This is a genomic window from Nonomuraea longispora, assembly GCF_004348345.1.
In the GTDB taxonomy this organism is placed as follows: Bacteria; Actinomycetota; Actinomycetes; order Streptosporangiales; family Streptosporangiaceae; genus Nonomuraea; species Nonomuraea longispora.
Window position 1 is genome coordinate 1 of record NZ_SMJZ01000038.1, and the last position, 50441, is coordinate 50441.

47 protein-coding genes and 1 pseudogene are annotated in these 50441 nt (G+C 72.8%); 18 read left to right on the forward strand and 30 right to left on the reverse strand.

Translation table 11 applies throughout. The features are described 5' to 3' along the window. Window positions 1-2892 (forward strand): MGH1-like glycoside hydrolase domain-containing protein (locus E1267_RS44290; RefSeq protein ID WP_165959590.1); only part of this gene is annotated, 2892 nt, incomplete at its 5' end. A 40-nt stretch (window positions 2893-2932) separates the two neighbouring features. Further along, window positions 2933-3130 (forward strand): hypothetical protein, encoded by a 198-nt coding sequence (locus E1267_RS12750; protein ID WP_132332649.1) that lies wholly within the window; start codon window positions 2933-2935, stop codon window positions 3128-3130. A 284-nt stretch (window positions 3131-3414) separates the two neighbouring features. On the opposite strand, the gene E1267_RS12755 is transcribed toward E1267_RS12750, so the two are convergent. The 10 genes from E1267_RS12755 to E1267_RS12800 form a co-directional block, all read right to left on the reverse strand. Further along, window positions 3415-4599, reverse strand: coding sequence for a phospholipase D-like domain-containing protein (locus E1267_RS12755; RefSeq protein WP_132332650.1), 1185 nt, complete (start codon window positions 4597-4599; stop codon window positions 3415-3417). A 3-nt stretch (window positions 4600-4602) separates the two neighbouring features. Then, complete coding sequence (locus tag E1267_RS12760) at window positions 4603-5637, reverse strand: ABC transporter ATP-binding protein (RefSeq protein WP_132332651.1); 1035 nt, start codon at window positions 5635-5637, stop codon at window positions 4603-4605. Next, the gene (locus E1267_RS12765) at window positions 5624-6625 is read right to left on the reverse strand and encodes an ABC transporter ATP-binding protein (RefSeq protein WP_132332652.1); all 1002 of its coding nucleotides are present in this window, start codon (window positions 6623-6625) and stop codon (window positions 5624-5626) included. The genes E1267_RS12760 and E1267_RS12765 overlap by 14 nt, the downstream gene beginning before the upstream one ends. 2 nt (window positions 6626-6627) lie before the next feature. Further along, on the reverse strand, window positions 6628-7497 hold the full coding sequence (locus tag E1267_RS12770) for an ABC transporter permease (RefSeq protein ID WP_132332653.1): 870 nt from the start codon (window positions 7495-7497) through the stop codon (window positions 6628-6630). Beyond that, on the reverse strand, window positions 7497-8423 hold the full coding sequence (locus E1267_RS12775; RefSeq protein ID WP_132332654.1) for an ABC transporter permease: 927 nt from the start codon (window positions 8421-8423) through the stop codon (window positions 7497-7499). Before E1267_RS12775 ends, E1267_RS12770 begins: the two co-directional genes overlap by 1 nt. Then, the gene (locus tag E1267_RS12780) at window positions 8420-9475 is read right to left on the reverse strand and encodes a LacI family DNA-binding transcriptional regulator (protein ID WP_132332655.1); all 1056 of its coding nucleotides are present in this window, start codon (window positions 9473-9475) and stop codon (window positions 8420-8422) included. Before E1267_RS12780 ends, E1267_RS12775 begins: the two co-directional genes overlap by 4 nt. 33 nt (window positions 9476-9508) lie before the next feature. Further along, entirely contained in the window at window positions 9509-11056 is a 1548-nt protein-coding gene (locus E1267_RS12785) for an ABC transporter substrate-binding protein (protein WP_132332656.1), read from the reverse strand. A 12-nt stretch (window positions 11057-11068) separates the two neighbouring features. Continuing rightward, window positions 11069-11407: a hypothetical protein gene (locus tag E1267_RS12790; protein WP_132332657.1), complete on the reverse strand. Its 339-nt coding sequence runs from the start codon at window positions 11405-11407 to the stop codon at window positions 11069-11071. 8 nt (window positions 11408-11415) lie between these two features. Then, a complete protein-coding gene (locus E1267_RS12795) occupies window positions 11416-12432 on the reverse strand; it encodes a DUF6772 family protein (protein ID WP_201760984.1) in 1017 nt (338 codons plus the stop codon). A gap of 137 nt (window positions 12433-12569) precedes the next feature. Continuing rightward, window positions 12570-13040 carry a PPOX class F420-dependent oxidoreductase gene (locus E1267_RS12800; RefSeq protein ID WP_132332658.1) on the reverse strand — a complete coding sequence of 157 codons (471 nt, stop codon included), beginning with the start codon at window positions 13038-13040 and terminating at the stop codon, window positions 12570-12572. A 114-nt stretch (window positions 13041-13154) separates the two neighbouring features. Between E1267_RS12800 and E1267_RS12805 the strand changes: the two genes are divergently transcribed. Next, window positions 13155-13862, forward strand: a complete 708-nt coding sequence (locus E1267_RS12805; RefSeq protein ID WP_132332659.1) for a ThuA domain-containing protein — start codon at window positions 13155-13157, stop codon at window positions 13860-13862. Next, entirely contained in the window at window positions 13847-14950 is a 1104-nt protein-coding gene (locus tag E1267_RS12810) for a Gfo/Idh/MocA family protein (protein WP_132332660.1), read from the forward strand. Before E1267_RS12805 ends, E1267_RS12810 begins: the two co-directional genes overlap by 16 nt. Window positions 14951-14962: 12 nt before the next feature. On the opposite strand, the gene E1267_RS12815 is transcribed toward E1267_RS12810, so the two are convergent. Further along, window positions 14963-15862, reverse strand: coding sequence for a class I SAM-dependent methyltransferase (locus E1267_RS12815; RefSeq protein WP_132332661.1), 900 nt, complete (start codon window positions 15860-15862; stop codon window positions 14963-14965). Window positions 15863-15992: 130 nt separating this feature from the next. Between E1267_RS12815 and E1267_RS12820 the strand changes: the two genes are divergently transcribed. Further along, the gene (locus E1267_RS12820; RefSeq protein WP_246063812.1) at window positions 15993-16721 is read left to right on the forward strand and encodes a class I SAM-dependent methyltransferase; all 729 of its coding nucleotides are present in this window, start codon (window positions 15993-15995) and stop codon (window positions 16719-16721) included. Between the two features lie 18 nt (window positions 16722-16739). Here E1267_RS12820 and E1267_RS12825 read toward each other — a convergent pair whose 3' ends face one another. From E1267_RS12825 to E1267_RS12840, 4 genes are all read right to left on the reverse strand, one after another. Continuing rightward, window positions 16740-17768 (reverse strand): NAD-dependent epimerase/dehydratase family protein, encoded by a 1029-nt coding sequence (locus E1267_RS12825; protein ID WP_246063814.1) that lies wholly within the window; start codon window positions 17766-17768, stop codon window positions 16740-16742. Further along, a complete protein-coding gene (locus E1267_RS12830) occupies window positions 17765-18403 on the reverse strand; it encodes a TIGR04282 family arsenosugar biosynthesis glycosyltransferase (RefSeq protein ID WP_132332662.1) in 639 nt (212 codons plus the stop codon). The genes E1267_RS12825 and E1267_RS12830 overlap by 4 nt, the downstream gene beginning before the upstream one ends. After that, entirely contained in the window at window positions 18400-19077 is a 678-nt protein-coding gene (locus E1267_RS12835; RefSeq protein ID WP_132332663.1) for a glycosyltransferase family 2 protein, read from the reverse strand. The genes E1267_RS12830 and E1267_RS12835 overlap by 4 nt, the downstream gene beginning before the upstream one ends. Before the next feature lie 146 nt (window positions 19078-19223). Next, window positions 19224-20114, reverse strand: coding sequence for a sigma-70 family RNA polymerase sigma factor (locus tag E1267_RS12840; protein ID WP_132332664.1), 891 nt, complete (start codon window positions 20112-20114; stop codon window positions 19224-19226). Window positions 20115-20227: 113 nt separating this feature from the next. On the opposite strand from E1267_RS12840, the gene E1267_RS12845 reads away from it, so the two are divergent. The 10 genes from E1267_RS12845 (at window position 20228) to E1267_RS12890 (ending at window position 31067) form a co-directional block, all read left to right on the forward strand. Continuing rightward, complete coding sequence (locus E1267_RS12845; RefSeq protein WP_132332665.1) at window positions 20228-20530, forward strand: antibiotic biosynthesis monooxygenase family protein; 303 nt, start codon at window positions 20228-20230, stop codon at window positions 20528-20530. A 281-nt stretch (window positions 20531-20811) separates the two neighbouring features. After that, window positions 20812-21786 (forward strand): substrate-binding domain-containing protein, encoded by a 975-nt coding sequence (locus E1267_RS12850; protein ID WP_132332666.1) that lies wholly within the window; start codon window positions 20812-20814, stop codon window positions 21784-21786. A gap of 29 nt (window positions 21787-21815) precedes the next feature. Next, a complete protein-coding gene (locus tag E1267_RS12855; RefSeq protein WP_220449450.1) occupies window positions 21816-22862 on the forward strand; it encodes a galactitol-1-phosphate 5-dehydrogenase in 1047 nt (348 codons plus the stop codon). Between the two features lie 2 nt (window positions 22863-22864). Continuing rightward, entirely contained in the window at window positions 22865-24379 is a 1515-nt protein-coding gene (locus E1267_RS12860) for an FGGY-family carbohydrate kinase (RefSeq protein WP_132332667.1), read from the forward strand. Next, window positions 24376-25341, forward strand: coding sequence for a sugar-binding transcriptional regulator (locus E1267_RS12865; protein ID WP_132332668.1), 966 nt, complete (start codon window positions 24376-24378; stop codon window positions 25339-25341). Before E1267_RS12860 ends, E1267_RS12865 begins: the two co-directional genes overlap by 4 nt. Next, entirely contained in the window at window positions 25338-26828 is a 1491-nt protein-coding gene (locus E1267_RS12870; protein WP_132332669.1) for a sugar ABC transporter ATP-binding protein, read from the forward strand. Before E1267_RS12865 ends, E1267_RS12870 begins: the two co-directional genes overlap by 4 nt. Continuing rightward, window positions 26825-27832 (forward strand): ABC transporter permease, encoded by a 1008-nt coding sequence (locus E1267_RS12875; protein ID WP_132332670.1) that lies wholly within the window; start codon window positions 26825-26827, stop codon window positions 27830-27832. The genes E1267_RS12870 and E1267_RS12875 overlap by 4 nt, the downstream gene beginning before the upstream one ends. Continuing rightward, entirely contained in the window at window positions 27825-28748 is a 924-nt protein-coding gene (deoC, locus tag E1267_RS12880; protein WP_246063816.1) for a deoxyribose-phosphate aldolase, read from the forward strand. The genes E1267_RS12875 and deoC overlap by 8 nt, the downstream gene beginning before the upstream one ends. Window positions 28749-28762: 14 nt before the next feature. Beyond that, window positions 28763-30190, forward strand: coding sequence for an aldehyde dehydrogenase family protein (locus E1267_RS12885; RefSeq protein ID WP_220449454.1), 1428 nt, complete (start codon window positions 28763-28765; stop codon window positions 30188-30190). Then, window positions 30183-31067 (forward strand): aldehyde dehydrogenase family protein, encoded by an 885-nt coding sequence (locus tag E1267_RS12890; RefSeq protein ID WP_246063818.1) that lies wholly within the window; start codon window positions 30183-30185, stop codon window positions 31065-31067. Before E1267_RS12885 ends, E1267_RS12890 begins: the two co-directional genes overlap by 8 nt. Window positions 31068-31112: 45 nt before the next feature. On the opposite strand, the gene E1267_RS12895 is transcribed toward E1267_RS12890, so the two are convergent. From E1267_RS12895 to E1267_RS12905, 3 genes are all read right to left on the reverse strand, one after another. Next, window positions 31113-32084, reverse strand: coding sequence for an NAD(P)-dependent alcohol dehydrogenase (locus E1267_RS12895; protein ID WP_132332674.1), 972 nt, complete (start codon window positions 32082-32084; stop codon window positions 31113-31115). An 83-nt stretch (window positions 32085-32167) separates the two neighbouring features. Then, the gene (locus E1267_RS12900) at window positions 32168-33037 is read right to left on the reverse strand and encodes an aldo/keto reductase (protein ID WP_246063819.1); all 870 of its coding nucleotides are present in this window, start codon (window positions 33035-33037) and stop codon (window positions 32168-32170) included. 53 nt (window positions 33038-33090) lie between these two features. Next, on the reverse strand, window positions 33091-34206 hold the full coding sequence (locus E1267_RS12905) for an acyltransferase family protein (RefSeq protein WP_132332675.1): 1116 nt from the start codon (window positions 34204-34206) through the stop codon (window positions 33091-33093). A 208-nt stretch (window positions 34207-34414) separates the two neighbouring features. Between E1267_RS12905 and E1267_RS12910 the strand changes: the two genes are divergently transcribed. After that, the gene (locus E1267_RS12910) at window positions 34415-36262 is read left to right on the forward strand and encodes a bifunctional copper resistance protein CopD/cytochrome c oxidase assembly protein (RefSeq protein ID WP_132332676.1); all 1848 of its coding nucleotides are present in this window, start codon (window positions 34415-34417) and stop codon (window positions 36260-36262) included. Between the two features lie 3 nt (window positions 36263-36265). On the opposite strand, the gene E1267_RS44295 is transcribed toward E1267_RS12910, so the two are convergent. The 3 genes from E1267_RS44295 to E1267_RS12920 form a co-directional block, all read right to left on the reverse strand. Next, window positions 36266-36424, reverse strand: coding sequence for a hypothetical protein (locus E1267_RS44295; RefSeq protein WP_165959591.1), 159 nt, complete (start codon window positions 36422-36424; stop codon window positions 36266-36268). Window positions 36425-36523: 99 nt separating this feature from the next. Then, entirely contained in the window at window positions 36524-37432 is a 909-nt protein-coding gene (locus E1267_RS12915; protein WP_220449451.1) for an aldo/keto reductase, read from the reverse strand. A 64-nt stretch (window positions 37433-37496) separates the two neighbouring features. Beyond that, window positions 37497-38321, reverse strand: a complete 825-nt coding sequence (locus tag E1267_RS12920) for an isocitrate lyase/PEP mutase family protein (RefSeq protein WP_132332677.1) — start codon at window positions 38319-38321, stop codon at window positions 37497-37499. Window positions 38322-38421: 100 nt separating this feature from the next. Here E1267_RS12920 and E1267_RS12925 point away from each other — a divergent pair, with 100 nt between their 5' ends. Next, window positions 38422-39342, forward strand: coding sequence for a LysR family transcriptional regulator (locus tag E1267_RS12925; protein ID WP_132332678.1), 921 nt, complete (start codon window positions 38422-38424; stop codon window positions 39340-39342). Between the two features lie 48 nt (window positions 39343-39390). Here the strand turns inward: E1267_RS12925 and E1267_RS12930 are convergent, their stop codons facing one another. From E1267_RS12930 to E1267_RS12950, 5 genes and pseudogenes are all read right to left on the reverse strand, one after another. Further along, window positions 39391-39804, reverse strand: coding sequence for a hypothetical protein (locus E1267_RS12930; protein ID WP_132332679.1), 414 nt, complete (start codon window positions 39802-39804; stop codon window positions 39391-39393). Between the two features lie 73 nt (window positions 39805-39877). Further along, window positions 39878-42010, reverse strand: coding sequence for a SpoIIE family protein phosphatase (locus E1267_RS12935; protein ID WP_132332680.1), 2133 nt, complete (start codon window positions 42008-42010; stop codon window positions 39878-39880). A 296-nt stretch (window positions 42011-42306) separates the two neighbouring features. Further along, window positions 42307-42540, reverse strand: a pseudogene (locus E1267_RS12940) (winged helix-turn-helix transcriptional regulator); the annotation flags it as partial. Window positions 42541-42607: 67 nt separating this feature from the next. Beyond that, window positions 42608-43024, reverse strand: coding sequence for a hypothetical protein (locus E1267_RS12945; RefSeq protein ID WP_132332682.1), 417 nt, complete (start codon window positions 43022-43024; stop codon window positions 42608-42610). 224 nt (window positions 43025-43248) lie between these two features. Continuing rightward, window positions 43249-43527: a muconolactone Delta-isomerase family protein gene (locus E1267_RS12950; protein WP_132332683.1), complete on the reverse strand. Its 279-nt coding sequence runs from the start codon at window positions 43525-43527 to the stop codon at window positions 43249-43251. Between the two features lie 230 nt (window positions 43528-43757). Between E1267_RS12950 and E1267_RS46320 the strand changes: the two genes are divergently transcribed. Next, the gene (locus E1267_RS46320) at window positions 43758-44186 is read left to right on the forward strand and encodes an RraA family protein (protein ID WP_246063821.1); all 429 of its coding nucleotides are present in this window, start codon (window positions 43758-43760) and stop codon (window positions 44184-44186) included. On the opposite strand, the gene E1267_RS12960 is transcribed toward E1267_RS46320, so the two are convergent. The 4 genes from E1267_RS12960 to E1267_RS12975 all read right to left on the reverse strand — a co-directional run. Continuing rightward, window positions 44158-45204, reverse strand: a complete 1047-nt coding sequence (locus E1267_RS12960) for a class I SAM-dependent methyltransferase (RefSeq protein WP_132332684.1) — start codon at window positions 45202-45204, stop codon at window positions 44158-44160. The two genes, E1267_RS46320 and E1267_RS12960, sit on opposite strands and share 29 nt — an antisense overlap. A 110-nt stretch (window positions 45205-45314) precedes the next feature. After that, window positions 45315-46367, reverse strand: a complete 1053-nt coding sequence (locus E1267_RS12965) for an aldo/keto reductase (RefSeq protein ID WP_132332685.1) — start codon at window positions 46365-46367, stop codon at window positions 45315-45317. Window positions 46368-46439: 72 nt separating this feature from the next. Continuing rightward, window positions 46440-48182: a DJ-1/PfpI family protein gene (locus E1267_RS12970; RefSeq protein ID WP_132332686.1), complete on the reverse strand. Its 1743-nt coding sequence runs from the start codon at window positions 48180-48182 to the stop codon at window positions 46440-46442. A 119-nt stretch (window positions 48183-48301) separates the two neighbouring features. Further along, window positions 48302-50441, reverse strand: a 2140-nt coding sequence (locus tag E1267_RS12975) for a helix-turn-helix transcriptional regulator (RefSeq protein ID WP_132332687.1), incomplete at its 5' end; no start/stop codon positions are given.

Here is a 50441-nt window from a genome sequence, read left to right on the forward strand (position 1 = left end):
GAGTTCCTCGACCACCGAGCGCTGCTGGCAGGCCTCGCCGAACCGGCGTGGTACGAAGCCAACATCCCCTTCCTCGACGTGCCCGACCAGCAGATCCAGGACGTCTACTACTACCGCTGGAGTACCTTCAAGCGGCACATCCGCTACACCGACGCCGCGACCGGCCACATCATCACCGAGTTCCACAACGCCCCCGGATACGCCGCGCCGCTCGGCGGCATCGTCGCCGCCGCGGGTCACCACGTGTACGAGGGCCGCTGGCTGCGCGACCGCCGCCCCGTCGACGACTACCTCACGTACTGGCTGCAGGGCCCCGGCGCCGGGCCCAAGCCGAAGGAGGACTTCGTCAACGAGGACACCGACGACTGGGCCCACCAGTACGCGTGGTGGGCGGCCGACGCCGTCTACCAGCGCTACCTCGTCACCGGCGACGCGGCCTTCGTCGAGAACCTGCTGCCCGACCTGGTCCGCCAGTACGACAAGTGGGGCGGCCAGTACGACGAGCGGCTCGGGCTCTACTGGTCGGTTCCGGTGTGGGACGCGATGGAGTACACCGCCTCCGCCTACGAGACCGACCCCGACGACCCCTACCACGGCGGCGCGGGCTACCGGCCGACGCTCAACGCCTACCAGTACGGCGACGCCAGGGCCATCGCGGCGATCGCCGAGATGCGCGGCGACAGGGCGCTGGCCAGGACGTTCGGGCGGCGGGCCGACGCGCTGCGCGACGCCCTGCACCGCCACCTGTGGGACGGCGAGAGGGGCTTCTTCTACCACAGGGCCCGCGGCGACCTGGACCCGGAGCAGAAGCTCGTCTCCACCAGGGAGCAGATCGGGTTCGTGCCGTGGGCGTTCGGCATGGCCCGGCCCGGCACCGAGCGGGCGTGGGAGCAACTGCTCGACCCGCAGGGGTTCGCCGCGCCGTACGGGCCGGCCACCGCCGAGCGGCGCAGCCCGCTGTTCATGAAGGACGCGCTGAGCGGCTGCTGCCGGTGGAACGGGCCGAGCTGGCCGTACTCGACCTCGACCACGCTGACCGCGCTGGCCAACCTGCTCAACGAACGCGACCAGGACGTGGTGAGCGCCGCCGACTACTATCGGCTGCTGCGCGGCTACGCGCTCACCCAGTACAAGGACGGCCGCCCGTACGTCGCCGAGGCTCACCACCCCGACGAGCCGCGCTGGATCTACGACGGCAAGGGCCACAGCGAGCACTACAACCACTCCACCTTCAACGACCTGGTGATCAGCGGCCTGATCGGGCTGCGTCCCCAGCCCGGTGGCAAGGTCGTGGTCAACCCGCTGGTCCCCGCCGCGTGGAGCCACTTCGCGCTGGAGAACGTGCCCTACCACGGGCACAACGTGACGGTCCTGTGGGACCGCGACGGCACCAGGTACGGCCTGGGGAAGGGCCTGCGCCTCTACGTGGACGGCAGGATCGCGGCCGCGCGGCCCGGGCTCGGCGAGCTGGCCGCCCGCGTGCCGGGCCGCGCTCCGGACCGCGCCGCGCGCCCGAGCAACGACGCCGCGAACCCGCACGGCACCGGCCACCCCAAGCCGTTCGCCTCGTACACGGGCGGCATCGACAGCGTGTGGGACGCCGTGGACGGGCAGATCTTCTACGACGACATCCCGCACAGCCGGTGGACGAACTACCGCTCGCCGAACGCCGAGGACCATCTCGGCGTCGACTTCGGCGTGCCGACCCGGGTGAGCGACGTGCGGTTCCACACCTACGACGACGGCGGCGCGGTGCGGGCGCCGGCGTCGTACCGGCTGGAGTTCCTGGACGGTGAGGTGTGGCGCGAGGTGCCCGGCCAGACGCGCACGCCGGAGCGGCCCGCCGGCGCGGCGCTGAACCGGGTCACGTTCCCCGAGCTGACGACGACCGCGATCCGGCTGGTGTTCGTGCCGCGGCCGGGCGCGTACGTCGGCGTCACCGAGCTGCAGGCGTGGTCGCCCGCCGCCGGCGACACCGGCCTCGACGTGTCCGTCACCGAGCAGGGCGCACCCGCCGCCGTCACCACGACGTTCGCCAACCACGGCCGCAGCCCGGCCACGAGGGTGAAGGTCGAGCTGGCCGTGCCGCCCGGCTGGTCCGCCGAGCCGCGCGGCAGGACCGGGACGCCCGTGGTGCGGCCGGGCGGCGAGTTCACGGTGCGCTGGCGCGTGTCGCCGCCGGACGGCGACGGGCCGCGCCCCGACGTGCACCCGGTGCGCGCCTTCGCCGCCTACGACGGGCGGGCGCGGGCGGTGAGCGCGTACGCGCACGTGGAGCGGGAGCTCGACCCGGCCGCGTACGCGCGGGTGGAGGTGGAGGACACGTTCGCCACCGACACCTCCGCGGGCTACACCGTGCACCGGCCGGAGGGCGGCGAGGCCGAGCCGGAGATCACGGTCGGCGGCGGCAGGTTCGCGGGCAGCGGCGCGCGGCCGTTCTTCGGCGTGGTCGCGGGTCCGGCGGGGCCGTCGTCGGCCGACGCGCTCAGCATGGTGACGGCCGGGAGCTTCGCCGGCACCGGCAGCGCCGAGGACAGCGTGTTCGTCGGCTGGGTCAAGGACCAGGACAACTACGTGACCGCCTGGTACAACCACACCCGCGAGCGGTCGGGCATCAACGTGCGGGTCGGCGGCCGGTTCCTCGACACGCCGGGTGACGCCGCGCTGACCCTGGAGCCCGGCGACCGGTTCGCGCTGGTGTTGGCGGGCGACACCATCACCTCCTTCGCCCGGACGGCCGGGACGGGGGGCGGGTGGCGGCGGCTGCGCACGGTCTCGATCGGCGACACGCTGGCCACCGCGCAGGCCCGCGAGGGCTTCCGCCACGGATTCGGCCTGCGCGGCACGTCCGGCACGATCGCGATCGCGGGCCTGGAGGGCCGCAGCGGCTGAGAGCCGTCTCTTGGGGAGGCGCCTGCCTGATCCCTCGTCCATGGTCGCCCGGGAAGCCGGCCCGCACCTCGAGACCGCCGCCGGGAAGCGCGCGGGCGGTGAGCTCGGCGTGGTGGGCGGCGGCGTCGGCGGCCACGATGGACAGCCAGAGTCCCAGGCCGTGCCCGTCCCCGGTCCGGTCGCCCGCGAGCCTCCTGAAGGGCTGGAACAGGGCGTCGACCTGGTCGGCGGGGGATGACCGGCCCGCTGTTGCGCACGCGCAGCGTCGGCCGTCCCGCCTCGATCCCGGTCCGGACGTGTGCCCGGCCGCCGGCGACGTTGCGGCGCACGGCGTTGTGCGCCAGGTTGGCCGCCAGCCGTTCGACCAGCCGCGGATCGCCCGCTGTGCGGGCGACTGCCGAAGCCGCCTCGACCCGTACCCCGCGCGCGGCGGCTTCGGCGCGGGCGGAGCCGAGCGTGCGGCACCGCCCGGCCATAGCGGGGCCGCCTGGGCGTCGTCCTACGCCGGCAGCGCCATGAACGCTACGGCTGCGTCGCGGGCGATGCCACCTCGCGCATGCGCTCGAAGTTGGCCGCGTACTGCTCGTAGACGGCCCGGTTGTTCAGCCGCAGCAGCACCTCGTCGTTGCGGCGCAGCGACGTCTCGTTGTAGTTGTGGCTGCCCGTGAACACCCGGCGGGCGTGGCGGTCCCCGTCGTAGGAGCCCTCGATGAGCAGGTATTTCGAGTGAACGCGGCCGGGCAGCGCGTCCCCGTCGCCGAGGGCTCGCAGCTCGACCCGCGGCTCGGCCAGCAGCAGCTCCTTGACCTCGTCGTCCATGATCCCGTAGACGATCCGTACGGTGCAGCCCCGCGCCGCCAGGTCACGCAGCCGCTGCGGGACGGCGACACGGTAGGCGTCCCACTCCGACATGCCGACCCTGATCGTCGTCCCGCCCCGGCATGACACCTTGCCGAGGTGGTCGACGATGGGATCGCCGTCCGCCTTGGGGAAGAAGTGGGCCCGCACCGAGCCGCCGGGCCCGCCCGTCTGGACGACGCGGTAGTAGTCGAGGTTCTTGCGCTCGGCGGCCAGGTCGGCGAAGTAGCCGGCGTAGGCGGCGTACAGGCGCCGGTTGCCGGGCAGGACGACCACGTTGTTCCAGTACGTCGTGGAGTTGAGGTCGGTCAGGTTGGCCGACGACTGCGCCACCACGTCGGAGGCGCGGCCGGTGCGCGAGAACAGGTAGAACTTGTTGTGCTGGCCTTTGTCGCCGATGCACGCGGCGGTGCCGCCGGAAGGCGGCCCGGTGCACACGTGCAGCCAGGAGCGCGCCGAGGTGTCCGTGCCGAGGGCCGCCGCCAGTTCGCCCGCGATGGCCGCGCCGCGCTTGTCGCCGTCGAGGACGACCTGCACGTCCACGTCGCGCTGGTGCGCCTTGATGAGCTCGCCGGCGAACTCCGTGCCCGTGGCGCCCGACATGACGAAGTGGGCGACCTGGATGCGGGCGCCCGGGGGCGTCTGCCGGACGAGGCCGCAGAGCCTGCGTACGAGCGCCGCCCCGTCGCCGCCCACCGGGTCGTTGAAGACGGCCTCCGTCCTCACCGGCGCGGTGGGCGCGTCCGCGCAGGTGCCCGCGGAGGAGGCGGCGGCGGGGCCCGCGCCCGCGAGCACGGCGGTGGCCAGCAGGGCGCCGGTGGCGAGCGCGGGCAGGAACGTGCCTGGCATGGATCACTCCTTCGTGAGGCGGCCGCTGTCGGGCGCCGTCGTGGTGGGGGGCGGAAGCGCTCCGGGGAAGTGGCAGGCGACCGGGTGACCCGTGTCCCGTTCGGCCGGCGCCGGTTCCTCGTCGCGGCACCGATCCTGGGCCCGCCAGCAGCGCGTACGGAAACGGCAGCCTGTCGGCGGGCTCAACGGCGAGGGAACATCTCCGGTCAGGACGATCTCGTCGCTCTCGTCGGTCCGCCAGTCGTCCAGGCTGGGCGCCGCCGACAGCAGCGCCTGCGTGTACGGGTGGGCGGGGCTGCGGTAGATCTCCTCCTTGGAACCGGTCTCGACGATCTTGCCGAGGTACATCACCGCCACCCGGTCGCACAGGTGCCGGACGACGCCCAGGTCGTGCGAGATGAACAGGTACGACACGCCCAAATCGCGCTGCAACTCCTGCAGCAGGTTGAGGATCTGCGCCCGCACCGAGACGTCGAGCGCGGACACGGCCTCGTCGCAGACGATCAGCCGGGGCCGCACGGCCAGCGCCCTGGCGATGCTGATGCGCTGGCGCTGCCCGCCCGAGAACTGGTGGGGATAGCGGCCGGCGTGCTCGGAGCGCAGGCCGACCCGCTCCAGCAGCGCGTCCACCTCGTCGTCCCACCGCTCGCGCGGCACCAGCCCCGGGTGGATGCGCCACGCCTCCTTGATGAGGTTGGCGACGGTCATGCGGGGGTTCAGCGAGGCGTACGGGTCCTGGAAGACGATCTGGATGTCCCGGCGCAGCCTGCGCAGCTCCTTGGCGGGCAGAGCGCCGAGGTCGCGGCCGTCGAACAGGACCTTGCCGCCGGACGGGCGCACCAGGCCGACGATGGTCCGCGCGATCGTGGACTTGCCGCACCCGGACTCGCCGACCAGGCCGACGGTCTCGCCCGCGTGGACGGTCAGGCTCACGCCGGCCACGGCCCGCACCTCGCCTCCCGGCCGGCCGATCCCCGGCCGCAGGCGGTAGCTCGTCACCAGGTCGGACAGCTCCAGCAGGGGCTCAGTTCCCGCCATGCGCGATCACCTCCTCGGCGAAGTGGCAGGCGCTGGCCCGCGCGGCGTGGAACTCGTGCGGGGCGGGGTCGTCGGTGAGACAGACGTCCCTGGCGAACGGGCAGCGCGGGTGGAAGGCGCAGCCGGCGGGCCGCGCGGCCAGGTCGGGCGGCCGGCCCTCGATCGCCTCCAGCGGGGCGCCGATGTCGCGCGGGTCGGGCACCGCCCGCATCAGGCCCAGCGTGTACGGGTGGGCGGGCCGCTCGTACACCTCGGCCACGGTGCCGGTCTCGACGATGCGGCCCGCGTACATGACGGCCACCCGGTCGGCCGCCCGCGCGACCACGCCGAGGTCGTGGCTGATGAGGATCATGCCGAGCCGCTCGGCCCGCTGCCGCTGCCGCAGCAGCCGCAGGATCTGGGCCTGCACGGTCACGTCCAGCGCGGTGGTGGGTTCGTCGGCGATGAGCAGCCGCGGGTCGAGCGCCAGCGCCATCGCGATCATCACCCGCTGCCGCATGCCGCCGGAGAAGCGGTGCGGATGGTCGTCCAGCCGCCGTTCGGCGTCGGGGATGCCCACCAGCGCCATCAGCTCCGCCGCCCGGCGGCGGGCCTCGGCCCGGCCGGCGCCGCGGTGCCTGCGGAACATCTCCCCGATCTGGTAGCCCACCGTGAGCGACGGGTTCAGCGCGCTCAGCGGATCCTGGAAGATCATGGAGATGCGTTCGCCCCGCAGCGCCTGCCACTCGCGGTCGGACAGCCCGGCGACGTCGCGGCCCTCGATCGAGACGCGCCCTCCCGCGATGCGCGCCGCCTGCGGCACCAGCCCCATCAGCGCCTGCGCGGTCACGCTCTTGCCGCTGCCGGACTCGCCGACGATCGCGAGCGTCTCGCACTCGCCGACCTCGAAGGACACCCCGCGCACGGCCCGCAGCGGCCCGGCAGGCGTGTCGAACTCCACGGCCAGGTTCTCGACCTCCAGCAGCGGGGTCGCGGATTCGTTGGCCATCGTCACAGCTCCGTCATCGGGTCGGAGACGTCGCGCAGCAGGTCGCCGAGCACGCCGATGCTGACCACGACGAGGGCCAGGGCGGCGCCGGGCACGGCGGCGATCCACCAGGCCGAGGCGAGGTAGTCGCGGCCCTCGGCGATCGTCGAGCCCCACGACGCCTGGGAGGCCGGCACGCCGAGGCCGAGGAAGCTCAGCGACGCCTCGGCGACCATGGTCAGGCCGACCTGCACGGTGGCGGCGACCATCAGCGGTGGCAGGCACGACGGCAGGATGTAGCCGGCGAGGATGCGCGCGTGGGAGGCGCCCATCACCCGCGCCGAGTCCACGAACTCCCGGTCGCGCACGGCCAGCGCCGAGCCGCGCACCACTCTGGCGAAGATCACCCATCGGGTGACCGCCAGCGCGATGATCACGTTCACCATGCTCGGGCCCAGGACACCGGCCAGCAGGATGGCCAGCAGCAGGCTGGGGAAGGCGAGCTGGATGTCGCCGACCCTGGAGATGATGCCGTCGGCCCAGCCGCCGAAATAGCCCGCGAGCAGGCCCAGCAGCAGCCCGGCCGACCCGCCGACGACCACGGTCACCAGCGCCACCGTCAGCGAGGTGCGCATCCCGGCCAGCACCTCGGCCAGGATGTCCTGCCCCACCTGGTCGGTGCCGAGCCAGGCCATCGCGCCGTCGGACAACCGGGTCCCCGGAGGCAGCAGCCGGTCGACCGGGCTGGTGCGCGCGGCGTCGTACGGCGCCAGCAGCGGCCCGAGCAGGCCGGCCAGCACGAACAGCAGCACGGTCCCGAGCGCCAGGTGCGCGCGCAGGGGCAGCCCGGCCAGCCGGCCGGCGAGCGTCGCGCCTCGCACGTTCACTGTCATCAGGCGTTCTCCAACTGGATCCTGGGGTCGAGGTGCACGTAGAGCACGTCGACCAGCAGGTTGAGCAGGATGTAGCAGACCGTGATCACGGTCAGCACGGCCTCGACCACGGCGTAGTCGCGGAACGTGATCGAGTCGATGAGCAGCGACCCGATCCCCGGCCAGGCGAAGATCACCTCGACGATGACGCCGTTCGCGATGAAGTACCCCATGAGCAGGCCCAGCATGGTCACCACCGGGACGAGGGTGTTGCGCAGCACGTGGATGTAGAACACCACCCGGTGGCTCATGCCCTTGGCGTGGGCCGTGCGGACGTAGTCCTGGTTCATCTCCTCGAGGATCCCGGTGCGTACGAGCCGGCCCAGCCACCCCACGAACGGCAGCGCCAGCGTGAACGCGGGCAGCAGCAGGCTGCCCAGGGTGCCGTCGGCCGTGCTGGGCAGGATCTGCAGCCAGCGCGCGAAGATGAGCGAGAGCATGATGCCGATCCAGAACGGCGGGAGCGCCTGGCCGACCAGCGAGGACACCGAGACCAGGTGGTCGGCCCAGGTGTTCGCGCGGCGGGCGGCGAACGAACCGGCCACGAAGCCCAGCACGATGGTGATCACCATCGCCCACGCCGACAGGGAGAGGGTCGGGCCGAGACGTTCCAGGCAGGCGTCGAGGGCGCTGACGTTCTGCCGCCAGGAGTGGCCGAAGTCGAGGGCGACGACGTCCCGCATGTGGGTGGCGTACTGCACGAGCAGGGGCTCGTCGAGCCCGAGGGTGCCGCGCAGCTCGTCCAGCGCCTCCGGGGTGGCCTGGCTGCCGAGGATCAGCTCGGCCGGATCGCCGGGCAGCACGCGCAGGGCGACGAAGACGATCGTGATGGCGCCCCAGATCTGCAGCAGCGCCTGGGCGAGCCGTCGCCCGAGGTAGGCGGTCATGTGCCGCCCCCGCCGCTCGACGCCCGGACGACCAGCCGGGGCGGGAACAGGACCTGTTCCGGAGCGCCCGCGGCGTCCTGCCTGCCGAGCCGGCGCAGCATGCGGTCCACGGCCGACACGGCGATGTCCGCGGCGGGCAGTTCCACGGTGGTGAGCGAGGGGATCACGTAGGGGGCGAACGGGTGCCCGCCGTAGCCGACGACCAGGACGTCGTCGGGGATCCGCAGCCCCGCCTCGTCGGCGACCCGGTAGACGCCGAGCGCGAAATAGTCGTTGCCCGCCACGAACGCCATCGGCCGCTGCGCGGTCCGTACGACCTCCCGGGCCAGCCGGTACGCCTCGCTCGGGTCCCACGGCATCGCGCTCTGCTCCAGCCGCCGGGTCGGCACCTTGATCATGGTGTCGGGCTCGACGGGCAGGCCGCTGTCGGCCATGGCCCGCCGGTACCCCTCGACGCGGTCGGCGATCGCCGACACGCCGAGGTCCTCCTCCAGGAAGTAGATCTTCCTGGCGCCCTGGGTGACGGCGTGCCTGGCCGCCTCGTAGCCGCCCTTGACGTGGTCGACGCCCACCAGGTCGGCGTTCAGCTCGGGCACGTCACGGTTGATGAGGATCAGCGGCACCCCTGCGGCCCGGAAGCGCCGCCAGTGCTCGGCGCCTTCCTGCACCGCCACCACGAGCACCCCGTCCACGCCGCGGCGCAGCAGCTCCTCGGCCGCGCGCCGCTCGTTGGCCAGGCTCTCCTCCGTCGCCATCAGCAGTAAGGAGTAGCCGTGCCGCCGGCAATGCTGCTCCATCCCGCTGATGAGCTGGGCGTAGAACGGGTTGGACGGGTTGGTGATCACCATGCCGAGGGTGCTCGCGGAGCCGAGCACCAGCGACCTGGCCGTGGAGTTGGGCACGTAGCCCAGCCGCTCGGCCTCGGCCTTCACCCGCTTGCGCGTCTCGAGGCCGACGCTGTCCTTGTCCGCGAGCGCCCTGGAGACGGTGTTCACGGAGACGCCGAGGCTCTCGGCGATGTCCTTCAGTGTCGTACGGCGTGTCTCACGCAATGGTGCTCCCGGGCTGATCTGGTCTCGCACGGATCACCCGGTGGCCGACACCGTGCGGAACTCGGGCTGGCTGTTGGCCGCGGGGACGAACCCCGCGACGGTGGAGCGCAGCCCGTAGGTGGCGGCCAGCGCCGCGGGGAAGACGCCGACCGCGTCGCGCCAGATGATCTCGCATGCCCGGCCGTACAGCGACTTGCGCTCGTCCTGGTCGGAGGTCGCCTTGGCCTTGGCGAGGATGCCGTCGAGCTCCTTGTTGGCGTAGCCCATGCGGTTGGCCTCGCTGGTGTAGAGCCGGCCGAGCGTGTAGTCGGCGTCGCCGGTGGTCACGGTGTTGACCTGGAGCTCGATGTCCCAGTCGAGGGCCGTGAGCCGCTTGAGCCAGGCCGCCTTCTCGATCTGCTGCGGCTCGACGACCACGCCGACCTTGCCCCAGGCCGAGATGATCGACTGGGCCAGCTCGGTGGCCAGGGGGCCGGTGTCCTTGAACCACATCATCGAGGTGCGGATCCCCGAACCGTGACCGGCCTCGGCAAGTTCGCGCCTGGCCAGCTCGGGATCGTACTCGTAGGGCTTCTGCGGGGCGTGGCCGAAGACGGCGGACGGGATCGGGGCGTCCATGACGGCGGCGGCGTCGCCGTACAGGCTGGAGACGATCGTCCTGACGTCGAGCGCGTGCAGCAGCGCGCGGCGCACGCGCGGGTCGGAGAAGGGCTTCTTGCCGCAGTTGAACCAGGTGAGGAAGTAGTTCACGCCCGGCTTGCTCTCGATCGTCACGCCGTCGACGCCGCGCAGCCGTTCGAGCTCGTCGGGCGGGATGATCCAGGTGACGTCCACCTCGCCGTTCTGCAGCGACGTCATGCGCGTGGAGGACTCCGGGATGTACGGCAGGCGCAGGCCGGCCAGCTTGGGCGCCCCGCCCCAGTAGCCGGGAGCGGGCTTGAGCAGCAGCTCCGACGACGGCGTGAACGACTCGACGGCGAAGGGGCCGCTGCCGACGGCCTTGCGTGACAGGTCGCCCTTGCCGAGCCGGGCGGCGGGCAGGATGAAGGCGAGGGTCAGGTTCACCAGCAGGGTGCCCACGGGCTCCTTCGTGGTGATCGTGAGGGTGTGCGTGTCGGGGGCCTTGATCGTGTCCACCGTGGACCACAGCGGCTTCTGCGGGCCGTCGGAGGCGGCCAGCCGCTCCAGCGACGCCTTGACGTCGGCCGAGGTGAGCTTGCCGCCGTCGTGGAAGACGACGTCGTCGCGGAGTGTGAACTCCCACGTCGTCTCGTCGGGCTGGCGCCACGACGTGGCCAGGCTCGGCGCCGCCTTCTCGCCGTCCCAGGTGGCGAGCGTGTCGTAGATCTGCCGGTTGGCGAGCAGCGACGCCTCGTCCACGGCGCTCGGGCCGTGCGGGTCGAGGTCGTTGATCGCCTGGTAGAACGCGGCGCTGAGCGGCCGGTTCCCTCCGGCGGCCGGTCCCGTCCCCTTGCCGCCGGGCGCGCACCCGGTGACGAGGGCGGGGAGGGAGGCGCCGGCGGCGCCGGCTCCCAGGAGGGCCAGGAACCGCCGCCTGCCCACCCCCTCCGTTGCCGTCATGTCGAGCTCCTCTCAGCTCTTGAGCGCCAGGTAGACCAGCACCTTGGCCTTCGGGTCGCCGCCGGTCAGCGTGGCCCGCAGGCGCAACCAGTGGCCGAACTCGCGCACCCGCATGGACACCATCCCGGGCTCCGTGGCGATCTGCTCGGTGCTCCCGTCGTCGTCGCACCAGTGCAGCCCGTCGGGGGAGATCTGGGCGGTCAGCCGCAGGGAGGGGGCGTCGCCCTCCAGCGCCAGCGTGCGTACGAACCAGCGCGCCTCCGCGGCCCACCCGGCTTCGTACGGCTCGGTCACGAAATCGGCGGTGAAGGTGGTGTTGCGCTCAAGAACGGCGGTAAGAGCGTGCCTCATGCCGGTGTTCACCAATCCACGGAAATCAGTGCGGAATCAAGGAAAAGAAAGTTGCGTACCGGAGAATGGGTGCGCACGCTCACATAGAAATTGAGCAGGTTCTCCAGGCCGTCGTACTTGTCGGGATAGGCGGGCACCGGCACCTGGCGCATGTCCATGATCCGGTCATTGACCTGCAACTCGATGTTCGTGCGCGTCCTGGTGTCGAACTGCCAGCGCAGATAGTGCCAGTTGACCTTGGTCGGCACCTCGTTGTAGCAGAGGAACTGCGGCTCCTCGCCGAGCGGGCGCCAGTCCTCGGGGTTCGGCGCGGTGAAGTCCTCCGTGGGCGAGAGGTTCTCCTGGTTGTGCAGGTTCTCCCTGGGCGTCGGCTCGGGCACCACGGGATACATCCAGCGCCTGGTGAGATTGTGGTCGAGGTCGGTGTTCTGGTAGCGGGCGACGCAGTGGTAGCGCACGCCCTCGCCGTCGCACAGGTCCGTGGCCACGGTGAACGCCCCGAACTGGGCCTCCGACGGGTGCAGGTTGCCGTCCCACTCGATGTCGCCGAAGCTGTTGCCGAGCGAGGACTCGGCGGTCGCCGCCTCGCTCTTGTACGTGAAGTACGTCTCGAACTGCACCACCCCGCGCCTGGCCATGGTGAGCCGGCGGATCGCCACCGCGGTGTGGCCGGTCACCGGCCGGGTGGCGACCTTGAGCGCGTAGTTCCCGCTCATCGCGGCGTGCGTGCCGATGTCGAAGAAATCGCACGAGCTGAGCTGCGGTGGGCGGAAGTCGCGCATGTGAACGTCGACCGTGTCGAGATTCCCGTGGCCGTCGTGGTTCCCGATGAGTTCGCACCAGCCGTGCGTGCCCGTATCGAACTCGTCGAAGGCGAGTATGCGGGGGAGCGGATTGAACTTCGACAGTTTGGGGTTGGTTGCGATCAGCGCGCGCCGGAGATCGTCGGCCGCAGGATGGGTGGCGTCCACGGTCAAGGGGGCGTCCTTCTCGTCGACAATTGCCTGGGGAGGATGAACGTTCACGTGAACGTTAATTCCAGGTTTCGAGGACGCTAGCTCGCACGATTGCGGATGTCAAGGGACCTACGCGGACATACCCGACGGACCGCCGGGGTTGCCCCGGGCGGACGCCGCCCGGGGACGCCGCCCGCCCGATGACCTCAGTCGCCGGACGCCAGGCGCGCGGGGAACCCGCCGGTCGCGATGGGGCCCCAGCGCTCGATGTGCAGGCGGATCAGCGACTTGTCCTGGCGTCGCATGGCCGCTCTGTACTCGTCCCAGTCGGGGTGCTCGCCGGCGATGCACCGGTAGTACTCCACCAGCGCCTCCAGGGCCTGCGGCATGTCGAGCACCTCGACGCGGCCGTCCACCTGCACGTACGGGCCGTTCCAGTCGTCGGACAGCACGCAGATCGACGCCCGCTCGTCACGGCGGGCGTTGCGCGCCTTGGCCCGGTCGGGATAGGTGGACACCACGATCCGGCCGCCCTCGTCCACGCCGCACGAGACCGGCGAGAGCTGCGGCCGCCCGTCGGCGCGGGTGGTGGACAGCAGGCCGTGATGCCGGGGACGGAGGAAGCCGAGCAGTTCGGGGAGCTCGACACGGCGTGCGGTCGCGATGTTCGGAGCCATCTGTTGCGCCTTTCACTCAGGTGAGGACCCGATCCTTTCACCGGCCCGCCCTCCTCGAACGCGGGCCGGGATGCGACCATCAGAGTCGTTGACCATAGAGCGACAGGTGATGACATGACAGGCGAGAACAGCAGGAAAGCCCTTGTGGTACGGGGAGGCTGGGAGGGACACGCCCCCGTCGAGGCCACGGAACTTTTCGTGCCTTTCCTGGAGAAGCAGGGGTTCGACGTGGTCAGGGCGGAGTCCCCCGCTCCGTACGCGGACGCCGCTTTCATGGCCGGCGTCGACCTCATCGTGCAGTGCTACACCATGGGCACGATCGAGCGCGCCGAGCTGCAGGGACTTGAGGCCGCGATCCGCGCGGGCACCGGGATGGCGGGCTGGCACGGCGGCATCGCCGACTCCTTCCGCAACTCCTCCGACTACCTGCACCTCATCGGCGGCCAGTTCGCCTGCCACCCGGGCAAGCAGCCGGACGCCCCGGACGCGGGCACACAGGAGCACTACTTCGTCCCCTACACCGTGAACATGTCGCCCGAGGCGGCCGGCCACCCGATCACCGAGGGCATCTCCGACTTCGACCTCCTCACCGAGCAGTACTGGGTGCTGACGGACGACTACATCGACGTGCTGGCCACGACCACGCAGCGGGTGCGCCCGTGGGACCCGTGGCACCGCGAGGTGACCTCGCCGGCCATCTGGACCCGGCGTTGGGGCAAGGGACGGGTCTTCGTCGCGACCCCCGGGCACAGCGTCGACGTGCTCCAGCACGACAGCGTGCGCACCGTCACCGAAAGGGGCATGGTGTGGGCGAGCCGGTGAACGTGGGCGTCGTCGGCTGCGGCGCGATCTCCGCCCAGTATTTCCGCACCATCGAACGGCTGCCGCAGGTGCGCCTGGCCGCCGTGGCCGACCTCGACCTCGACAGGGCGCGGGAAGCGGTGCGGCCCTACCCCGGCACCGACGTGCTCGGCGTGGCCGAGCTGATGGCCGACCCGCGCATCGACGTCCTGCTCAACCTGACCGTCCCGGCCGCGCACGCCGAGATCGCCTTACAGGCCATCGCCGCCGGCAAGGACGTCTACTGCGAGAAGCCCCTCGCCGCGAACGTGGCCGACGCCGCCCGCGTGCTGCGCGCGGCCGGCGAGGCAGGAGTGCGCGTGGGATGCGCGCCCGACACGGTGCTGGGCACGGGCACCCAGACCGCCCGCATGGCGATCGACCACGGCCTGATCGGCAGGCCGGTCGCGGCCACCGCGACGATGCTGACGCCGGGCCACGAACGCTGGCACCCCAACCCCGACTTCTACTACGCCCCCGGCGGCGGCCCCCTGCTCGACATGGGCCCCTACTACGTCACCTGCCTGGTGACGCTGCTCGGGCCGGTGGCGAGCGTCGTCGGCGCCTCGGGGCGTACGCGGCCCAAGCGCACGATCGGCTCCGGCCCCCGCCAGGGTGAGGAGGTCCCGGTCAGCGTCGACACCCACGTCACCGGGGTGCTCGTGCACGCGTCGGGGGCGCTGTCCACGCTCGTGATGAGCTTCGACGGGGTCGCGACCAGGTCGCCCAACATCGAGGTGCACGGCGAGAAGGGCTCGCTCGCCGTACCCGACCCGAACCACTTCGACGGCGCCGTCCTGGCGTCGGTGCTGGGGGAGGAGGGCTGGCGGGAACTGCCGGTGTCGGCCGGCTACGTCGAGGCCGGGCGCGGCGTGGGCCTGGCGGACTTCGCCTCGGCACACTCCGGCGCGGAACCGCGCGCGGGCGGCTCGCTGGCCTTCCACGTGCTCGACGTCATGGAGTCGCTGCTGGACGCGGCACGTTCCGGCACGGCGGTGACCCTCGCCAGCACGTGCGAACGCCCCCTTCCCGTGGCCCTGCGTCCCCTCGCCGGCGAGCTCGATCGCTGAACCCGTCCAGGATCAGGCCGTTGGGCGCTGGAGGTGCCAGACGACAATGGCGGGGACGCCGGCGACGGCCGCCCGCGCCGCCTCGGGCGCATGGTCGACCAGCACCCACGGCCACAGATCCCACGGCCCGAGGGATCCGGGCTCGCGCGGCGGACCCTGCGGCTCGGGAACCTCGGCGCCCGGCTCCCGAGGCTCCTCGCAACGGCGCACCTCCAGCCCGGCCCGCAGCGCGGCGCGCACGTAGTCGCCGATCCTGTGGTGGTAGGTGGCCACGCGGGCGGGCCGGCCGTCCGGCAGACGCAACGACGGGATGATGCCGCGAGCCACTCCCTCGGGGTGGATGTCGGAGATCACCACGTGCCCGCCCGGACGCAGCACCCTGGCGAACTCGGCCAGCACCGGATCCAGCGAAGGCACATGGGTGAGCGCCAGACAACAGACGATCAGGTCGACGGCGGCGTCGTCGACCGGCAACCGGTCGAGCGCGCCGGGACGGAAGTCGCCCTCGGGCACCCGCTCGCGGGCCCGGGCCAGCATGTCGGGCGAGCTGTCGACCCCGACGATCTTGTGGCCGCGCCTGGCCAGGGCCGCGGCCAGCCTGCCCGTGCCGCACGCGGCGTCCAGGGCGAGGCCCACCGGCAACGTGGCGACGATCCTCTCGATGATCGGCTCGTCGTAGGAGAACGCCGAGTTGGGGTCGTCGTACGTCCGCGACCAGACGCGATAGCCCTCCACGGTGTCGACGCGGGCGACCTCGACGCCCGCGCCGGCCAGCGCGGGATCGTCCAGGAGCCTCCGGATCTCGGCGATGCGCGCCTCGGCGAACGCGCGGTCGTGCTCCCCGGTGAAGGAGCGCATCAAGGCCATGCCTTCGAGGCCGAGCACGTAGGCCAGGGGGTTCTCGTACGTCACCGGCGACACGGTAGCGACGGGGCGTACCCGCGTGCCAATGCTTTCCCTGGCGCGTGAATGCACAGTGTGACGAGGAATAACAGACGGTATATCCGGTAAGGACACCAGCATCCGACAGGGATTCGGGGGGATGAGTGCCGGCTACGCCGCCCGGCCGCGCGCGCGACGCGGTCGCGGCACCACGTCACGGGGCCGCGCGACCGGGAACGTGCACCGGCCCGGGAGCCGTGGCGCCATGATCGGCGCCTTCTACGAGCACAACCTGCGAGGGCGGTACGTCGAGGTCGAGTACGCCGACGGACGCGTACGCCCGCTCGCCGCCGAACGCTGGCTGCGGCCCATCGACGGCGACGAGCACGTGCTGGGCCGGTGCGGAGGACCCACCCTGGACGTCGGCTCGGGAGCCGGCCGGCTGACCGCGGCGCTCGCCCGCAGAGGCATCTTCGCCCTGGGCATCGACATCACACCACTGGCGGTCGAGCTGACCCGGCGCGCGGGCGGCCTGGCCCTGCTCCGGTGCGTGTTCGAACCGCTCCCCGGCACGGGGCTGTGGGCCGAGGCGCTGCTGACCGACGGCAACATCGGGATCGGCGGCGACCCCGAGGCGCTGCTGCGCCGCGTGCGGCAACTGGTCAGGCCGGGCGGATCCGTGTTCGCAGAGGTCCGGTCTCCCGGCTCGGGGAGCACGGTGGACCGCGTACGCCTGCGCCACGGCGGCCGCACCGGCGACTGGTTCCCCTGGGCGACCGTCTGCGCCGACGACATCGGCCTGCTCGCCGTACGCTGCGGTTTCCCCACCGTCGAGCTGTGGACCGCCGCCGGCCGCTGGTTCGCCACCTGCACCGGCCCGGCACCGTAACGGGCCCCGTGGGCGGGTTCAGGCGAGTGGCGCGGTGGCGAACTCCTTCATGCCCTCCCCGAAGCGGATCCGCGCCCGGAAGCCCAGCTCGGCGGCGGCCCGGTGAGGTGAGGCCACGATGTGGCGCACGTCGCCCAGCCGGTACTCCCCGGTGGTGACCGGCTCGGGCCCGCCGCGCTGTGCGGCCAGTTCCCTGGCCATCTCGCCGACGGTGTGCGGCTCGCCGCTGGCGACGTTGTACGCCGCCAGGCACCCCGCCCGGCCACCGGCGAGGGCGGCGACGTTGGCGCCGGCGACGTCGCGGACGTGTACGAAGTCGCGCGTCTGCCCGCCGTCCTCGAACACCCGGGGCGCACGGCCCGCCTCCAGCGCCGACCGGAAGATCGCCGCGACCCCCGAGTAGGGGGTGTCCCTGGGCATTCCAGGGCCGTACACGTTGTGGTAGCGGAGGGCGACCGCGGTGCCGCCGGTCTCGCGTGCCCAGTTGGCGGCGAGGTGTTCCTGGGCGAGCTTCGTGGTGGCGTAGGCGTTGCGCGGATCGACGGGCGCGTCCTCGTCGATGGCGGCGTAGCGCACGTCGTCGCCGCAGCGGGGGCAGGACGGCTCGAACGAGCCCCGCGCCAGGTCGCCGGCGGAGCGCGGGCCGGGCCGCACCCGGCCGTGCCGCGCGCAGTCGTAGGCGCCCTCGCCGTAGACCACCATGGAGGAGGCCAGCACCAGCCGCCTGACGTCGCGGGCGGCCATCGCGGCCAGCAGCACCGCCGTGCCGTACACGTTGACCGAGGCGTAGCCGGGCATGTCGGCCACGTTCACGCCGAGGCCGACCCTGGCCGCCTGGTGCACGACCGCGTCCGCGCCCGCCAGCAGCCGGTCGAGCAGATCGGGGTCGCGTACGTCGCCGCCGCGGCGCAGGTCGAGCGGTACGACGTGATGGCCGGCCGCTTCCAGCGCCTCCGCCACGTGGCCGCCGATGAACCCGGCGGCGCCCGTCACCAGCACCGTGCCTCCGCGCGTGCCTCCGCGCTTGCCTCCGCGCGTGCCGGTCACAGCCGCGTCCCGGTGCCGGCGAGCGCGGCGGCGTAGCGGGAGCGCGGAGCCAGCGCCGCCACCTCGATCGCGTCCGCCATGGTGTCCACGTCGGTCAGGCACGGCAACGACGCGACGCTCAGCCCCGCCTCCTCCATCCGCCGCCGCTGGAACTCTCCGGTGCCCGGTTCCGACATGGGCACCCCGAGCAGCAGCGCGGGGTCGGGCTCGCGCAGCCCGAGCAGCCAGAAACCGCCGTCGTTCGCGGGACCGAACACCGCGTCGCGCCCGTCGAGCAGCGCCACGGCGTCGGCCAGCAGGCCAGGGGTGACCTGCGGGGTGTCCATGCCGATCAGCACGACGGGCACGGGCAGCAGCGTGTACGCGTCCTCGAAGGCCGCCGCCAGCCGCTCGTCCAGACCGCGACCCCGCTGCGGCAGCACGGTGAACCCGGCGGGCAGCCACGCGCCGGGGGCGCCGTCGAGCACCAGCACCCGGCGGACGACCGGCACCCGGGCGACCGTCCGCAGCGTGTCCTCCAACGCGGCGCCGGCCACGGCGGCCGCCTCCTCCGGGGTGAGCGGCGGGACCAGCCGGGTCTTGACCTTCCCCGGCACGGGCTCCTTGGCGATCACCACGATCTGGGTCCGGTTCACGTGCTCACGTCCTGGGTCCCGTCCTCGCGGGCCATGACCCGCCGCATGTCGTGGACGGCCCGCAGCGTGCCGCGTACCGTACCGGTCACCTTCGAGCGGCCGTCGCGGGGCAGGTAGTCGACGTCGACCTCGGCGATGCGCCAGCGCGCCGCCGCGGCGCGCAGGACCATCTCCAGCGGGTAGCCGAAGCGTCGGTCGACGATCCCCAGCCGGAGCAGCGCGACCCGCCGGCAGGCCCGCATCGGCCCAAGGTCGCGCAGCCGGGCACCGGTACGCCGCCGCAACCGCCTGGCCAGCACGGCGTTGCCGAGCCGGGCATGCGCCGGCCACGACGCGCCCGGCCGGCGGACCCGGCGGCCCAGCACGAGATCGGCCTCGCCGGCCATGACGGGGCGGCTCACCCGGGGCAACTGCTCGGGGTCCAGCGACGCGTCCGCGTCCATGAAGCACACGACGTCCGAGGTCGCGGCGGCCAGCCCGGCATGGCAGGCGGCGCCGAACCCGGTCCGCGGCTCGCTCACCACCGTCGCGCCGAGCTCGGCGGCGATCTTCGCGGAACCGTCGGCCGAGCCGTTGTCGACCACGATCGGATGGAAACCGTGCGGCATCCGCCCGAGCACCCACGGGAGGGCCGCCGCCTCGTTCAGGCACGGCAGCACCACGTCGATTCTCATGCCAACGACGCTACGGCGATGCCCCGGTTCGCACCCTTGCGCAGGGTCCCGCCTTTCCGAGAAATGACCAGCTCAGAGCCGTCAGGAGAACTCGACGACGCCCACCCCGCCCCCGCGGGCGGCGGGTGTGCCCGGACCACCGACCGTCAGCCCCGTGGCCAGGTCAGCGTGAGCCGTGCGACACGGTCCGGGTCGGACAGGATGTCGATCGCCGCGATCCTGCCCTCCGCGATGGTGAAGCCGAGGACCGAGCGCGGCCGGCCGTCCTCGCTGCTGATCAGCCCGGCCGCCCCGTTCACCAGTACGGGCTCCAGCGTGCGGGTGGTCGTGAAGCGCTGGAAGTCCGGGGCCCTCCCGGCCACGGCCGCCGCGCCGCTGATCGTCCACGAGCCGCCCTCGGCGAAGGCGCCCGCGTCGATGCGCAGGACGACGTCGGGGTCGAGGACGGTGAGCAGCGCGGCGAAGTCCCCGTCGCGAGCGGCCGACAGGAAGGCGTCGACCACCCGGCGCTGGCGTGCGGGGTCGGGGTCGGGTGAGGGGATGGTTCCCCGTACGCGCTGCCTGGCCCGGCTGGCGAGTTTCCTGGCCGTGTCGGGGGAGCGGTTCACGACCGTGGCGATCTGCTCGTACGGCACCGCGAACATGTCGTGCAGCACGAAGGCCAGCCGTTCGGCGGGACGCAGCGAGTCCAGCACGACGAGCAGCGCCAGGCCGACGGCGTCGGCGGTCAGCGCCTCCCGCTCGGGGTCGCCGCCGTCCTCCGGGCTGACGACCGGATCGGGCAGCCGCTGCTCCAGCGGCGCCTCGCGCCGCGCGGCGCGGGCGCGCAGCATGTCCAGGCAGACCCGGCCGACCACGGTGGTGAGCCAGCCTCCCAGGTTGCCGATCGCGCCGGAGTCCGTACGGCTGAGCCGCAGCCACGCCTCCTGCACCGCGTCGTCGGCCTCGGTGAGTGAGCCGAGCATCCGGTACGCCACCGCCTTCATATGGTCGCGGTGTTCGGCGAATCGTCCGGCCAGGAACTCGTCAGCGTCCACGATCACATCATCCTTCGATCAGGGTCTTCTCCCTTCTTGACGGAACGGGACCGGCGAAGGTGACGGATACCGGCAAACCCTAATCTGTACCCGTACGGAAGGAAGGGAAGCCCATGATCGCCCGCATCTGGCATGGCCGGACCCCGGCCGGGAAGTCCGGCGCCTACCTGGAGCTGATGAGGGAGGTGGCGCTTCCCGACTACCGGTCGACACCCGGCAACCGGGGCGCGTACGTGCTGCATCGGCTGGAGGGCGAGGTCGCGCACTTCGAGATGCTGACGTTCTGGGAGTCGGAGGAGGCGATCAGGGCCTTCGCCGGCGACGACGTCACTGTCGCGAAGTATTACGACTTCGACGACGACTTCCTGCTGGAGAAGGCACCCCGGGCCATCCACCACGACGTGTACGACACGTGACCCGGCGTGCGCCGTCACCCTCTCAGGCCGCCTTCGCGGTGGTGATCTCACCCCGGGTGGCGGCCTGGCGCGGCAACTCCAGCATGGCCCGCTGCCGGGGCGGATGAGCCTGAGCTCGACCAGCAGGGACCTCTGTGCAGGAAGTTTGTCCTGTGGCGCGCACCGCGTGCTCATATGAGCAAATTTCGGCTCATGTGTTGCCGTGAGGTGAACGGGCGACCTACCGTGCGTTACCTACGTCACATACGGAGGTCCCTATGCGCGGATTCCGGCTGTTCAAAATGCCTGTCCTCCTTCTTTCCACCGTCGCTCTGGCGGCGTGCTCGGTGTCGACCACCCCCGGCGGGTCCACCGCCGACACCGGTCAGGAGGCCGGCGGCGGCCCGCTCGTCATCGGCTTCAGCCAGGCGACCCAGCAGTCCCCGTTCTACGTGCAACTGCGCGAAGGAGCCGAGGCCGCCGCCAAGAAGGCCGGCGCCACGCTCTACTTCGCCGACGCGGGCGGGGACGTCACCAAGCAGAACAACGACGTCCAGGACCTCATCACCCGGCAGATCGACGTCCTGCTCATCAACCCGGTCGACCCGCAGGGCGTGCAGCCCGGACTCGCCGCCGCCAAGGCGGCAGGGGTGTCCGTGGTGACCGTGGACCGGCCGGTGCCCGAGGGCGCGGTCTCGCACGTCGGGCGCGACAACAAGGCCATGGGCGAGCTCGTCGGCAAGCGGCTCAGCGAGCAGCTCGGCGCCAAGGGCGGCACCGTCATCGAGATCAGGGGAGACGCCGGCGGCGCCGTGGCTCGCGACCGCAGCGCCGGCTTCCACCAGGCCGTCAAGGCCAACCCGAAGATCAAGATCGTGGAGGGGCCGTACTCCGACTACGTACGGTCCAAGGCCGTCACGGCGATGCAGGACCTGCTCCAGGTCAACCCCGGCGTGGCCGCCGTCTACGCGCACAACGACGACATGGCTCTCGGCGCGCTGAAGGTGCTCAACGAGAGCGGCAAGGGCAAGGTCCTCGTCTCCGGCGTGGACGGGCTCATGGAAGCGGTCAAGGAGATCGCCAAGGGCGGCCAGTACGTCGCCACGGCACTCAACGACCCCATCTCGCTCGGCTCGAAGGCCGTGGAGACCGTGCTCAAGGTCGGCAAGGGCGAGAAGGTCGAGCCCTCCATCGACGCGGGCACCGAGCTGATCGACCAGGACAACGCGGCCCAGTACACCGGGTCCGGAGAGTTCGCCCAGGCGCGCGAGCAGTGACCACCGGCGACCATCAGGAAGGCGGAAACATGACCATGCAGGCCGCAGTGCTCCACGCGCCCGGGGACATCCGGGTGGAGCAGGTGCCGGTGCCCGAGCCAGGTCCCGGCGAGGCGCTCGTCCGCGTCGCCGCCTGCGGGGTGTGCGGATCGGACATCCCGCGCATGTTGTCCGCGGGGGCGTACCACTTCCCGATCATCTGCGGTCACGAGTTCTCCGGGCACGTGGTCCGGATGGGCGAGCGCCTGGCCGCGACGGGCCGCGTACGCGAGGGCGACCTCGTGACCGTGCCCCCGCTCATCCCCTGCCACGCCTGTGCTCCCTGCAGCCAGGGCCACTTCAGCCTGTGCCGCAACTACGGCTACTTCGGCAGCCGCAGGGACGGCGCGTACGCCCAGTACGTCACCGTCCCCGACGAGAACCTCATGGTGCTGCCTGCCGACCTCGACCCGAGGGCGGCGGCCATGCTGGACCCGGCGGCGATCGCCCTGCACGCCCTGTGGCGCACGAGGATGCGCGGCGGCCACCGGGTCGCGGTCGTCGGCGCCGGCCCCATCGGGCTGTTCGCCGTGCAGTGGGCGCGCATCGCCGGCGCCGCCGAGGCGCTCGTGATCGAGCTGAACGAGCAGAAGGCCGCCATGGCGACGGAGGCGGGCGCCACGCACACCGCCACCAGCGCCGAGGCCGCCGCCGACCTGGTGGGCGAGGGGTACGACGTGGTCGTCGAGTCCGCCGGCGTACCCGCCACCATCGACCAGGCCGTGGCGCTGACGGCCAGGCGCGGCGAGGCGGTGTTCATCGGCATCCCGCACGAGCCGGTGGTGCTGCCCAAGGCCACCTTCGGCTCCTTCCTGCGCCGCGAGGTCACGCTGCACGGCGCCTGGAACTCCTTCTCGGCGCCGTTCCCCGGAGAGGAGTGGCGGGAGTCGGCCAGGATGCTCGCCTCCGGCGGGCTGGCCTGGAAGTTCATGATCACGCACGAGCTGGGCCTTGACGCGCTGCCCGAGACCATGGCCGGCCTCGGGGAACGTTCCATCTTCAGCTCCAAGGTGCTCTTCCTGCCGAACGAGGAGTGACGATGTCCGCTTTCCTCGCCCTCGACCTCGGCACGGAGGGCGCTCGCGCGGCGGTCTACACGGCGGACGGCACGCAGGCCGGGACGGGCGACGACACCTACCCGACCAGCTTCCCGCGGCCCGGCTGGGCCGAGCAGGACCCGGAGCACTGGTGGCGGGCGAGCGTGCACGCCGCGCGGGCGGCGCTCGCCGAGGCGGGGAACCCGGAGATCGTCGGGGTCGCGGTGGCCACCACGGCCTCGACGGTGGCCGTGCTCGACGGCGACGGGCGCCCCCTGCGGCCCGCCCTGCTCTGGATGGACGGCCGGGCCGGCGAGGAGTCGGCGCTGACCGCCCGCAGCGGCCACCCGGTGCTGCGCTACTCCGGTGGCTCGGACGCGGTGGAATGGCTGGTGCCGAAGGCCATGTGGCTGGCCCGCCACGAGCCCGCGATCTACCGCAGGGCCGCCCGCATCACCGAGGCGGTCGACTACATGGTGTGGCGGCTCACCGGGCGGTGGGCGGGATCGCGGATGAACGCCGTCTGCAAGAGCAACTACGACCCGCGCGGCGCGGGATTCCCGAACGACCTGTACGAGCGGCTCGGCGTCGGCGACCTGGCCGCCAAGCTGCCCGACGAGATCGTCCCGGTCGGCGACCCGATCGCCCCCGTCGGGGCCGCCGCCCGCGAGGAGCTGGGCATCACCGGCCCCGCCGTCGTCGCGTCCGGCGGCATCGACGCGCACCTGTCGCTGCTGGCCATCGGCGGCGCTCCCGAAGGCCGGGTGTCGATCGTGTGCGGCACGTCCAACGCGTTTGTCACGGAGATCGCCGAGCCGGTCTTCCCGCCCACCGTGTGGGGGCCGTACCCGGACGCGCTGCGCACCGGGCGCTGGCTCGTCGAGGGCGGCCAGGTGAGCGCGGGCTCGGTGCTGGCCTGGGCGGGGGAGCGGCTCATGGGGCGGCCGAGGGCGGAAATCGGCCGGCTCATCAAGGCCGCGTCGGCGCTGCCGCCGGTCGACCACGGCCTGATCGTGCTCGACTACTTCATGGGCAACCGCACGCCCCTGCGCGACCCGCTGCTGCGCGGGGCGGTGCTCGGGCTGACCCTGGCCAGCTCGCCCGAGCAGGTCTACCGGGCCGCCGTGGAAGGCGTCGCGTACGGCACGAGGCAGGTCATCGACTCGTTCAGCGAGGGCGGGATCGCCGTGGAGGAGATCTTCCTGTCCGGCGGCATCCGGCACAACGAGTTGTGGCTCCAGACCACCGCCGACGTGCTCGGCCGGCCGGTCAGCCTGGTCGCGGGCGACAACCTGACGTTGCGCGCCTGCTCGGTGATCGCCTCGGTGGGCGCGGGGCGGCACGCCTCGCTCGCCGAGGCGGCGGCCGAGTACGCCCCGCGCACCCGCACCATCGAGCCGGTCCCCGCCCACCGGGACGCCTACCGGCAGGGCTACGCCGACTACCGGGCGGCCACCGAGGCCACGACGCCGCTCGCGCACCGCCTCAACGCGCCGGAACGGAGGCAGGACCCATGACCGTCCCTGCCGGCTACGACGACCAGCTCTACGAGGTCGCCATCCGCTACTACGAGGGCGGGGAGACCCAGGAGCAGATCGCCAACGCCCTGCACCTGACCCGCTGGAAGGTGGGCAGGATGCTGGCCGAGGCCCGCCAGGCCGGGATCGTCCGGATCGAGGTGCTGCACCCGAGGTCCCGGGTGCGAGCCCTGGAACAGTCGCTCAAGGAACGCTGCGGGTTGCGCGACGCGGTCGTGGTGGCCGGGGGCGACCCGAACGGCGTCGAGCACCTGCGCGACGTGGTCGCGGCGGCGGGGGCCGACCACCTGATGGCGATGCGGCCCGCGCCCCGGCTGATCGGCGTCTCCTGGGGGCGCACTCTCGACCGGCTGGCCGGCGGGCTCAAGCCCGGATGGGCCGGCGGCGTCAACGTGGTGCAGATCAACGGCGCGCTCAGCCGGTCACGGCAGCCGACCAGCGCGCACAGCATGGCGAGCATGATCGCCCACCACGGCGGCGGCACCGCCACGCTGCTGCCCGCCCCGGCGATCCTGGAGCAGCAGAGCACCAGGGCCGTGCTGGAGAGCGACCGGGCCGTCTCCGACGTGCTAGCCCTCGCCACCCGGGCCGACCTGTTCCTGTTCAGCCCCGGGGGCATGGGCAGCGACTCCGTGCTGGTCGACTCCGGCCAGATCGACGCCGGCCACCTGTCGAGGCTCGCGGAGGCCGGCGCGGTGGGCGACGTGCTGGGCCGCTTCATCGACCGCGACGGCCGCATCGTGGACCCCGCCCTGGACGGCCGCACCCTCGGCCTGTCGCTGGACGTCCTGCGCGCGTCCACCGCCTCGGTCGCGCTGGTCAGCGGCGAGGCCAAGCACGCGGTGTGCCGGGCCGTCGTGGCCAGCCGCCTCTGCGACGTGCTGATCACCGACGACCAGAGCGCGACGTACCTGCTGGACACGTGGAAGGAGGAGGCATGACGGACGAGCGGCTGCGGATGTCGGGGATCGTCAAGCGGTTCCCCGGCACGGTCGCCCTGGACGGCGTGGAGCTGACCGTACGCGCCGGCGAGGTGCATTGTCTGCTGGGCGAGAACGGCGCGGGCAAGAGCACGCTGATGAAGATCCTGGCCGGCTCCTACCGGCCGGACGAGGGGACGATCCTGCTGGACGGCGAGCCGTTCAGCCCTTCCACCCCGCACGCCGGGCTGGCCGCCGGCATCGCCGTCATCTACCAGGAGCTCGACCTGCTGCCCGACCTCACCGTGGCACAGAACCTGCTGCTGGGTCGCTCGCCCCGGTTCGGCCCGTTCGTACGCAGGGCGCGGCGCGCGGGCCTGGCCCGCCAGGCGCTCGACCGGGTCGGCGCGCGTTTCCCCGTGACCACCCGTGTCAGGGACCTGCCCATCGCGGCGCAGCAGCTCACCGCCATCGCCAAGGCGCTCACCGCCGACGCGCGGGTGATCGTCATGGACGAGCCGTCCGCCACGCTCGGCGAGAGCGAGCTGGAGGCGGTGTTCGGCGTCATCCGGTCGCTCACGGAGGAAGGGCGCTCGGTCATCTTCATCTCGCACCGGCTCGACGAGGTCAAGGCGATCGGCGACCGCGCCACGGTGCTGCGCGACGGCCGCACGGCCGGCGTCTACGACGTGGCCTCGACCACGCCGGACGAGATCGTGGCGGCGATGATCGGCGAGGCCAAGGAACTCGTGCGTCCCGCCGGCCGCCCAGCGCCCGAGGGGGAGCCGCTGCTGACCGTCGAGCGGGTGCACGTCCCCGGGCTGATCGACGTGCGCGACATCGACGTGCGGCCGGGCGAGGTCGTCGGGCTGGCCGGACTGGGCGGCGCTGGACGTACCACACTGCTGCGGGCGCTCTTCGGCGACCTCAAGGCGCACGTCACCGCCCGGCTGGACGGCCGCCCGTTCCGGGCCGGCAGCCCCGCCGCGGCCGTGCGCGCCGGACTCGCGCTGGTGCCGGAGAGCCGCAAGGAACAGGGCCTCATGCTCGGCCTGTCAGTGGGCCGAAACGCGGCGATCGCGGCACTCGACCGGCCCCCGTGGCTGCTGCCGGGCCGGCTCGGACGGCGCCTGGCCGCGCCCGCGCTGGCCGGGCTCGGCGTCAGATCCGTCGGCCAGAGCCAGCTCGTCGGCCAGCTGTCCGGCGGCAACCAGCAGAAGGTCGTGCTGGCCAAGTGGATCACCAGGGGCGGGATCAAGGTCCTGCTGCTCGACGAGCCCACCCGCGGGCTCGACGTCGGCGCCAAGGCCGACCTCTACCGCCAGGTGCGCGACCTCGCCGGCCAGGGCGTGGCGGTCCTGCTCGCCAGCAGCGAGCTCAACGAGCTGACCGCCAACGCCGACCGTATCCAGGTCCTGTACGAGGGTCGCAACATCGCCCGTTTCGACCCGAGGGTCAGCCCGGAGAGCGCCATCGCGCACGCCGTCATCACAGGAGCGACACCATGACCACCTCGATCGGATCCTCGGTGGCCGCGTCCGCCGAGCAGGCCGGCGGCGCCCGGCCGCGGCGCGGCGCCGACCTGATCGTCAAGTCCAACCTGCTGCTGGTCTTCCTCGCGTTGTGCGTCGTCGCGACGCTGCTGGCCCCGCAGTTCCTCACCGGCCGCAACATCGCCAACCTGCTGCAACAGTCGTCGCTGACCGGGATCGTCGCCATCGGCATGACCATGGTGGTGCTGACCGCGGGCATCGACCTGTCGGTCGGCAGCGTGGCCGCCTTCGGCGGGATGACGGTCGCCATCCTCATGGCCGCGGGCGTGCCCGTGCTGCCGGCGATCCTGCTGAGCGTCCTGGCCGGCGCCGTGTTCGGCGCCATCATGGGCGGCCTGTCGGCGTACCTGGCGTTGCCGGCTTTCATGACCACGCTGGCCGGGCTCACCGCGATCCGCGGGCTCACGTACCTGCTGACCGACGGCAAGCCCGCGGAGGCGGCGGGGGCGGAGTCGTTCCAGCTGCTCGGTGGCGGGTTCATCGGCTACGTCCCGATCGTCGGGATCATCTTCGTGGTGATCACAATCCTCGCCGCTGTGGTGCTGCGCGGCACCACCTTCGGCGAGTACGTCTACGCGGTCGGCAGCAACAAGGAGGCGGCGCGGCTGTCGGGACTGCCGGTGCGCGGCGTCATCACCACCGTGTTCGCGGTGTCCGGCGCGCTCGCGGCGCTGGCGGGCGTGCTGCTCACCTCGCGGCTGACCGTGGGCCAGCCGACCGCGTTCAACGGGCTGGAGCTGGACGCCATCGCGGCCGTCGTCCTCGGCGGCACCAACCTGTTCGGCGGCCGGGGCGGGGTGTTCGGCACCTTCGTGGCGGTGCTGCTGCTGTCGGTGCTGCGCAACCTGTGCAACCTGCTCGGTCTGGGCTCCTTCTTCCAGATGGTGGTGACCGGCCTGATCCTGCTGGTCGCGCTCGTCCTCAACATGCTGATCGAAAGGCGTGGCGCCCGTGCCTGACACCCTTCCATCCGGCTCGCTGCGGGCCTGCCTGCACGGGCTGCCCGGCGTCGACGAGGTGGGCGTACGCCGTCGCGCCGCCGACCTGGCCACCCGGTCGATCAAGACCACGGCCAAACGCCAGGCGATCGACCTGGCCATCCGCATGGTCGACCTGACCACGCTCGAAGGGGCGGACACCCCGGGCAAGGTCCGCGCCCTGGCGGCCAAGGCCATGCGGCCCGACCCCGCCGACCCCACCGCGCCCGCGGTCGCCGCCATCTGCGTCTATCCCGACATGATCCCCGTGGCCGCGCCCGTCCTGGCGGGCAGCGGCGTGGGGCTCGCCTCGGTCGCCACCGGCTTCCCCGCCGGGCGCACGTCGCTGGAGGTGAAGCTGGCCGACACGCGTACGGCGGTCGCCGCCGGAGCCACCGAGATCGACATGGTGATCGACAGAGGCGCGTTCCTCGCCGGCGACTACCGCAAGGTCTTCGACGAGATCGCCGCGGTCAAGGAGTGCTGCGGCCCCGCGCACCTGAAGGTCATCCTGGAGACCGGCGAGCTCGTCACCTACGACAACGTACGGCGGGCGTCCTGGCTCGCGCTGCACGCCGGGGCCGACTTCATCAAGACCTCCACCGGCAAGGTCGCGCCCGCCGCCACCCTGCCCGTCACCCTCGTCATGCTGGAGGCGGTCAGGGACTACCACGCCGCCGGAGGGCGGCAGGCCGGGGTGAAGCCGGCCGGCGGCATCCGCACCACCAAGGACGCGATCCGCTACCTGGTGCTGGTCAAGGAGGTGGCCGGCGAGAGCTGGCTGGACCCGGCGCGGTTCCGGCTCGGCGCCTCGACGCTGCTGAACGACCTGCTCATGCAGCGCACCAAGCTCGGCACCGGGCACTACGCGGGGCCCGACTACTACACGCTCGACTGAGGGGAACCGTGGAGATCTTCGACTACGCGCCCGCGCCGGAGTCACGGTCGATCGTGACCATCCGGCCGGCGTACGACCTGTTCATCGACGGCGAGTTCACCGAGGCCAAGAGCGACGAGCGCATCGTCACGCTCAACCCGGCCGACGAGGAGCCGCTCTCCGAGGTGGCCGCGGCGTCCGACGCCGACGTGGACCGGGCCTTCGCCGCCGCCCGCCGGGCCTTCGAGCGGGTGTGGTCGCCGCTGCCCGGCGCCGAGCGCGGCAAATACCTGTTCAGGATCGCGCGCATCATCCAGGAACGTGCCCGCGAGCTGGCCGTGCTCGAATCGCTCGACAACGGCAAGCCCATCAAGGAGACCCGCGACATCGACCTTCCCCTGGTCGCGGCGCACTTCTTCTACCACGCGGGCTGGGCGGACAAGCTCGCCCACGCCGGGGTCGGCCCGTCACCGCGCCCGCTCGGCGTGGCCGCGCAGGTCATTCCGTGGAACTTCCCGCTGCTGATGCTCGCCTGGAAGGTCGCGCCCGCGCTGGCGACCGGCAACACGGTGGTGCTCAAGCCCGCCGAGACCACCCCGCTGACCGCACTGGCGTTCGCGGAGATCTGCCAGGAGGCGGAACTGCCACCCGGCGTGGTCAACATCGTGACCGGCGCGGGCGGCACCGGCCGGGCCGTGGTCGCCCACCCGGACGCGGACAAGGTCGCCTTCACCGGCTCGACCGGCGTCGGCAAGGAGATCGCCCGCGCCGTGGCCGGGACGTCCAAGCGGCTCACCCTGGAGCTGGGCGGCAAGGGCGCCAACATCGTGTACGACGACGCGGCCGTCGACCAGGCCGTGGAGGGCATCGTCTCCGGGATCTTCTTCAACCAGGGCCACGTGTGCTGCGCCGGCTCCCGGCTGCTGGTCCAGGAGTCGATCGCCGAGGAGCTGCTGACCAGGCTGCGGGCCAGGATCGAGCGGCTGCGGCTCGGCGACCCGCTGGACAAGAACACCGACATCGGCGCCATCAACTCGGCCGCGCAGCTGGCCAGGATCCGCGAACTGGCCGCCGCCGGCGAGGCGGAGGGCGCGAGCGGCTGGTCGCCCGCGTGCCCGATCCCGGAACGCGGCTACTGGTTCCCGCCCACCGTGTTCACCGGCGTCACGCAGGCGCACAGGATCGCCCGCGAGGAGATCTTCGGGCCGGTCCTGTCGGTGCTCACCTTCCGCACCCCCGAGGAGGCCGTCGCCAAGGCGAACAACACGCAGTACGGGCTGTCCGCCGGAGTGTGGACGGAGAAGGGCTCCCGCATGTTGTGGACCGCGAGCCGGCTGCGCGCCGGCGTCGTGTGGTCCAACACCTTCAACGTGTTCGATCCCGCCAGCCCGTTCGGCGGCTACAAGGAGTCCGGTTACGGCCGCGAGGGCGGCCGCCACGGGCTGGAGGCATACCTTGGCTGACAGGACCCCGTCCGCGCCGGCTCGCGTGGCCGTGCGCAGGACGTACAAGCTCTACCTCGGCGGGGCCTTCCCGCGTTCGGAGTCAGGCAGGTCGTACCCGGTGACATCCTCCCGCGGAGTCCACCTCGCCAACGCGGCCCTGGCGTCGCGCAAGGACGTGCGCGACGCCGTCGTGGCCGCGCGCAAGGCCTTTCCCGGCTGGTCGGGCCGCACCGCCTGCAACCGCGGCCAGATCCTCTACCGGATCGCCGAGATGATGGAGGGCCGGCGGGCGCAGTTCGCGGGGGAGGTGGCCGCCGCCCAGGGCATGAGCGAGGCGCGCGCCCAGGGTGTGGTGTCCGCCGCGATCGACCGCTGGGTCTACTACGCCGGCTGGGCCGACAAGCTCGGCCAGGTGCTCGGGGCGGCCAACCCGGTGTCGGGCCCTTACTTCAACCACTCCCAGCCCGAGCCGACCGGGGTCGCCGGCATCCTCGCGCCCGCCGGCTCCCCGCTGCTCGGCCTGGTCGCGGTGCTCGCGCCCGTCATCACCGCGGGCAACACGGCGGTGCTGGTGGCCGGCGAGCGGGCGCCGCTGCCCGCCGTCACGCTCGCCGAGGCGCTGGCCACCTCCGACCTGCCCGGCGGCGTCGTCAACGTCCTGACCGGCCGCCTGAGCGAGCTGGCGCCGCCGCTGGCCGGGCACGCCGACGTGAACGCCCTGGACCTGGCCGGGGCGGGCGAGCTCGCCGGTGAGCTGGAGGAGTTGGCCGCGGGCACGCTCAAACGGGTCGTACGGCCGGGCCTTCACGACGACTGGTCGGCCGCCGACCCCGGCGTGGCCCGCATCCGGCCCTTCGTGGAGACCAAGACGGTCTGGCACCCGATGGGCGTGTGACGGCTCCGGCCGGGTGCGCGCCGCGCCCGGCCGGGTGGTCGTCGCTCAGCCGGAGTGGTTGACGGTGATCACGACGTTGCCGATCTTCTGGCCGGAGTCGACGTAGCGGTGCGCCTCGACGATGTCGGCCAGCGGATATCGCCGGTCGATGACCGGCCTGAACCGGCCCGACTCGATCAGGTCGCGGAAACGCAGCGCCGTGTCCCGGTCGTGCTTCGGCAGGGGCATGAGCACCTTTCTGCCGCCGAGCGGCCGGGTGACGAGCGCGAGGAACACGTTCTGCCACATCGGGCCGACATCGGAGGCGGCATAGACGCCACGCGGTTTCAGCAGCCGCCGGCACCGGCCGAACGTGCTTTTGCCGACCGCGTCGATGACGACGTCGTACCGTCCCGGGTCGCGGGTGAAGTCGGTGGTGGTGCGGTCGATGACCCGGTCGGCGCCGAGCCCGCGTACGAGCTCCACGGTCCGCGTGTCGCAGACCGCGGTCACGACGGCCCCGAGCGTCTTCAGCAACTGGACGGCGGCCGAGCCGATGGCCCCGGTCGCGCCGTAGACCAGGACGTCGTGGCCCTCCCTGACCCGCGCGGCCGTGATGATCGACAGGGCGTAGTGCGAGCCCTCGGTGCTGGGGGCGGCTTCCTCGTAGCTCAGGCCGGTCGGGATGGTGGCGAGCGTGCCCTTCTCGGAGACGGTCATGTAGGCGGCGTGGGCGCCGAACGTGGCGTCGTTGTAGCCGAACACCCGCTCGCCCACCTTGTAGGCGGTGACCTCGCCGCCCACCGTCTCGATCTCCCCGGCGAACTCGTTGCCGAGCACGCGCACCCGTGGCCGGAAGAAACCCGTGAAGAACCTCCACAGGAACGGCTTGGCGGCGCGAAGGGCGCAGTCGGTGCGGTTGACCGTGGTCGCGTGCACCTTGACGAGCAGTTCGTCCGGCTTGACCGCGGGTTTGTCGACCTCGGTCACACCGACCACGTCGGGTGGGCCATAACGTAATCGCACTGCGGCTTTCATGCCCGGATTCTAGCCAGCGTCCCCGGGGGCGCGGCGGCCGTGAGCCGGGGGTCCTCCGGCCCACGGCGGCGCCCGCAGGACCCTCAGCCGAGGCGGGCCAGCTCCTCCGCGCTGAGCTCCAGGTCCACGGCCGCGAGCGAGTCGAGAATGGTCTCGGGGCGGCTCGCGCCCGGGATGGGGATGACCACGGGGCTGCGGGCGAGCTCCCAGGCCAGGCAGATCTGGTGCGGGGAGACGCCGCGCTCCTTCGCGATCTCGGAGAAGGCGGCGTGCCGCTCGCTCAGCTCCCCGGTGCGCCCGATGCCACCCAGCGGCGACCAGGGCAGGAAGGCCAGGCCCAGCTCGGCGCAGAGGTCGATCTCGGGCTCGCTGGAGCGGAAGCGCGGCGAGTACTCGTTCTGCACGCTCACCAGGCGCTCGCCCAGGATGTCGTGGGCGATCCTGATCTGCTCCGGGCCGGCGTTGGAGATGCCCGCCATCCGGATCTTGCCGGCGTCGTGGAGGTCCCTCAACGCGCCCATGGTCTCCTCGTACGGCACCTCCGGGTCGGGCCGGTGGTGCTGGTAGAGGCCGATGCTGTCCACGCCGAGCGCCTTGAGCGAGCGGTCGCAGGCCTGCTTGAGGTACGACGGGCGCCCGTCCTTGGACCAGCCGCCGCCCGGCGTGCGGGTGTGCCCGCCCTTGGTGGCGACGAGCACGCTGCCGGCGTCGCCCCGCCACTGGGCCAGCGCCTTGGCGACCAGGCGTTCGTTGTGGCCGACGTCGTCGTGCGAAGGCGTGTACGCGTCCGCTGTGTCGATCAACGTGACACCGGCGTCAAGGGCGGCCAGCAGAGTCCGGATCGACTGGTCCTCGTCGGCCATGTGCCCGGCCACCGACATGGGCATGGCGCCGAGCCCGATGGCGGAGACGCGGCGGTCGCCGATGGGGCGTGTCGTCAACGATGTGCTCATGGGTCCAGCTTGTCGGCTGGAGTGCGCTCCAGGTCAATCCGGGCGGGGCGGGGTCACACACGGGCGGCGGTCAGGCGTCTGCCGAGGCGCTGGGCGGGAGCCTCGACAAGACGGTGGCTCGCGAGGCTGAGCGGGATCAGGACGAGGTAGTACAGCGTGAGGTCCGGGATCGCGTGCAGCAGGACCGGATGCAACAGGTAGAGGGAGAAGCTGATCACGCCGAGCTCCGGCAGCCAGCGGGGGAACGCCCGGCCGCGCAGCGCGAGCCCCAGGGCGAAGACGCCGAAGGCGAGCACGAGCGCCGGAGCCCAGGCGGGGTCGTCCTTGGCGGGGATCCCGCACGCCAGCACCGCCAAGGCGGCGAGCGCGGCCGTACGCCAGGAGGTCGTGCCCCGCTCGGCCCGGTAGACCGCCGTGCCGGCGAACATCGACGCCAGGATGATCACGCCCTGCCAGGTGCCGCCCCGGCTGCCGAGGATCACCAGCGCCAGCCCGAGCAGACCGCCCGCGACCGCGGCCACGGTACGCGTCCCGCCCCGGCCGAGCGCGGTCACCGCGATGGCGGCGACGACCGCGAGGCCGAGCAGCGCGGCCATGAGGTCGGCGCCGCCCTTGATCGACGTTCCCGGCAGCAGCAGCCCCAGCGGCACGGCCAGCAGCGCCAGGCCGCCGGCGATCCAGGCCGACCGGTGTGCCCGCCCGACCGCGAACAGCGCGACGCACATCAGGTAGAACGCCATCTCGTACGAGAGCGTCCACATCACGCCGATGACGGCGGGGAGGTTGAGCAGTTCCTGCACCATGGTCAGGTTGCCCAGCACGACCACGCCGAGGGGGCGCTGTCCGAGCCCGGGGTCGAGGACAGGCAGGCCGGCGCAGGCGAGCAGGACGGCCAGGGCGCAGGCGGCCAGCAGCAGCGGGAGGAGGCGGAAGGCCCGGCCGGTCCAGAAGGCGCGCAGGTCGCCTCGCCGCTCCAGGGAGGCGGGGATGATGTACCCGCTGACCAGGAAGAACACGAACACGCCCCACGTGCCGAGGTCGATCCGGCGGTCCACTTCCGCCCAGACGGCGGGCAGGTAGGTCCAGCCGGCGTGGTGCATGGTGACGGCCAGCGCGGCCGGCCCCCGGAGGGCGTCCAGCCAGGCCAGCCGGTGGGGGGCCGCGAACATCTGACGGATTCTAGGTCATTAATGACTGTTTGCCGCCTTTGGTATGGGTGGCTGTTGAACCGCCCGGCCTGATGCCGCGTACCTCAGACGTGCGCTGCCGCATGGTCACGGTCCGGCCGCTGTGGGATCATGTGGGCCACGCACCACGGTCACCGGGACCGCAGGCGTCCGGGGGCCGGCCGGTCCAGACGGACATTGCGGGGTGGCCATGAGAGCTTCCGCGCCGGTTCACGTCGGCGCCGTGGTGGGCGTGGTCGGCGTGGGCGTCGTGGTGCTGGTTTCCGTCCTGTGGTTCGGCGGCGGCGCGGGCGCGCCGGAGATCGCCGGGCTGCCCTCCGCGGGACCGCTCGCCGAGTGGGGCCTGCCGCTGGTGCGGCTGGGGCACGACCTGTGCGCCGTGGCGTGCGTCGGCGCCCTGCTGGCCGCCGGCGTGCTGGCCCCAGCGGGCTCCCCTGAGGTGGCGCGGTGCGTGCGGGCGGCCGGGTGGTGGGCGCTCGGCTGGGCGTTCGCCTCCCTCACCGGCTACGTGCTGACCCTGTCGACGTTCTTCGCCCTGCCTCCCGCGCGGATCCTCGCCGCCTCACACCTCCTCGGCTACGGCACGTCGCTGCCCCAGACCCGGGCGCTGCTGGTGGTGGTGGCGGCGACGTTCGTGGTGGCGCTGGCCACGCTCGTGCCGCGCCTGCCCCGGTGGATGCCGCTGGTGCCGGCCGTGGGCGCGCTGCTGCCGCCCGCGTACGTCGGCCACGCCGCCTCCGCGGCCGACCACGACGTCGCGATCTCCGCGCTGATGGCGCACCTGGTGGGTGTGTCGGTGTGGGTGGGCGGCCTGTACGCGGTGCTCGTGCACTTCCGCCGCTCCGCCGACCTGGCCGTCGTGTTGGCGAGGTTCAGCACGATCGCGCTGTGCTGCTTCGCCGCGGTGGCCTTCTCCGGGCTGGTCGGCGGCTGGGTGCGGCTGGAGACGCCGTCCGGCCTGTGGCAGAGCAGCTACGGCCTGCTCCTGCTCGGCAAGGTCGCCGTGCTGGCGGTCCTCGGCTGGTTCGGCTGGAGCCACCGCCGCCGCACCGTCATGGGCGTGACGGATCGCGGGGTGCGGCGTACGTTCGTCCGGCTGGCGGCGGGCGAGGTGGCCGTGATGGCGGCGGCGATGGGCCTGGCCGTCGGCCTGTCCCGCACCCCGCCGCCCGCGGGCGGCGACGGCGGCGGCCACTCGGCGCACGGCGTGCTGGAGTACGAGCTCGCTCCGTTCACCCCTGCCGCGCTGATCACCGAGGCACGGCTGGACACGCTGGTCCTGCTGCTGCTCGCGCTGCCCGCCGCCGGCTATCTCGTGGGCATGCGCAGGGCGGCCGGATGGCCGCCGGCCCGGTCGTTCGCCTGGCACGCCGGGCTGGCCCTGGTCGCGCTGGTGCTGGTCGGCGGAGTCGGCGGGTACGCGCGGGCGATGGCGTCCGCGTACGCGCTGCAGCACGTCACGCTCACCGTCGTCGCTCCGCTGCTGCTCTGCCTGGGGGCTCCCGCCACCCTGGCGGCCCGGGCCACCACCCCCTCCTCCCAGTACGGCGACCTCGGCTCGCGCGCCTTCGGCCGCCGGATCACCCGGCCCGGCCTGCTGCTGACCGCGTACCCGGTGCTGTTCCTGCTGCTGTACGGGACCGCGTGGCTGCCCTGGTCCCTGTCCGCCTACGGCTCCCACCTGGCCACCGCGGCGTTGTTCCTCGGGCTCGGGCTGGCCGTGTCGTGGGTGCTGGCGGGCGCCGACCCGCTGCCCCGGCCGTTCCCGTGGGCCGCGCGGGCCCGGCTGCTGGCGGTGGCCGCCGCGGTGCACCTGGCGCTCGGCGCGTACCTGCTGACCGGGCCCCGCGTCGCCGCCTACTGGTTCCTGCAGGCGGCCCCGGCGGGCGTGCCGACGGCCGACCAGCGCCTGGCCGGCGCCGTCCACCTGATCGTGCCGCTGCTCGCCTTCGCGCCGCTCGCCGTCAGGCTGGCCCTGGAACGGCAGGCGGCGCGCGTGCGAGCCCGGGAGCGCGTCACGGAGCCGCGCGGGCGCTGACGGTCACTCCTCCCACACCGGGACGCGGGGGAGGCCGCGCGCCTGACGGGCCTCGTCGACGAGCCGCACGTGTCGGCCCGCACCACGTGCACGTGGTGACTGCGCTGGCCCGAGGCGCAGCGACGGCCATACCGCGTCGTAGTCCACGATGACAACCGCCATGCGAGCCTCAGCTCCTCAGCAGTCTCCGGTTCGCGTTACCGGTGGGTCATGCCGGGAGATTCTCGGCCATCGGGAGGCGGGTGGCCAGCCCGGCGGGCGTCAGTCGATCGGTGAGGGAGGCGGGTCCCCGAGCGCCGCCAGGTCCTCCCAGAACCCGCCGGGGATCACCGTGTCGGCGATGATCCCCAGCTGCGCCAGCCGTTCGGCCGAGGTGACGCCGACGACCGTGGAGTGGATGCGTGGTTCGGCGAGGGAGAAGTGCAGCGCAGCCGCGGCGAGCGGGACTTCCCACCGCTCGCACAGCGCCCTGAGCCGCTCGACGTGCGCGGCGAACTCGGGGGAGACCCGCCGGTAGCCGTAGCGGGTGGCGTGCCGTGGTGAGCCGCCCAGGATGCCGCCGCCGAAGGGAGCGGCGTTGAAGACCGTCATGTCCCTTTCCGTGGCGAGCCGAAGGATCTCCTCCGCGCGCCGGTCGACCAGGGTGTAGCGGTTGTGGGTGAGCACCGCGTCGAACGCGTCGGTGCGGATGTAGTCCTCCACCATGGTGCCGCCGCCGACGGCGATGCCGATCGCGCCGACGAGCCCCTGCTCGCGCAGCGCCACCAGGGCGGGCACGGCGCCGCCGCGGGCCATCGCCTCGCCGACCGTGATGGTCATCGGGTCGTGCAGGTGGTAGATCGGCAACGTCTCGACGCCGAGGCGGGAGGTCGTCTCCTCCCAGGACCGTATGACCCGGTCACCGTCGAACACGCCGGTGGCGGGGTCGCGGTCGGCCTTGGAGAAGATCGTCACGCCGTCGGGCGCCTGCTTGAGCGCGGCGCCGATCAGCGTCTCCGAGCGCCCGCCCGCGTAGTTGTTGGAGGTGTCGAGCTGGCGGAAACGGCCCGCCACCATCATCTCGGCCAGCGCATCGTCGCCGGGGCCCGCGCCGAGCGCCGACGTGCCGACGGTCAGCGGCTGGAGTGGCACGTCGCTGCCGGGCACGCGGCGGCCCTGCTGATCCGGCATGTCCCGCTCCTTCTCACGGTGATCCTGCCGACGATCATGTCATGCGCCGCCGGGGCGGCCCTCCTCAGGGGGTGGAGTACGGCCTGAACGCGCGGAGGAGCTCGCCCATCGGCGGCACGTCCGCGACGAACCCGAACCGGCCGTCGCGCATCTGCTTGGCCGCGTCGAGGAACGCGCCGAGCGCGTACCGGGACAGCGCGCCGCCGATGCTCACCCGGCGCACCCCGATCTCGGCGAGCTGCTCCAGCGTGATCGCCGGGTCGGCGAAGCCCATCACCACGTTCACCGGCCTGCCGACGGAGGAGACGACCGCCCGCATCTCGTCGAGCGTGCGCAGCCCCGGCGCGTACAGGACGTCGGCGCCCGCCTCCTCGAAGGCATGGAGACGCCGGATGGTGTCGTCGAGCCCGCCCGCGTCGTACAGCAGGTTCTCGGCCCTGGCGGTCAGCACGAGCGGGACGGGCAGCCCGCGCGTGACCTCGACGGCGGCCCGCACGCGCTCGACGGCCAGCCCGAAGTCGTAGATCGGCCTCCTGCGGTCGCCGGTGGCGTCCTCGATGGACGCGCCGGCCACGCCGCAGGCGCAGGCGTCCGCGATCATCTTGGCCGCCTCGGCGGGGTCGTCGGCGAAGCCGTTCTCCAGGTCGGCGTTGACGGGCAGCGGGGTCGCCGCGCTGATGACGCGGCAGTTGCCGAGGACGTCCTGCCGGGCGGCCCGGGTGCGGCCGGCCTGGTTGGCCACGCCGAGGCTGGTGGTGGCGAGGGCGTCGAAACCCAGCGAGGCCAGCAGCCTTGCCGTGCCGGCGTCCCACGGGTTGGGGAGCAGGAACGGCTCGGGGCCGTCGTGGAGCGCCCGGAAACGCGTCGCTCGGGCCGTCTGGTCGGTCATGGTGCTCTCCCGTCGTGAGCTGCGGTGACGCCTTCACTCTGGCCGCCCGGCGACAGATCAGTCAAATGCATGGTGATAATGCTGCCCATCAGGAATACTGATGGATGTGACTGTCGAGGAGATCGAGGCGTTCACCGCCATCGCGGAGCTGGGCGGGTTCACGGACGCGTCCAGGAAGCTCAACCGGTCGCAGCCCGCGATCAGCCGCCGCATCCGCGAGCTGGAGCAGTCGCTGGGTGCCGCCCTGTTCGAGCGGACCGGCCGCAGCGTGGCGCTCACCGACGCGGGCCGGGCACTCCTGCCGTACGCGGAGGCCGCGCTTGCGGCGATCCGGGACGGCGAGCGGGCCGTGCGCGAGGCGGCCGAGCGGCCCGGCGGCGCCCGGACCCTCAGCCTGGCCATCGTCGGCACCCTGGCCGACTCGCACATCGTCGAGGCGCTGCGCACGTTCGAGTCGCGGTTCCCCGAGGCCTCGGTCGAGCTGCGCACCGCCACGAGCCGCGAGGTGAGCGCCCTTGTCCGCGGCGGCGAGGCCACCCTGGGCCTGCGCTACTTCCCCGACGCCGACCCCAAGCTGGAGTCGATCCCGCTCGGCGTCGAGAAACTCCTGGTCGTCGTGCCCGCCGCGCATCCCGTCACCGCCCGCCGCCTGCCGGATCTGCGGGCCTTCGAGGGCGAGCGGTGGCTGGGCTTCCCTCCCGAGCGGGGCCAGCCCGACTCCTTCGGCCACCTGCTCGACCGCCGGTTGCCCGCGATGGGGCTGGCCGACGCCCCGATCACCAGGGTCGACAGCCTCACCGCGCAGAAGCGGCTGGTGCAGGCCGGCCTCGGCGTCGCCCTCATGCCGGTCAGCAGCGTGAGGGAGGAGTTGCGGATCGGCAGCCTGCGGGCGGTCGAGGTGGACGACCTGGACGCCGCCCTGCCCGTGGTCGTCGTGCGCAGGCGGCGCGGCCACTGGAGCAGGCCGGCGGCGGCGTTCCTGGAGGTGCTGCGGGAGCGCACGCCCGGCGTGCTGGACTGACCGCCCGGGGGGCCCGTCCCAGGAGCGGCTATGGGGCCCGGCCCGCCGTCAGCCGACGGTGCGGGTCCTGACGCGGAGCGTACGCGCGTCGCCCGGCTGCGGTTCGGCCGACATGCCGGCCCGGACCAGCGCTCTCACGCAGGCCGCCATCCCGTCCGCGGTGGGCGGGCGCCGCTCGGCGAAGGTCACCAGGAAGACGCCGTCGTGCCCGCCCTCGACGGCGAACCCGTCGTCGCCGCCCGTCGCGGCGCACCCCGACCGGCGCAGGACCGCGCCGATGCGTTCGGCGTCGCGGTCGCGCTCGCTCCAGAGGGGCCGCCCGCCGGATCCCCACCCGTACGTGGGCCCCTCGTCCGGCTTCGGGGTGCCCGGCGACCGGCTGCCGGTCGTGTGCGGTGCACCGTGGACGGCGGACCGGTCGTCGCCGCCGGCCGCGGGGCGGTCGCGCCAGATCTTCGCCATGGGTCACCTCCTCGGTCCGCCTCAAGGGCTCAAGGGGGTCGCCTCTGCCCCGTACGGTGAGGCCGAAACGGGGTCAGCCCGGGGGCGCGCGGTGCTCCACGAGGAGGAGCGCGATGTCGTCGGCGCGCTGGCTGGTGTGGGGGGCGTGGTTGAGCAGCGTGTCGCAGAGCTGGTGGACGGGCTCGCCGGCGGCGCGGCCGAAGTGCTCGGCGAGCTCGCCGATGGCCTCCCCCAGGTCGACGCCGGGCGTCTCGACGAGGCCGTCGGTGTAGAGGAGGAGGACGGCGTCCGGCGGGAACGGCACCTGGACGGTGGGGTATTCGGCGTCGCCCTGGACGCCGAGCAGGATGCCGGCGGGCACGTCGATGACCTCGGCGGGCTGGCCGGGCGGGCGCAGCAGCGGCGGCGGATGCCCGGCGCTGGCCGCCCAGAGCGTACGCAGCCGCAGGTCGAAGTAGACGAGCAGGCAGCTGGTGAACAGGTCGGGGTCCAGGTCCATGAGCAGGCGGTTGGTCAGCTTGAGCACGTCGCCGGGGCTCGCCCCCGCCGCCGCGTAGGCGTGGATGGCGGTCCTGACCTGCCCCATGAGCGCGGCGGCCGTGACGTTGTGGCCCTGCACGTCCCCGATGATCGCCGCGGCCTTGGTGTGGCCCAGGCGGATCATGTCGTAGAAGTCGCCGCCGATCCCCACGCCACGGGTGGCGGCCACGTACCGGGCGGCCACGTCCAGCCCGGCGATCTCGGGCAGGCTGCGGGGCAGCAGCGAGGTCTGGAGGGTGTGGGCGAGCCGGTCCTTGGCGTCGTAGAGCAGCGCCCGGTCGAGGGCCTGCGCGATGAGCCCGGCCATCGCGGTGAGGCTGACCCGCGTTTCGTCGGTGAACGGGTAGGGCTCGCCGAAGGCCAGCACGCACGCGCCGGCCACGGTGTCGGAGGTGCGCAGCGGCAGGAACGCCCAGGCGGCCATCCCGTCACGGACCTCGGCCCCCGGATACATCCGGTGCAACTCCTCGATGTCGGAGAAGAAGGCGGGCTCGCCGGTGCGCACGACGTGCTGGGCGGGGGCGTCGGCGGCCAGCGGAAGGCGGTCGAACCGCTCGACGAGGCCCGGCTCGTAGCCGTGCGAGCCGATGACGTTCAGCCTGCCGCCTTCGGCCGTCATGATCGTCAGCGCCCGTGCGTCGAACACCGGCATGACATGGCCGACGACCATGTCGACGATCTCCTGCACGTTCAGTGCCCGGCTCAGCGTCGCCGCGAGGTGGAGCAGGTTGTAGAAGACGTCCGCCCGGGGCTGGCTGACGATGCCGGCCACGGGCTCGCCGGGGCGCGGGCCCGGTCGATCGGCCGCCGCCTCCGTGATGTACAGACTGATGCCGGACGAATCCGGATGCAGGCTGATGTGCAGGGCACGGCCATCGGGATGCCGTACGACGCAGGACGTGGGCTCCTGACCGACGGCCGCGGCACGGAAACGGTCCTCGAACAGCGGATCCTTCAGCCACGTCACCGCCCTCCAGAACAACTCGCCCAGTCTGTCGGTGAGGTCGACGCCGAGCACGCCGGCCGTCCCCGCGCTGACGAAGGCCAGGCGTCCTTCAAGGTCCAGGCCCACGCAGCCGTGGCGCAGCCGGTCGAGATAGCAGGTCGAGGCCAGGGCGCGGTGCACGTCCGGCATCAAGGCCCACGAGGGGCGGAGGACACGCGGCTCGCCCCCGGCCCGCGGCGGGATCCCGGCGCGGGCGGCCTCCCCCATGATGCCGCCGAGCGCGCGGGTGGCGCGCTCGATGGTCTCCCGCTCGTGGAGGGTGAGCTCCTCGGGATGTGACGGCGGCCACAGCAGGACCATGGAGCCCCACACCTCCCCGCCCGACTGGATCGGGGCGGCGGCCGTGGCGAACGGGTACGGCAGCGCGATCGCCGTCGCCGGACAGCGGCAGGCGAGCTTCTGGTGGTCGGTCACCCAGACGAGCCTGCTCTCGCGTACGGCGCCCGACGCCGGGACGTCCGCGCTCACCTGTATCCGCGTCCACGGTTTGACGATCTGGGCGGGCAGCCCGGTCTCCGTCTCCATGAGCAGCACCTGGCCGTCGTCGGCCAGCAGGTAGACCACGCCGATGTGCGCTCCCGTGTCGCGTACGGCCTGGGTCAGCACCTCGTCCACCTCAAGGGCATGGTGCGCGGCAGCGCCGACGACGCCGTCCTGCACGGCCTACCTCGCTCCGGCCCGCGGTGACGACGGTGCTGCGCTGCCCTGACCAGCCATAGGCCCAACGGTAAGTGCCCCTGCGCGAGATCTAGAACCGGCATTACCGGGTTCTGGCGGCAAGCTTGTAGAAACTTGGGCGTTCCGGACAGTGAGCACTCCATGACCAGCGGCTGAGGTTCACCTCCGCCAGCGGCTGGAGCCTGATGCTCAACCCGGTCAAGGGCGGCAACGCCAGGACGCGCTCGGCGAACCCGGAGGACTTCTCAGCATGACGGTTCTTTGTTTTTCATAGTGAGCTATGAAAAAGGTAGTAGCGTGGGCATGGAACTTGGTGTCGCCCTGCCCCGTCCGGTCCGCTGGCCACCCCGGCCGGCATCGCCCGCGCCGCCCGCCAGGCTCCGCTCCACGAGCCGCACCGCCATCAGCTCGCGCAGGCGGTCGGTGAGCAGGCCGTCGGTGATCCCGGGGACCGCCCTGGCCAGTTCGCTGAAGCGGGCGGGCCGCTGCAGCAGCGCCACGATGATCATGCCGTTCCACCGCGATTGCGGCGGCTCAGCGCGTCGGTGGCGGTCGCGAAGGCGGCGGCGACCACAGCCGTCACTCGCCCGGGGAACCGCCGAACGGCCGGTGGTGCCGCGCCCTTCCCGAGTCGGGGGTCTTGACGCGGTGGCGGCAGCCGTCCCACGCGATGCGGCCCAGGTTGAGGTGGCCGGTGCAGAGCCGGAAGCCGGTGATCCTGGTGAGCCACGTGCGGCGGGTACGGCAGCCGCCCTGCGGCGCCTGTGCGGTCCACGCCTGGTCGCGGGTGGTGGTGTACTCGGCCCTGACGGCGGTGCCGTCGCGCAGCTTGTCGCACACGGTGATCCGCTTGCGGTCGGCGTCCACGAGGACGGAGCCTTCGCGCGCGTCGTACCTGGCCTTCTCCCATGGCCCGTCGCCCGCCCGTGCGGGGGCGGCGGCCAGAGCGAGTGTCGCCGCGGTCGCCACGGTCATGGTGAGGACGCGCTCGAGCATGTCTGACTCCTTGTCCGCAAGAGCCCGGAGCGCTCGCCGTGTCGTGGGTGTTGGTTCCGCTCCGGGAAGAAGGGCGTGAACTCACCCACTGTGATCGGCCATAGGGGGAGAAGTCCCGCAGGCCGGCGCCATCCCGGCAGGGCTTGGCCAAGACTTGGCCGGTCCGGCGGACGGCCCCGGCGCTCTATGCCCGGAGCAGGACGGCCCGTGTCACATTCGAGAAGCTACGCCCGTTCCTGCGGGTGGGTGGCCAGCGCCTCGACGGTCACGTCCATCCACTTCCACATCGGCAGCGACGTCAGCGCGTCGTGCAACTCGGCGGGGTCGCCCGCCTCATAGAGGCCGACGGTGGCGTTCCGGCCGGGGACCCGCCACAACCGCTTGAGAATGCCGGCGTCTCGCAGCTCCTGGGCCCGCTCGCGCTCCGCCCTGCGCAGGCGGTCACGGGTGTGGTCGGGCGTGTCGGGCGGCAGCAGGTTCTCCGTGCGTACCAGGAATTCCATGGCGCTCCTGTTGAGGGGACGTCCTGGCCCACCAGTAGAACCGGACGCGGGAGTAAGTGTCGCCGGGCATCCGCACGGACTTCGCCGCGACAAATGTCCGATGTGAAGATGGCCGTCCATGCGGTAGGCGGCGGGCTCTAGGTCGAATGACGTAGAGCATGCCGGACGTCACGACGTTCCGGCGCGGGCCGGGCGCTCCTACTGTCCTTCGTGACGGACAACGGATTTTCGTGACGAATGACGACCGAAGGAGAGGTCGCGACGGGTCTGCTGGTGATCAGCGCGCATGCGGGCGACTCGTCTGGGGCGCCGCCGGAGCGATCGCGCCGGCCACGTCCCGAGGCGAGCGCGCGAAGGTGCTGTGCCTGACCACCGTCCACGAGGCGCTGGGCCGCACCGGCCACCTCGGCCCGCAACTGCGGCCCACGCACCTCGGCTCCCGCATCGGCGGCACCGGCGTCACCGTGCTGTGCTGGCCGGGCGACAACCCGATGATCCACGCGGCGGTGGACCAGCGCAGGCCGGGCGCCCCGTTCCGCGCCGGCGAGCTCGGGCTCGACCGTCACGGGCTGCGGGCCGAGCTCGCCGAGCTCGGCGTCACGTACGCCCCCAAGCGGTTGACGTGCCCGCCTAGGGGCGTACCTCGTACACGAGGTTGAACGGGGTCCGCGCCGCCTCGCGGAAGCGGGTGAAGCCCGCCTCCGTGACGACGTCGCGGATGGCGGCGCCCCCGGCCTGCGCGCCGAGCGCGTACCCGCCCGGCTGGGACAGGGCGCTGGGCACGCAGAGGAACGTGGACGCGCTGTAGTACAGCCGTCCCAGCGGGTTGAGGTTCTCCTCGACCCGGTCCGAGGCCAGCGGCTCCACCAGGAGCCACGTACCGTCGGGGGCCAGCGCCCCCCGCACCCGCCTGGCCGCGCCCAGCGGGTCGCCCATGTCGTGCAGGCAGTCGAACATCGCCACCAGGTCGAAGTCCGTGCCGCTGAAGTCCTGCGCGCCGGCGACCTCGAAGCCGACCCGGTCGGCCAGCCCAGCCTCCGCGGCCCGCTTGCGCGCCAGCGCGATCGACTCGGTGTGGTAGTCCGAGCCGAGGACCGTGGTGTGCGGGTACGCCTCGGCGAGCAGCAGCGACGACGAGCCGAGGCCGCAGCCGACGTCGGCGACCCTGCCTCCGGCGGTGAGCTTCGCCTCGACCCCCTCCAGTGCCGGGATCCAGTGCGGGATCAGCTCGGCCGTGTAACCCGCCCGGAAGAACGCGTCGCACCCGACGAAGACGTCCTCGTGGTGCTCGTGCCAGCCGACCCCGGCGCCCGTGCGGAACGCCTCGGTGATGCGCGGCTCCGAGCGCAGCATGCCCAGAGCGATGAGGAACGCCGCCGGCACGTTGGGGCCCTCAGGGCTCGCCAGGCAGAACGCCTGCTCCTCGCTCAGCGAGAACCGGCCGGTCTCCGGCTCGTAGCCGACGTAGCCGCCGGCGGCCTGGCCTCGCAGCCACTCGGTCAGGTAGCGCGGGTGGCATCCGGTGCGTTCGGCGAACTCCTCGGGCGTCGCGGGCCCTTCCGCGAGCGCGCGGTAGAGGCCCAGCCGCTGGCCGACCACGACTGAGCCGGCGGCCTCGGTGGCCGCCATGTCGGCCACGACCCTGCCCAGGAACTCTTTGACCTTCTCGCCGTCCATTCCCCCGTCTCCTTTCCTGCTCAGGCCGGCTCCCACCGGCCTCGACCCCCAAGGTCGGCACATGCCCTGACATGGCGTGGGCACGCGCCCGCGAGACGGGTTCCTGGAGGTCAGCCCGCGCGGATCAGGGATTCGACCGGCGGATTGACGCGGGCGAAGCCCTCCTGGCTGCGGTACGGGTAGTAGGGATAGGCGGCCGTGACGGTGCTGGCCGCGTCGAGCCTGGCCACCTGGTCGCCGGTGAGGCGCCAGCCGGTGGCGCCCAGGTTCTCCCGCAGTTGCTCCTCGTTGCGGGCGCCGACGATGACCGAGGCGACGGTCGGCCGCTGGAGCAGCCAGTTGAGAGCGATCTGCGGGACGGTCCTGCCGGTCTCGCCGGCCAGCTCGTCGAGGACGTCGACCACCGTGTAGAGGCGCTCGTCGTCCACCGGCGGGCCGTACGCGGCGGTCCTGTGCAGCCTGCTGACCTCGGGCAGCGGGACGCCGCGCCGGATCCTGCCGGTGAGGCGGCCCCAGCCGAGCGGGCTCCACACCAGGGCGCCGACGCCCTGGTCGAGGCCGAGGGGCATCAGCTCCCACTCGTAGTCACGGCCCACCAGGGAGTAGTAGACCTGGTGGGCGACGTAGCGCGGGTAGCCGTAGCGGTCGGCCGTCGCGAGCGACTTCATGAGCTGCCAGCCGGAGAAGTTGGACACGCCGACGTACCGGAGTTTGCCGGCCCTGACGAGGTCGCCGAGAGTGGACAGCGCCTCCTCGACCGGCGTGGCGGCGTCGAAGGCGTGCAGCTGGAACAGGTCGATGCGGTCGGTGCCGAGGCGGCGCAGCGCGTCGTCCACCACCTTGACCAGTCGGGGGCGCGAGGTGCCCGCGCCGTCCGGCCCCTCGTGCGTGGGCAGGCCCGCCTTGGTCGAGATGAGCGCGCGGTCGCGGCGGCCTTTCAGCGCCTGGCCGAGCACCTCCTCCGAGGCGCCGTCGGAGTAGACGTCGGCGGTGTCGAACATGGTGACGCCCGCGTCGAGGGCGATGTCGACGAGCCGCCTGGCCTGCGCGACGCCGGTGTCGCCCCACGCGCCGAACAGCTCGCCCTTGCCGCCGAAGGTGCCGGCGCCGAAGCTCAGCGCGGGGACCTTGAGTCCGGAGGCGCCCAGTTGCCGATATTCCATGATTCATGTCCATTCTTGCTAATGGGATTATTGTCCCGTTTAGGATAGCACGCTAACGGGACAGCAATCCCATTAGTGGCTCGTACGGATGCGGCGGAACGCCAGCGGAGCGACCACGGCGGCGGCGCCACCCAGCAGCACCAGCACCAGCAGCACGAGCGTCGCCGGCCACGGCCAGGCGCTGCCGCCCAGCCCGACGTGGGACACCGGATACTCCATCGTTTTCGCCGTCCACAGCGCCGTCTGCACGTCGTAGGTGCGGGCGATGTCGCGCAACACCGGATCGAACGCGAACTCCTCCTCGGTGTGGAGGAACTCAGGCCGCAGTCCCGCCACGCCGTCCGCCGCCCTCGCGCGTGCGGCGTCCACGCCGGGGACGAGCAGGCGGTCGAGCCCGTCCGCCGCGGCGGCGACCGTCGAGCGCGGCACGAAGGTCAGCCCGTGCCTGGAGCGGAACGGCCCGTCGCCCAGCGCGACGGTACGCCCGACCATGGCGTGCTCGGTGTACGAGATGAACACGGACGCGAGCTCCAGCTCGCCGATTCCGCCGGCGACCCGGACGCCTATGGAGGACGGCCCGGGGTTGTAGGAGGCGTTGAGCGCGACCACCAGATCCGGCGGCTGGAGCCGGGACTCGGCGATCCGCACAGCCGCGCCGGGGGAGTAGTGGGGCCAGTGCACCCTCCGCGCCGCCTCCCGGGCGGAGCCGGGGTCGACCAGCCGCTCAAGCATGCGCAGGGCGCCTTCGACGCCGGACAACACGCCGGCCGTGCTGATGATGTCGCCGTCGTCGACGTAGCGCACGCCCGTGACCCAGCCGACGCGGGGGAAGTCGTCACGCAGCCCCGCCATCCGCAACCAGTGCGACGTCGCGGTCCTGCCGTCGAGCAGCCCGCTCGCCGCGAGCGTACGCGCCCCGGTGCAGACGCTCATCGTCAGCGCGCCGGCCGCCGACTGCTCACGCAGCCAGCGGGTGATCGAGCCGAGCTCCGCCGGCCCCGGGTCCTGCAGGGCGGGGACGATCACCGCGTCGAGCGTGTCGTCCTGCTCGTCCAGCAGCCGCGCGAGCTCGGGGAACGTCAGGTCGGGCACCAGGTCCAGGCCGCCGGTCAGGGGCGCCAGCCGGGAGCCGGAGGAGACGACGTAGGTGTTCACCCGGCCGGTGCCCGCCAGCACCTCGTACGGGCCCAGCAGGTCCGCCACGTTCGTGCCGCCGCCGCCGACCAGGAGGGCCACCGTCGGCTTGGCCGGATCGTGCGTCTTCGGCGCCGGCGCGGCGGTCGTCGCGTTCGCGGGAGCCGTGTACAGGTCGCCGAACTTGCCGGTGGTGTTCACCGCGGAGACCGCGCCGGGAAGCAGCAGCGCCGCCAGGACGATGGCCGTCCCGCGCCACCATCCGGACCGGAACCTGAACCGGTGCCGGGGGTCCGCGTACTCCGCGCGCCGCCAGATCATGGCCGCCGCCAGAAGCACCATCGGGATCACATGCCCGATGAGCGTCACCGAAGCGGCCGGTAATGCGCCGAGCCAGAAAGGAACGAGCAGCACGGGGAACGGCAGGAACACCGCGAGGCTCATCTCGGCGATCCGCGGCCGGGCATGCCGGCGCACCAGCATCCAAAGCGCCACACCGGCGGCCATGCCGGCCGCCATGAGCAGGATGTAGAGGTCGAACCGGGCGACCTCCAGCACCGAGACCCACAGGGGGTCGAGCAGCATCATCCCGAGGCCCGCCGCGATGACCAGTTCGAAGTAGTGCCAGACGAGACGGGCGGCGGTGCGTACCCCGCCGGGCCGCCGTTCATGGTTCGTCATGTCGGACTCCTGACGTGAAGGACGTTGAGGCCCCTCACGCTAGGAAGACCGGTCCCGCCACCGAATCAGTGAAGTCGCCGGTCCGCACACCGGTCTCCCGCCAGGGCGGATCACCGTCACTACGCCGGACGTTCCGCCAGGACCATGCGCATGAGCTCGGCCCGCGAGGTGATGCCGGCCTTCTGGAAGACCTTGCGCAGGTGGTAGTCCACCGTGCGCGGGCTGAGAAACAACTGGGCGGCGATCTCCCGGTTCGTCAGCCCCTCGCCGACGGCGAGCGCGATCCGCAGCTCCTGCGGGGTGAGCGTGCTCAGCGCCCCCGCCTCGGGCGCGCGTGCCGACTCGCCGGTGGCGCGCAGCTCGCCCAGCGCCCGATCGGCCCACGCGAGCGCGCCGATGCGGCGGAAGGTCTCCGCCGCGCCACGCAGGTGCTGCTGCGCCGGGGAACGACGGCGGTCCCGCCGCAACTGCTCGCCCAGCAGCAGCTCGGTACGGGCCTGCTCCAGCGGGGCGTCGGACAGCGCGTGCAGGCGCAGGCTCTCCGCGTAAGCGCTCGAACCGTCCTCGGCGACCAGCGCCCGGCAGCGCGCCGCGAGCGCGCCCAGCTCCGGCGACGCGGTGTGCTCCGTCCACCGCGCGTACCGGTCCGCGGCCACGGCCGCCCTGTCGTGCTCACCGGCCCTGACGAGGGCCTCGACCAGGTCGGGAACCAGCCCCATCGCCAGGTCGGAAGGCTGACCCGCGTCCCACCCGCCGACCGCCGCGAAGTGCCGCACGGCCTCGGCGTGCCGGCCCGCGACCAGCTCCACCAGCCCGAGCGCCCGCCTGGCGTACGCCGTCGCGTCGGCCAGCCGCCGCTCGCCCGCCTCGGCCAGCACCCCGGCGGCCAGCTCGCCGGCCTCGGGACGGCCGCGAATCGCGGCGCACAGGGCCAGCAGCCCGCGGTTGCGGCAGGCCGTGTTCGGCTGGCCGACCTCGGCGGCGAACGCACACCCCTCCTCGGCGTGGGCCTCCGCCAGCCCGAGCCGGCCGCGGGCGAGCTCGTCCGCGGCCTGGTACTCGAGGTTCCACGCGAGCGCGCCCAGCGAGCCGCCGGCGCGGGCCAGCCGCCCGGCGTCATGGTACAGGTGCCTGCTCAGCTCACGGTCGCCGAGCCCTCGGGCGATCGCCCCCGCCAGGGTCATCGTGATCGGATCGGTGAGCGCCCGCACCCCGGCGCCGTCCCGTACGGCCGGTCCCGGGCCGTCGCCCGCGTGCACCCGGCAGGCGGCGCGCAACAGCCGCAGCACCGCCTCCTCAGGACCGCCCTGACCGTCGTCGTGGTCCTGCCCCTCCTGTTCCGGCTGGCACGCGTCGAGCCAGCCGGCGAGGTCGGACCAGACCCCCGGGCGGTTGGTACGGGTCCCGAGGTCGCCGTACATCGCGACCGTCGGGGTGAAGCGGCGCCGGTCGACCCGGAGCGCGCGCGGGATCCACGGCTTGATGAGGTCCATCGCGTCCTCGGGGGAGCCGACGAACTCGGCCACCACGGCGCGCATCGCGACCACGGAGATCCGGTCCACCTCGTCCAGGTGCGGCTCGCGCTCCGCCCGGTCCAGCAGGTCCCCGGCCGCGGCGGTGAACCCGCCGCGGACGGCGGCCCGCGCCGCGCTCCACAACCGCCGCCCCCGGTGCGGGCCCGCCGGGGTGAGCTCGGCGGCCCGCGACAGCGCGGCCATGGCCGCCGCCGGGCCACCCCGCAGCGCGGCCTGCTCGGCCGAGCGTTCGAGCAGCCCGGCGGCCTCCTCGTCGTGGCCCGCCGCGGCCTGACCTCGGTGCCAGGCGCGGCGGTGCTGGTCGGCCGGGGCGTCGAACGCCGACGCGAGGGCCCGGTGGATCGCCGCCCGCCGGCCCGCCGTCGCGCTGTGGTAGATCGCCGACCGCATCAGCGGATGCCGGAACACCAGCCGCGGCCCGTCGTACGTGAGCAACTCGTCCAGCTCGGCCCGGTGCAGCGGCCCGGCGTCGACACACACCTCGGCGGCGGCCTTCTCAATGGTCTCCACGCTGCCCGAACCGTCGGCGGCGACGAGCTGGAGCAGCGGCAACGCCTCCGCGTGCCGGGCGCGTACGCGGCTCAGGAACGAACGCCGCAGCTCGTCGGTCAACGCCGGCGGCTCCTGCGCTCCTTCCGGCGGCAGCTCCTTGCCCGCCAGCTCCAGCAGGGCCAGCGGGTTGCCGCCGGTGGCGGCCAGCAGGTGGCGGTGCTCGCCGTCGGTC

What these genes read in the sequence shown, in the direction of transcription:
- E1267_RS12750 (WP_132332649.1), top strand. Translation starts at nt 2,933, where the DNA reads ATGGTCGCCCGGGAAGCCGGCCCGCACCTCGAGACCGCCGCCGGGAAG.
- E1267_RS12755 (WP_132332650.1), bottom strand. Translation starts at nt 4,599, where the DNA reads ATGCCAGGCACGTTCCTGCCCGCGCTCGCCACCGGCGCCCTGCTGGCC.
- E1267_RS12760 (WP_132332651.1), bottom strand. Translation starts at nt 5,637, where the DNA reads ATGGCGGGAACTGAGCCCCTGCTGGAGCTGTCCGACCTGGTGACGAGC.
- E1267_RS12765 (WP_132332652.1), bottom strand. Translation starts at nt 6,625, where the DNA reads ATGGCCAACGAATCCGCGACCCCGCTGCTGGAGGTCGAGAACCTGGCC.
- E1267_RS12770 (WP_132332653.1), bottom strand. Translation starts at nt 7,497, where the DNA reads ATGACAGTGAACGTGCGAGGCGCGACGCTCGCCGGCCGGCTGGCCGGG.
- E1267_RS12775 (WP_132332654.1), bottom strand. Translation starts at nt 8,423, where the DNA reads ATGACCGCCTACCTCGGGCGACGGCTCGCCCAGGCGCTGCTGCAGATC.
- E1267_RS12785 (WP_132332656.1), bottom strand. Translation starts at nt 11,056, where the DNA reads ATGACGGCAACGGAGGGGGTGGGCAGGCGGCGGTTCCTGGCCCTCCTG.
- E1267_RS12790 (WP_132332657.1), bottom strand. Translation starts at nt 11,407, where the DNA reads ATGAGGCACGCTCTTACCGCCGTTCTTGAGCGCAACACCACCTTCACC.
- E1267_RS12800 (WP_132332658.1), bottom strand. Translation starts at nt 13,040, where the DNA reads ATGGCTCCGAACATCGCGACCGCACGCCGTGTCGAGCTCCCCGAACTG.
- E1267_RS12805 (WP_132332659.1), top strand. Translation starts at nt 13,155, where the DNA reads ATGACAGGCGAGAACAGCAGGAAAGCCCTTGTGGTACGGGGAGGCTGG.
- E1267_RS12820 (WP_246063812.1), top strand. Translation starts at nt 15,993, where the DNA reads ATGAGTGCCGGCTACGCCGCCCGGCCGCGCGCGCGACGCGGTCGCGGC.
- E1267_RS12835 (WP_132332663.1), bottom strand. Translation starts at nt 19,077, where the DNA reads ATGAGAATCGACGTGGTGCTGCCGTGCCTGAACGAGGCGGCGGCCCTC.
- E1267_RS12845 (WP_132332665.1), top strand. Translation starts at nt 20,228, where the DNA reads ATGATCGCCCGCATCTGGCATGGCCGGACCCCGGCCGGGAAGTCCGGC.
- E1267_RS12850 (WP_132332666.1), top strand. Translation starts at nt 20,812, where the DNA reads ATGCCTGTCCTCCTTCTTTCCACCGTCGCTCTGGCGGCGTGCTCGGTG.
- E1267_RS12855 (WP_220449450.1), top strand. Translation starts at nt 21,816, where the DNA reads ATGACCATGCAGGCCGCAGTGCTCCACGCGCCCGGGGACATCCGGGTG.
- E1267_RS12860 (WP_132332667.1), top strand. Translation starts at nt 22,865, where the DNA reads ATGTCCGCTTTCCTCGCCCTCGACCTCGGCACGGAGGGCGCTCGCGCG.
- E1267_RS12865 (WP_132332668.1), top strand. Translation starts at nt 24,376, where the DNA reads ATGACCGTCCCTGCCGGCTACGACGACCAGCTCTACGAGGTCGCCATC.
- E1267_RS12870 (WP_132332669.1), top strand. Translation starts at nt 25,338, where the DNA reads ATGACGGACGAGCGGCTGCGGATGTCGGGGATCGTCAAGCGGTTCCCC.
- E1267_RS12875 (WP_132332670.1), top strand. Translation starts at nt 26,825, where the DNA reads ATGACCACCTCGATCGGATCCTCGGTGGCCGCGTCCGCCGAGCAGGCC.
- E1267_RS12895 (WP_132332674.1), bottom strand. Translation starts at nt 32,084, where the DNA reads ATGAAAGCCGCAGTGCGATTACGTTATGGCCCACCCGACGTGGTCGGT.
- E1267_RS12900 (WP_246063819.1), bottom strand. Translation starts at nt 33,037, where the DNA reads ATGAGCACATCGTTGACGACACGCCCCATCGGCGACCGCCGCGTCTCC.
- E1267_RS12905 (WP_132332675.1), bottom strand. Translation starts at nt 34,206, where the DNA reads ATGTTCGCGGCCCCCCACCGGCTGGCCTGGCTGGACGCCCTCCGGGGG.
- E1267_RS12910 (WP_132332676.1), top strand. Translation starts at nt 34,415, where the DNA reads ATGAGAGCTTCCGCGCCGGTTCACGTCGGCGCCGTGGTGGGCGTGGTC.
- E1267_RS44295 (WP_165959591.1), bottom strand. Translation starts at nt 36,424, where the DNA reads ATGGCGGTTGTCATCGTGGACTACGACGCGGTATGGCCGTCGCTGCGC.
- E1267_RS12915 (WP_220449451.1), bottom strand. Translation starts at nt 37,432, where the DNA reads ATGCCGGATCAGCAGGGCCGCCGCGTGCCCGGCAGCGACGTGCCACTC.
- E1267_RS12920 (WP_132332677.1), bottom strand. Translation starts at nt 38,321, where the DNA reads ATGACCGACCAGACGGCCCGAGCGACGCGTTTCCGGGCGCTCCACGAC.
- E1267_RS12925 (WP_132332678.1), top strand. Translation starts at nt 38,422, where the DNA reads ATGGATGTGACTGTCGAGGAGATCGAGGCGTTCACCGCCATCGCGGAG.
- E1267_RS12930 (WP_132332679.1), bottom strand. Translation starts at nt 39,804, where the DNA reads ATGGCGAAGATCTGGCGCGACCGCCCCGCGGCCGGCGGCGACGACCGG.
- E1267_RS12945 (WP_132332682.1), bottom strand. Translation starts at nt 43,024, where the DNA reads ATGCTCGAGCGCGTCCTCACCATGACCGTGGCGACCGCGGCGACACTC.
- E1267_RS12950 (WP_132332683.1), bottom strand. Translation starts at nt 43,527, where the DNA reads ATGGAATTCCTGGTACGCACGGAGAACCTGCTGCCGCCCGACACGCCC.
- E1267_RS12960 (WP_132332684.1), bottom strand. Translation starts at nt 45,204, where the DNA reads ATGGACGGCGAGAAGGTCAAAGAGTTCCTGGGCAGGGTCGTGGCCGAC.
- E1267_RS12965 (WP_132332685.1), bottom strand. Translation starts at nt 46,367, where the DNA reads ATGGAATATCGGCAACTGGGCGCCTCCGGACTCAAGGTCCCCGCGCTG.
- E1267_RS12970 (WP_132332686.1), bottom strand. Translation starts at nt 48,182, where the DNA reads ATGACGAACCATGAACGGCGGCCCGGCGGGGTACGCACCGCCGCCCGT.